52 protein-coding genes, 2 pseudogenes and 4 riboswitches (1 of these 58 running past the window's edge) are annotated in these 57671 nt (G+C 71.7%); of the genes and pseudogenes, 32 read left to right on the top strand and 22 right to left on the bottom strand.

What is annotated here, in order from left to right; genetic code table 11:
- The 3 genes in view from QMC84_RS14780 to QMC84_RS14770 are tightly spaced (at most 2 nt apart) and all read left to right on the top strand, a layout consistent with a single transcriptional unit that may run on beyond the window.
- Nucleotides 1–949: the end of a DUF262 domain-containing protein gene (locus QMC84_RS14780; RefSeq protein WP_300375861.1), read on the top strand. 1283 nt of this gene lie to the left of the window's left edge; the window shows 949 of its 2232 coding nt (coding positions 1284–2232); its start codon lies off the left edge, out of view; its stop codon occupies nt 947–949.
- A complete protein-coding gene (locus QMC84_RS14775; protein ID WP_300375859.1) occupies nt 942–1238 on the top strand; it encodes a hypothetical protein in 297 nt (98 codons plus the stop codon). Before QMC84_RS14780 ends, QMC84_RS14775 begins: the two co-directional genes overlap by 8 nt.
- Nucleotides 1239–1240: 2 nt before the next feature.
- Nucleotides 1241–2728 (top strand): class I SAM-dependent DNA methyltransferase, encoded by a 1488-nt coding sequence (locus QMC84_RS14770; RefSeq protein WP_300375857.1) that lies wholly within the window; start codon nt 1241–1243, stop codon nt 2726–2728.
- Nucleotides 2729–2770: 42 nt separating this feature from the next.
- Here the strand turns inward: QMC84_RS14770 and QMC84_RS14765 are convergent, their stop codons facing one another.
- Nucleotides 2771–2905: a hypothetical protein gene (locus QMC84_RS14765; RefSeq protein WP_300375855.1), complete on the bottom strand. Its 135-nt coding sequence runs from the start codon at nt 2903–2905 to the stop codon at nt 2771–2773.
- Nucleotides 2906–2974: 69 nt separating this feature from the next.
- Here QMC84_RS14765 and QMC84_RS14760 point away from each other — a divergent pair.
- A pseudogene (locus QMC84_RS14760) lies at nt 2975–3256 on the top strand (relaxase domain-containing protein); the annotation flags it as partial.
- A 323-nt stretch (nt 3257–3579) separates the two neighbouring features.
- Here QMC84_RS14760 and QMC84_RS14755 read toward each other — a convergent pair.
- The 5 genes from QMC84_RS14755 to QMC84_RS14735 all read right to left on the bottom strand — a co-directional run bounded on the left by QMC84_RS14755 (nt 3580) and on the right by QMC84_RS14735 (nt 8181).
- Nucleotides 3580–4344: an amino acid ABC transporter ATP-binding protein gene (locus QMC84_RS14755; RefSeq protein ID WP_300375853.1), complete on the bottom strand. Its 765-nt coding sequence runs from the start codon at nt 4342–4344 to the stop codon at nt 3580–3582.
- A complete protein-coding gene (locus tag QMC84_RS14750; RefSeq protein WP_300375851.1) occupies nt 4341–5222 on the bottom strand; it encodes an amino acid ABC transporter permease in 882 nt (293 codons plus the stop codon). The genes QMC84_RS14755 and QMC84_RS14750 overlap by 4 nt, the downstream gene beginning before the upstream one ends.
- 4 nt (nt 5223–5226) lie before the next feature.
- Complete coding sequence (locus tag QMC84_RS14745; protein WP_300375850.1) at nt 5227–6138, bottom strand: ABC transporter substrate-binding protein; 912 nt, start codon at nt 6136–6138, stop codon at nt 5227–5229.
- A gap of 61 nt (nt 6139–6199) precedes the next feature.
- Nucleotides 6200–7315, bottom strand: a complete 1116-nt coding sequence (gene menC, locus QMC84_RS14740; RefSeq protein WP_300375848.1) for an o-succinylbenzoate synthase — start codon at nt 7313–7315, stop codon at nt 6200–6202.
- Nucleotides 7315–8181 carry a GNAT family N-acetyltransferase gene (locus QMC84_RS14735; protein ID WP_300375846.1) on the bottom strand — a complete coding sequence of 289 codons (867 nt, stop codon included), beginning with the start codon at nt 8179–8181 and terminating at the stop codon, nt 7315–7317. Before QMC84_RS14735 ends, menC begins: the two co-directional genes overlap by 1 nt.
- 90 nt (nt 8182–8271) lie before the next feature.
- On the opposite strand from QMC84_RS14735, the gene QMC84_RS14730 reads away from it, so the two are divergent.
- Both QMC84_RS14730 and QMC84_RS14725 read left to right on the top strand, forming a co-directional pair.
- Nucleotides 8272–9840: a helix-turn-helix domain-containing protein gene (locus QMC84_RS14730; RefSeq protein ID WP_300375844.1), complete on the top strand. Its 1569-nt coding sequence runs from the start codon at nt 8272–8274 to the stop codon at nt 9838–9840.
- 101 nt (nt 9841–9941) lie between these two features.
- Nucleotides 9942–10346, top strand: coding sequence for a four-helix bundle copper-binding protein (locus QMC84_RS14725; protein ID WP_300375842.1), 405 nt, complete (start codon nt 9942–9944; stop codon nt 10344–10346).
- Here QMC84_RS14725 and QMC84_RS14720 read toward each other — a convergent pair.
- Nucleotides 10335–11630, bottom strand: a complete 1296-nt coding sequence (locus QMC84_RS14720; protein WP_300375840.1) for a sigma-70 family RNA polymerase sigma factor — start codon at nt 11628–11630, stop codon at nt 10335–10337. The two genes, QMC84_RS14725 and QMC84_RS14720, sit on opposite strands and share 12 nt — an antisense overlap.
- Nucleotides 11631–11665: 35 nt before the next feature.
- Nucleotides 11666–12043, bottom strand: coding sequence for a YciI family protein (locus QMC84_RS14715; protein WP_300375838.1), 378 nt, complete (start codon nt 12041–12043; stop codon nt 11666–11668).
- 211 nt (nt 12044–12254) lie between these two features.
- Nucleotides 12255–12377: riboswitch (cobalamin riboswitch) on the top strand.
- A 36-nt stretch (nt 12378–12413) separates the two neighbouring features.
- Between QMC84_RS14715 and QMC84_RS14710 the strand changes: the two genes are divergently transcribed.
- Genes QMC84_RS14710 through QMC84_RS14695 form a run of 4 tightly spaced genes read left to right on the top strand, consistent with a single transcriptional unit; the run spans nt 12414 to nt 18878 of the window.
- Complete coding sequence (locus QMC84_RS14710; protein ID WP_300375836.1) at nt 12414–16007, top strand: cobaltochelatase subunit CobN; 3594 nt, start codon at nt 12414–12416, stop codon at nt 16005–16007.
- Nucleotides 16004–16723, top strand: a complete 720-nt coding sequence (gene cobF / locus QMC84_RS14705) for a precorrin-6A synthase (deacetylating) (RefSeq protein ID WP_300375834.1) — start codon at nt 16004–16006, stop codon at nt 16721–16723. The genes QMC84_RS14710 and cobF overlap by 4 nt, the downstream gene beginning before the upstream one ends.
- Nucleotides 16720–18150, top strand: coding sequence for a cobyric acid synthase (locus QMC84_RS14700; RefSeq protein ID WP_300375832.1), 1431 nt, complete (start codon nt 16720–16722; stop codon nt 18148–18150). Before cobF ends, QMC84_RS14700 begins: the two co-directional genes overlap by 4 nt.
- Complete coding sequence (locus QMC84_RS14695) at nt 18147–18878, top strand: cobalt-precorrin-6A reductase (RefSeq protein WP_300375830.1); 732 nt, start codon at nt 18147–18149, stop codon at nt 18876–18878. Before QMC84_RS14700 ends, QMC84_RS14695 begins: the two co-directional genes overlap by 4 nt.
- Here the strand turns inward: QMC84_RS14695 and QMC84_RS14690 are convergent.
- The 8 genes from QMC84_RS14690 to QMC84_RS14655 form a co-directional block, all read right to left on the bottom strand.
- A complete protein-coding gene (locus QMC84_RS14690; protein ID WP_300375828.1) occupies nt 18875–19639 on the bottom strand; it encodes a CbtA family protein in 765 nt (254 codons plus the stop codon). The two genes, QMC84_RS14695 and QMC84_RS14690, sit on opposite strands and share 4 nt — an antisense overlap.
- 29 nt (nt 19640–19668) lie before the next feature.
- Nucleotides 19669–19887, bottom strand: a complete 219-nt coding sequence (locus tag QMC84_RS14685) for a CbtB-domain containing protein (protein ID WP_300375827.1) — start codon at nt 19885–19887, stop codon at nt 19669–19671.
- Nucleotides 19888–19944: 57 nt separating this feature from the next.
- Nucleotides 19945–20022, bottom strand: a riboswitch (cobalamin riboswitch).
- 56 nt (nt 20023–20078) lie between these two features.
- Nucleotides 20079–20759, bottom strand: a complete 681-nt coding sequence (locus QMC84_RS14680) for a (2Fe-2S) ferredoxin domain-containing protein (protein ID WP_300375825.1) — start codon at nt 20757–20759, stop codon at nt 20079–20081.
- On the bottom strand, nt 20756–21682 hold the full coding sequence (locus tag QMC84_RS14675; RefSeq protein ID WP_300375823.1) for a CobD/CbiB family cobalamin biosynthesis protein: 927 nt from the start codon (nt 21680–21682) through the stop codon (nt 20756–20758). The genes QMC84_RS14680 and QMC84_RS14675 overlap by 4 nt, the downstream gene beginning before the upstream one ends.
- Before the next feature lie 7 nt (nt 21683–21689).
- Complete coding sequence (gene cobT, locus QMC84_RS14670; RefSeq protein WP_300375821.1) at nt 21690–22730, bottom strand: nicotinate-nucleotide--dimethylbenzimidazole phosphoribosyltransferase; 1041 nt, start codon at nt 22728–22730, stop codon at nt 21690–21692.
- A gap of 11 nt (nt 22731–22741) precedes the next feature.
- A complete protein-coding gene (locus QMC84_RS14665; protein WP_300375819.1) occupies nt 22742–25180 on the bottom strand; it encodes a cobyrinate a,c-diamide synthase in 2439 nt (812 codons plus the stop codon).
- Nucleotides 25174–25788 (bottom strand): cob(I)yrinic acid a,c-diamide adenosyltransferase, encoded by a 615-nt coding sequence (gene cobO / locus QMC84_RS14660; protein WP_300375817.1) that lies wholly within the window; start codon nt 25786–25788, stop codon nt 25174–25176. The genes QMC84_RS14665 and cobO overlap by 7 nt, the downstream gene beginning before the upstream one ends.
- Nucleotides 25788–27731, bottom strand: a complete 1944-nt coding sequence (locus QMC84_RS14655) for a VWA domain-containing protein (RefSeq protein WP_300375815.1) — start codon at nt 27729–27731, stop codon at nt 25788–25790. Before QMC84_RS14655 ends, cobO begins: the two co-directional genes overlap by 1 nt.
- 39 nt (nt 27732–27770) lie before the next feature.
- A riboswitch (cobalamin riboswitch) is annotated at nt 27771–27915 on the bottom strand.
- A gap of 50 nt (nt 27916–27965) precedes the next feature.
- Here QMC84_RS14655 and cbiE point away from each other — a divergent pair.
- Nucleotides 27966–29162 (top strand): precorrin-6y C5,15-methyltransferase (decarboxylating) subunit CbiE, encoded by a 1197-nt coding sequence (gene cbiE / locus QMC84_RS14650; protein WP_300375813.1) that lies wholly within the window; start codon nt 27966–27968, stop codon nt 29160–29162.
- Here the strand turns inward: cbiE and QMC84_RS14645 are convergent.
- The 6 genes from QMC84_RS14645 to QMC84_RS14625 form a co-directional block, all read right to left on the bottom strand.
- Nucleotides 29131–29916 carry an SAM-dependent methyltransferase gene (locus QMC84_RS14645; RefSeq protein WP_300375811.1) on the bottom strand — a complete coding sequence of 262 codons (786 nt, stop codon included), beginning with the start codon at nt 29914–29916 and terminating at the stop codon, nt 29131–29133. The two genes, cbiE and QMC84_RS14645, sit on opposite strands and share 32 nt — an antisense overlap.
- Entirely contained in the window at nt 29913–31436 is a 1524-nt protein-coding gene (cobJ, locus tag QMC84_RS14640) for a precorrin-3B C(17)-methyltransferase (RefSeq protein WP_300375809.1), read from the bottom strand. The genes QMC84_RS14645 and cobJ overlap by 4 nt, the downstream gene beginning before the upstream one ends.
- Complete coding sequence (locus QMC84_RS14635) at nt 31433–32095, bottom strand: precorrin-8X methylmutase (protein ID WP_300375807.1); 663 nt, start codon at nt 32093–32095, stop codon at nt 31433–31435. The genes cobJ and QMC84_RS14635 overlap by 4 nt, the downstream gene beginning before the upstream one ends.
- Nucleotides 32092–32940: a nitrite reductase gene (locus QMC84_RS14630; protein WP_300375805.1), complete on the bottom strand. Its 849-nt coding sequence runs from the start codon at nt 32938–32940 to the stop codon at nt 32092–32094. The genes QMC84_RS14635 and QMC84_RS14630 overlap by 4 nt, the downstream gene beginning before the upstream one ends.
- Before the next feature lie 52 nt (nt 32941–32992).
- A riboswitch (cobalamin riboswitch) is annotated at nt 32993–33190 on the bottom strand.
- Nucleotides 33185–33397 carry a HutD family protein gene (locus tag QMC84_RS22425; RefSeq protein WP_366145755.1) on the bottom strand — a complete coding sequence of 71 codons (213 nt, stop codon included), beginning with the start codon at nt 33395–33397 and terminating at the stop codon, nt 33185–33187. Its footprint overlaps the riboswitch before it by 6 nt.
- A gap of 101 nt (nt 33398–33498) precedes the next feature.
- On the bottom strand, nt 33499–34152 hold the full coding sequence (locus QMC84_RS14625; RefSeq protein WP_300375803.1) for a GntR family transcriptional regulator: 654 nt from the start codon (nt 34150–34152) through the stop codon (nt 33499–33501).
- A gap of 203 nt (nt 34153–34355) precedes the next feature.
- Between QMC84_RS14625 and QMC84_RS14620 the strand changes: the two genes are divergently transcribed.
- The 21 genes and pseudogenes from QMC84_RS14620 to QMC84_RS14520 form a co-directional block, all read left to right on the top strand.
- Complete coding sequence (locus tag QMC84_RS14620; protein ID WP_300375801.1) at nt 34356–35750, top strand: cytosine permease; 1395 nt, start codon at nt 34356–34358, stop codon at nt 35748–35750.
- 31 nt (nt 35751–35781) lie between these two features.
- Entirely contained in the window at nt 35782–36438 is a 657-nt protein-coding gene (locus tag QMC84_RS14615; protein WP_300375799.1) for a flavin reductase family protein, read from the top strand.
- 546 nt (nt 36439–36984) lie between these two features.
- Nucleotides 36985–37869 (top strand): BTAD domain-containing putative transcriptional regulator, encoded by an 885-nt coding sequence (locus QMC84_RS14610; protein WP_300375796.1) that lies wholly within the window; start codon nt 36985–36987, stop codon nt 37867–37869.
- A gap of 95 nt (nt 37870–37964) precedes the next feature.
- Complete coding sequence (locus tag QMC84_RS14605) at nt 37965–38192, top strand: hypothetical protein (protein ID WP_300375793.1); 228 nt, start codon at nt 37965–37967, stop codon at nt 38190–38192.
- The gene (locus QMC84_RS14600; RefSeq protein ID WP_300375790.1) at nt 38189–38728 is read left to right on the top strand and encodes a DUF4255 domain-containing protein; all 540 of its coding nucleotides are present in this window, start codon (nt 38189–38191) and stop codon (nt 38726–38728) included. The genes QMC84_RS14605 and QMC84_RS14600 overlap by 4 nt, the downstream gene beginning before the upstream one ends.
- On the top strand, nt 38725–39315 hold the full coding sequence (locus QMC84_RS14595) for a hypothetical protein (RefSeq protein WP_300375787.1): 591 nt from the start codon (nt 38725–38727) through the stop codon (nt 39313–39315). The genes QMC84_RS14600 and QMC84_RS14595 overlap by 4 nt, the downstream gene beginning before the upstream one ends.
- A gap of 22 nt (nt 39316–39337) precedes the next feature.
- Nucleotides 39338–41917, top strand: coding sequence for a phage tail sheath subtilisin-like domain-containing protein (locus tag QMC84_RS14590; protein WP_300375784.1), 2580 nt, complete (start codon nt 39338–39340; stop codon nt 41915–41917).
- Between the two features lie 26 nt (nt 41918–41943).
- Complete coding sequence (locus QMC84_RS14585; protein WP_300375781.1) at nt 41944–42381, top strand: phage tail protein; 438 nt, start codon at nt 41944–41946, stop codon at nt 42379–42381.
- Nucleotide 42382: 1 nt separating this feature from the next.
- The gene (locus QMC84_RS14580) at nt 42383–42844 is read left to right on the top strand and encodes a phage tail protein (RefSeq protein ID WP_300375778.1); all 462 of its coding nucleotides are present in this window, start codon (nt 42383–42385) and stop codon (nt 42842–42844) included.
- A gap of 1 nt (nt 42845) precedes the next feature.
- A complete protein-coding gene (locus QMC84_RS14575; RefSeq protein WP_300375776.1) occupies nt 42846–43031 on the top strand; it encodes a hypothetical protein in 186 nt (61 codons plus the stop codon).
- Nucleotides 43028–43699: a hypothetical protein gene (locus tag QMC84_RS14570; RefSeq protein ID WP_300375772.1), complete on the top strand. Its 672-nt coding sequence runs from the start codon at nt 43028–43030 to the stop codon at nt 43697–43699. The genes QMC84_RS14575 and QMC84_RS14570 overlap by 4 nt, the downstream gene beginning before the upstream one ends.
- Nucleotides 43699–45429: a phage baseplate assembly protein V gene (locus tag QMC84_RS14565; RefSeq protein ID WP_300375769.1), complete on the top strand. Its 1731-nt coding sequence runs from the start codon at nt 43699–43701 to the stop codon at nt 45427–45429. Before QMC84_RS14570 ends, QMC84_RS14565 begins: the two co-directional genes overlap by 1 nt.
- A gap of 9 nt (nt 45430–45438) precedes the next feature.
- Nucleotides 45439–45711, top strand: coding sequence for a PAAR domain-containing protein (locus QMC84_RS14560; protein ID WP_300375766.1), 273 nt, complete (start codon nt 45439–45441; stop codon nt 45709–45711).
- Complete coding sequence (locus tag QMC84_RS14555; RefSeq protein ID WP_300375763.1) at nt 45708–46154, top strand: GPW/gp25 family protein; 447 nt, start codon at nt 45708–45710, stop codon at nt 46152–46154. The genes QMC84_RS14560 and QMC84_RS14555 overlap by 4 nt, the downstream gene beginning before the upstream one ends.
- A complete protein-coding gene (locus QMC84_RS14550; protein ID WP_300375760.1) occupies nt 46151–48859 on the top strand; it encodes a baseplate J/gp47 family protein in 2709 nt (902 codons plus the stop codon). Before QMC84_RS14555 ends, QMC84_RS14550 begins: the two co-directional genes overlap by 4 nt.
- On the top strand, nt 48856–51018 hold the full coding sequence (locus QMC84_RS14545; RefSeq protein ID WP_300375757.1) for a hypothetical protein: 2163 nt from the start codon (nt 48856–48858) through the stop codon (nt 51016–51018). Before QMC84_RS14550 ends, QMC84_RS14545 begins: the two co-directional genes overlap by 4 nt.
- On the top strand, nt 51005–51829 hold the full coding sequence (locus QMC84_RS14540) for a hypothetical protein (protein WP_300375755.1): 825 nt from the start codon (nt 51005–51007) through the stop codon (nt 51827–51829). Before QMC84_RS14545 ends, QMC84_RS14540 begins: the two co-directional genes overlap by 14 nt.
- A 34-nt stretch (nt 51830–51863) precedes the next feature.
- Nucleotides 51864–53990: a hypothetical protein gene (locus QMC84_RS14535; RefSeq protein WP_300375753.1), complete on the top strand. Its 2127-nt coding sequence runs from the start codon at nt 51864–51866 to the stop codon at nt 53988–53990.
- The gene (locus QMC84_RS14530) at nt 53987–55243 is read left to right on the top strand and encodes a contractile injection system tape measure protein (protein WP_300375751.1); all 1257 of its coding nucleotides are present in this window, start codon (nt 53987–53989) and stop codon (nt 55241–55243) included. Before QMC84_RS14535 ends, QMC84_RS14530 begins: the two co-directional genes overlap by 4 nt.
- Nucleotides 55240–56577, top strand: coding sequence for an ATP-binding protein (locus QMC84_RS14525; RefSeq protein ID WP_300375749.1), 1338 nt, complete (start codon nt 55240–55242; stop codon nt 56575–56577). Before QMC84_RS14530 ends, QMC84_RS14525 begins: the two co-directional genes overlap by 4 nt.
- An 84-nt stretch (nt 56578–56661) precedes the next feature.
- A pseudogene (locus QMC84_RS14520) lies at nt 56662–57671 on the top strand (hypothetical protein); the annotation flags it as partial.

Raw genomic sequence — 57671 nt, 5'->3', positions numbered from 1 at the left:
CGTCGCGGGTCTCGCGAGCCAAACGGCCGAGAGCCGGATCTGGCCCGACGACTCAGCATTCATCAGCGGGCTGATGAACAACAACCTCTACAACGACCTGGTCCGCGCCCGTCTACGCACCCTCTTGGTGGGACTGGAGAACCACCTGCTCACGAGTCGCGCCGAGCCCACCCTGCCCCACCGAGCAGCCAGCAAGGCCCTAACGATCGAGCACGTCATGCCGGTGAAGTGGGAGGAGAACTGGTCACTGCCAGATGGCGTGCCAGGGTCGGCCATCGAGCGACGCAACAACTCGATCCACCGCCTCGGCAACCTGACCCTGGCCACGCAGAGCCTCAACTCAACTCTGAGCAACCAGGCCTGGAACAAGAAGCGACACACGCTCCAGACCCATAGCCTCGCCCGTTTGACGACCGGATCGATCCTGACCTCCCCTGAAGGTGTCGACAACTTCACCCAAGACGAATGGGTCGCGACCTGGGACGAGGACCGGATCGGTCTCCGGGAGCTGGCTCTCATCAGGGGCGCACTCGCTGCCTGGCCCCGGCCGAGTGAGCCGGATGCCGACTTCGTCGACTTGGAAACCTTCCATGTGACGGAGGCGGCCCGGGCCGCGGAGGAACGGACACGAACGGACAACCTTGTACACGGCGATCTGCTACCGCTCATCGTGCGCGGGCTGGTAGTACCCGGCGACCGGTTGCGCCATCAGAAAGTGCGCTCCGGCACGGAATTCCATGCCACGGTAACGGGCTCCGGCGGTCTGGACACGTCGGCTGGCCACTTCCGCGCCCCTTCACCCGCTTTGTCGAAACTTGTCGGCAGTTCACGCAATGGCTGGACTGACTGGACGCATGCTCCGACCGGGAAGACGCTCGCCGAGCTTCGAGAGATGTTGCGCGAGTCGTTACGAGAAGGAGCAGAGGACGACGGAGAAGCCGATGGATGACACGACGTTCGCCATGGAGGGACACACGATCGACCTGGATCAGCTCTATCGAGCGATGCACGCCCAATCTGTGCTCGAGGGTGACATCCGTGTCTTCCATGGCAACAGCAACGATGTCCGCGCCGTGAAGCGGCTGCTCCACGAGCTCTTCGATGTCCCGGTGCGCGACACGATGCACCCCCTGAACAACCGCATCCGCAAAGAGGCTGAGATCCGAATGGCGGCCCTGGGCTGGGCAACCAAGGACCCCGGCCGGTCGGCCCGCTACGAGCTCCACCGAAAGCTGTGATCATGGCGATTCCTGACTCACGCCGCTTGGTCGACAAGCTCTGGTCGTACTGCAACGTCCTCCGAGACGACGGCGTCGGCGTAATCGAGTACACCGAGCAGCTCACCTACCTGCTGTTCCTGAAGATGGCCCACGAACGCGCCACCCGGAAGCTGAACCCGCATCAGATCGTGCCGGCTGAATACTCCTGGCAACGGCTCCTGGACGCCGAGGGCACCGAGCTCGAGGTCGTGTACACCCAGATCCTGGTCGGATTGGCGCAGCAGCCCGGCACACTGGGCACGATCTTCCGCAAGTCGCAGAACCGCATCCAGGACCCGGCCAAGCTCAAGAGGCTCATCGTCGACCTGATTGACCAGGAAAATTGGTCCGCGTCCGGCACCGACCTCAAGGGTGACGCCTACGAGGAGCTGCTCTCCAAGGGCGCATCCGACAAGGGCTCGGGGGCGGGGCAGTACTTCACCCCCCGAGACCTCATCGCCGGAATCGTCGACGTGATCGACCCTGAGCCCGGCGACACGGTGGTCGACCCGGCTTGCGGCACCGGGGGCTTCCTGCTCGTCGCGCATGAGCATGCAGCCCGCAACGCCGAGAACCTCACGCCCACTGAGCGCGCGCACCTTCGCGATGGGTTCGCTTCCGGCTACGAGCTCGTCGACGGTACCGCCCGGCTCGCGGCGATGAACCTGCTGCTGCATGGCATCGGCACGCCGGACGGCGACTCACTCATCCAGGTGCGCGACGCCCTGATCGCCGACCCTGGCCCGCGCTGGTCCGTCGTACTCTCCAACCCACCGTTCGGCCGCAAGTCGTCCCTGACGATGGTCGGCGCCGATGGCCGCGAGGTCCGCGAAGACCGCGAGATCGAACGCCAGGACTTCGTCGTCACCACGTCGAACAAGCAGCTCAACTTCGTCCAGCACATCATGACGATCCTCGACATCAACGGCCGCGCCGCCGTCGTCCTCCCCGACAACGTGCTCTTCGAAGGGGGCGCCGGCGAGACCCTGCGCAAGAAGCTGCTGGCCGACTTCGACCTACACACCATGCTGCGCCTGCCGACCGGGATCTTCTACGCCCAAGGCGTGAAGGCCAACGTGCTGTTCTTCGACAAGAAGCCAGCGTCCGAGCAGCCGTGGACCTCGAAGCTGTGGGTCTACGACCTGCGCACCAACCAACACTTCACGCTCAAGCAGAATCCCCTGCGCCGCCAACACCTCGACGACTTCGTCGAGTCCTACCTGGCTGGCAAGGACCGCACCGAGCGAGTCGAGTCCGAACGATGGAAGTCGTTCACGTACGACGAGCTGGTCGCCCGTGACAAGGCCAACCTCGACATCACATGGCTGCGCGATGAGTCGCTCGAGGACGCAGACAACCTGCCCGCGCCCGAGATCATCGCCCGCGAAATCGTCGAGGACCTCACCGCTGCGCTCGCCGAGTTCGAGGCTGTGGCGGCGGCCCTCGAAGCGGGCGCCTCCACCGAGTAGTCCGAAGAGTCCGGTCGGCGGGGCGAGCATCGACGCTCGCCTTCACCTCTCCACCGCCACCCTCACCTCGCCCCCCTTATCCGCTCTCACATTCCCCCTTCTCCTGTCCTTGTCCCTCTCCTCTCGCCCCTCCTCCCTCTCCCTCCGCTCGCCCTCCCTTCTCCTCTCATTCCCCACACACCTCTTTCATCCACAGCCCGGGCGGTGGCCACTCGCGTTCCGCGCGCGGCCGTTTGGGATGTGACCATGACGCTTCACAAGCTCTCGGCGGGGTCGGGGTATGAGTACCTGACGCGGCAGGTCGCTGCCCTCGACTCGACGGAGAAGGTCGCTATTCCCCTGGCCGACTACTACTCGGCGAAGGGCGAGTCGCCCGGGCGCTGGGTCGGCTCCGGGCTCGTCGGCCTCGACGGCCTGGAAGTCGGCGACGTGGTGACGGCCGAGCAGATGAAGCACCTGTTCGGCACCGGGTCGCACCCGCTCACGGACGAGCCACTCGGGGCGGCTTACAAGGTCTACGACAACACCGGCGTCGACGGGTTCAACGCCGAAGTCGCCCGGCGAGTGCGTGCCACGGGCGAGTTGAAGCCGCCGTACGACGTGCTCGCCCGGGTGCGCTCCAAGGTCGCGCGTGAGCGGTTTGTCGCCGACCACGGACGCGATCCGGCGACCGCCCGGGAACTGTCCGATGCGCTGGCTCGCTACTCCCGGCCACGGCAGACGGCGGTCGCTGGGACGCTTGAAAGTGAGGCAGTAGCGACGGTCGAAGACGAGGCCACCCAGCTCTGCGAAGGGGGTCGGAAGCGCGACCGCGGCCAAGCTGGTCAGGTCGATCGGCTCTGCGGCCCCGGTCATAGCACCTTGGACAGGAAGGCCTGGGTGCGCGCGTGCTGTGGGTTGCTGAGGACGTCCTTCGGGGAGCCGCTCTCGACGACGACGCCCTGGTCCATGAAGACCATCGAGTCGCCGACCTCGCGTGCGAATCCCATCTCGTGTGTGACGACCACCATGGTCATGCCGGACTCGGCCAGTTGCCGCATCACGTCGAGCACCTCCCCCACCAGCTCTGGGTCCAGGGCGGACGTGGGCTCGTCGAAGAGCATCAGCTTGGGCTCCATCGCCAGTGCACGTGCGATGGCGACCCGCTGCTGCTGTCCGCCGGAGAGCATCCCGGGGTAGGCCCCGCACTTGTCGGCCAGGCCGACCCGCTCCAGCAGGTCGAGCGCCCGCTTGCGCGCAGCAGCGGTCTTCTCCCTGCGCACCTGCACCGGTGCCTCCATGACGTTCTGGAGCGCGGTCATGTGGGGGAACAGGTTGAACCGCTGGAAGACCATGCCGATGTCGAGCCGTTGGGAGGCGATCTCACGCTCTCGCATCTCGTACAGCTTGCCCTTGCGCTCCTCGAACCCGACGAGCCGGCCCCGGACCCTCAGGGTCCCGCCGTCGAGGCGCTCGAGGTGATTAATGCAGCGCAGGAAGGTCGACTTGCCCGAGCCCGAGGGTCCGACCAGGCACATCACCTCTCCCTCGGCGACGTCGAGATCGATGCCCCTGAGCACCTGGAGGCTGCCGTAGTACTTGCGCACCCCGCGGGCCTCCACCATGGGTCCAGTCATCTGGTCCTCCCCAGTCTGAGGTTGGCGGCCACCTGCCCGAGCAGGCCGCGGGAACGGGTCGCGCGGGAGGTTCCCCGAGAGAACCGTCGCTCGAGGTAGTACTGACCCACCGAGAAGACCGACGTCAACACCAGGTACCACAAGGAGACGGTGAAGAGCAGCTCGATCACCATGAGGTTGCTGGAGTAGATGCCGACCGCGGAGAGCAGCAGCTCGTCGAACTGGACCGCGTACGCCAATGACGAGGTCTTGAGCATGTTGATGAACTCGTTGCCAGTCGGCGGGATGATCACGCGCATCGCCTGGGGCAGCACGATCCGACGCATGGTCTTCGTCGGGGACAGACCCAGCGCGTGCGCCGCCTCCGTCTGACCATGGTCGACCGAGCCGATGCCGGCCCTCACGATCTCGGCCATGTAGGCACCTTCGTTGATGCCCAGACCCAGCAGCGCAGCCAGGAAGGGAGTCATCAACGAGTTGGTGTCCCACGACGCGATGCCGGGTAAGCCGATCGTCGGGAAGACGAGCGAGAGGTTGTACCACACGAGGAGCTGGACCAGCACCGGCGTGCCGCGGAAGAACCAGATGTAGAACCACGCGACCGCGGACGTCACCGGGTTCTTCGACGTGCGCATCACCGCTGCGACCACACCCAGCCCGACGCCGAGTGCCTGCGCGAGCAGGCTGATCAGCAGAGTGTTCCACATCCCGCTGACGATCGTGTCGGCCGTGAAGTACTGCCAGGTCGTGCCGTAGTCGATGTTGCCCTGCGAGAACCCGTAGACCAGGACCACGAGCAGGGCGATCACGACCGCCGCGCCGACCCACCTGCCGTAGTGACGGACCGGGACCGCCACGATGTCGGCGTTGCCGGTCATCGAATCAACTCCCGCCGTTGACGGTCGCCTCATCGATAGCACCGAGAGGCGTGTCGTACTCCTCGATCAGATCCTGGTAGTCGCCGGAGTCGATGAGGGCCTGCATGGCCTGCTGGAGCGCATCCCGGAGCTCGGCGTTCTCCTTGCTCACGCCGATGCCGAGGGGGCCGGCGTCGATCTGGTCACCGACGACCTCGAAGTCGTTGCCGCCACCGGACGTCCGGGCGTTGTACGTCGCGACCGGATAGTCCTGAAGCCCGGAGACCGCCCGGCCGTTCTTCACCTGGAGCATCGCCTCGGTCTCCCGGTCGAACTCGAGAAGGTCGATCGGATCCTGGCCGTCGGCCTCGCACTGCTTGCTCTGGTCCTTGGCGTAGCCGGCCTGCGTCGTGCCGCGCTGGACGGCGACCGTCATGCCGCACAGGTCGGCGATCGAGGTGAGCCCCTCGGGGTTCCCCTTGGCGACCAGCAACATGGCACCGGCACGGTAGTAGTCGACGAAGTCGATCTCCTGCTGGCGCTCCGCGGTGTCGCTCATCCCGGAGATCGCGACATCGATCCGGTCGGACTTCAGCTGCGTGATCAGGCTGTCGAAGACGGCGTTGTTCCACTCGAACTCCACCCCTAGCTGCTCGGTGAGCAGGTCGGTGAGGTCCTTGTCGAAGCCCACTACGGTCGTGCCGTCGGTGTCGTAGTACTCCATCGGCGCGTAGGCGATGTCCGAGCCCACCCTGATCGCGCCGGAGTCCTGGAACTTCTGGGGCAGGGCGTCGAACAGCGGAGCCTCGGCGCCCGCGGCGTCCGGGCCGGAGTCGGTGTTATCCGAGCCGCCGCCACAAGAGGCGAGCACCATCGAGGCCAGGACCGACGCGGCCACTGCAGCGGTGATCCGGGGGGTGAGACGGGTCTTCTTCACGGGAGTTCTCCTGAGGATGCGTGCCTGGACAGCTGGGCGGATGGGGCGGGGCATGGTGCGATCAGGTGAGCGGAATGGTGTGTGTTGCCGTGGTCATCTCCTCGACCACGTCGGTCAGGACCTCGACTCCCAGCCCGGGTCCGGTCGGCACGGCGAGGTGTCCGTCGTCGAGCACGAAGGGCGGAGTGAGGTCGGTGGTGAAGTAGCGGTCGGACGCGGAGGTGTCGCCCGGCATGACGAAGCCCGGAAGCGCCGCCAGGGCCACGTTCGGTGCCCGGCCGATGCCGGTCTCCAACATCCCGCCGCACCACACGGGCACCCCGTTTGCGACGGCGACGTCGTGGATCCGGCGAGCCTCGAGGTAGCCGCCGACGCGAGCGGGCTTGACGTTGATCACCGAGCAGGCGCCCAGGGCGATGGCAGTGGCTGCGTCGCGTGCCGACGTGATGGACTCGTCGAGGCAGACCGGGGTGCGCAGGACTTCGGCCAGCGCGGCATGGCCCCGCAGATCGTCCTCAGCCAGCGGCTGCTCGATGAGTAGCAGGTCGAAGGGGTCGAGGCGGGCCAGGTGCTGGGCATCGGCCAGGGTGTACGCCGTGTTGGCGTCGACCTGGAGCAGCAGGTCGTCGCCGAACTTCTCTCGCACGACCCGCACCGGCTCGAGGTCCCACCCGGGTTCGATCTTGAGCTTGATCCGCCGGTAGCCCTGGGCCAGGTAGTCCGAGACATGGCTGACCAGCTCGTCGATCGTGTCCATGATCCCCACGGAGACTCCAGCCGGGACGCGGTCCACCACCGCTCCCAGGTAGCGGCCGAACGACATGTCCGCCGCACGCAGCTCGGCATCGAGTACCGCGGTCTCGAGCACGTGCTTGGCCATCGGGTGGCCCTTGACAGGAGCCAGGGCGGTGGGGACGCGGGTGGCGGAGAGGGCGTCCCCCAGGGCCAGGAGCCGAGGAACCAGATGGTCACGAAGCACCATCTCGGCGCCGGCCAGGAACTCCTCGCTGTAGAGCGGCTCGGGCTCGGCGGCGCACTCGGCCCACCCCTCGAAGCCCTCGTCGGTCACGAGGCGCAGTAGGAACGTGTCGCGGTCGTGAGCCGTCCCGAAGCTCGTGCGGAACGGGGTCACCAGCGGCAGCTTGACCCAGCGCAGTTCCAGGTGGGCGATCCTCATCAGTGCTCCTTCTCCAGGTGGTACCAGCCGGTTCGGCCGGCCGAGGTCGCGACGAAGCCGTCGGCGAAGGCGGGCCGCAGCCACGCGCCGACCGCTTCACGCCACGCGCTCGCCAGGCCGGGGTCGGTTCGGCGCAGGCTGACCACGTCGGTGGGGACCCGGCACCACGCCTCCCTCGTCGAGAGCTGCCAGGCCGGGCCGCCGTCGGGGCCGCATTCGACCGCCGTCAGGTCCGCCTCGGCGGGCGCCTCGGCCGGGACGGCGGTGCCCTCACTGGCACTCACCGCCCTCGCCGAGTCGAGCTGCCACTCGGCCACCAGCCGATCCGCGACGTCGTCCCCGTTGAGAGCATCCGACATGCGGCCGTAGAAGGCGGGTTCGTAGATGCACGCTCGCGCCCCGAGCTTCGAGAGGTTGAAGCGGGCATTGCGGCTGACGAGCGGGTCGAAGGTCCAGCGCATCGTGGTCAGGCCCTCGCCGAGCGCCCACGCCCGCTGGTGCTGCTTGAGCGCGAAGCCGGTGCCTCGATCGGCACTGCTCGGAAGGGTCGCGGCGAGATAGGAGTAGCAGGCAGCTCCGACCGATCGGCCGAGGACCGCCACGCCCAGGAGCCGGTCCGTCCCGTAGGCCGCCGACACCAGACCGCCGGCGTGCACGAGCGAGCGCATCATCTCGCGGGGCAGCGGTACGCCCTCCGGGGTGCGTCCCCACACCGCTTCGAGCAGCGCCGAGGCGTCGCGCAGGTCGGCGATCGATTCCAGGCCGGTGACGGTCACTCCGGCCCGCGCGGCCGCCGCGGACGCGGCCCGGCTCGCCTGGGCTGCGGTGTTGAAGCTCGTCCCCGAGGACGTTCCTGTCGCTCGCACACAAGGATCCTCGGCCACGGCGCCACGCCCTGGCTTTGGCGGGACGTCCAAATGGTCCATGCTGTGTTGATGCAATTCGACAATGCCCCCGTGGAGGTGCATGCGAGCGTCGGGGCGATCCTCGACATCATCGGCTCGGCCACCGTGACCCTGGCCTCCGATCCCGCCGGCCGCGACCTGGGCATCTCCCACCCCGTGCTGCACGATCCCCACGACCCGCCGCTCACGGTGACCCGGGGTCTGCTGCTGGCCGTGGGGGTGCGTCCGGGCCCGGGACTGCAGGATCTGTTGTCCACGGCCGTCGAGCGCGGCTACAACGCGGTCGCCGTCAAGGCCGGCGACCGCTCGTGCACCGACGCGGCGAAGGTCGCGGACGCCGCCGGCATCGCGCTGATGGTCATCGAGGACGGACTGGAGTGGCTGCACTTCGAGCGGCTGGTGGCCACCGCGGTGGAGGGCGCCGGCGGCGGGGCCTCCCCGGCGCTGTCCTCACTGGCGGTGGGCGACCTGTTCTCCCTGGCCAACGCCGTCGCGTCAGCCACGGGTGGAGCGACCGCGATCGAGGACAACCAGCGGCGCGTGCTCGCCTACTCCACGCTCCCCCACCAGCCGACCGATCCCGAGCGACGTGACGGGATCCTGGGTCGCCAGGTGCCCGACCTTGTCGACAACGAGCGGCAGTACCGCGAGCTCTACGCGGCCGCCGGTGCGGTCGCGTTCAAGGCCACGGACACGGCGCTCGGCCGGCTCGCCTGCGCGGTGCGCGCGGGCACGCAGCCGGTGGGATCGATCTGGTTGGTCGACGCGGGCGACAACCTCGTCGAGGATGCGGCTTCGCTGCTGGCGGGAGCGAGCGAGATCGCCGCACTCCACCTGATGCGAGCCAGGTCGGCCCAGGACGTGGCGCGACAGCGACGCTCCGACCAGCTCCGGGCGGTCCTCGAGAGGGGCGACTGGGCGGCCGCCCACCATCTCGGCCTCCTGGATGGGACGCAGATGTGGGTGCTGGGGCTGGACGCCCAGGACGGCCAGTCCGCATCCCTGGACCTGCTGCGCCTCGCCGACGTGCTGTCCATCGAGCTCGAGGCACGGCACGGCCGGAGCGGCTGCGTCGTCCTGGACGGGCGCGTCTACGCCGTGATCTCCGGGACACGGGTCGCAGCCGCGCAGACGCCCGACCGCATCCGCAAGGTCGTCCGGGCGGTCTCGGGGGTCATGGGCGCAGTCCTTGTCGGTGGCCTGGCGGGGCCGATCGTCTCCAGCTCGGCGCTGAGCGCGGCCCGCCGCGACGCCGACGCCGTGCTCTCCCTGGTGGCGCTGCGTCCGAGCCTGGGGCCGGTCGCCAGCGCCGAGGAGGTCCGCGACGAGCTGACGTTGCACTCCCTCGCCCGGCGACATTCGCCGGGAGAGCTGAGCAGGGTCGCGGAGCGAGTCCTCGCCATCGATCGAGAGCAGGGCACCTCGCATGCCGACCTGCTCCGCACCTGGCTGGGCTGCCTCGGCGACGTCCGGGAGACCGCGGAGCGGATGTCGGTCCATGCCAACACGGTGCGTTACCGCCTCGGTCGGCTGCGCGAGCTGGTCGGCCTGGACCTCGACCGTCCCGACCAGTTGGTCCTGCTGTGGCTGGGCCTGGAGTTGGCCGAACGACGCTGGTGAGCCGGACGCCCGGACGGCAGCAGGTCGGCTCCGGCGTGGCTACCCGGATGGGTGGGGCCGGTCTGGGTACTCCCGCAAGTGTCCGACGAAGGGAAGACGCGATGACCCACACCGAGATGCTCGAGGCCTACCCGAAGGACCTCGGCAGGATCGACACGAAGTTGCTCGCAGACTGCATCGCAGCCTGCTTCGAATGTGCTCAGACCTGCACGGCCTGCGCCGACGCCTGCCTCAGCGAGGACGGGGTCGCCGAGCTCACCAAGTGCATCAGGACGAACCTGGACTGCGCCGGCATGTGCGCGACCACCGGGAGCACGCTGTCGCGGCACACCGGCTACGACGCCAACCTCACCCGCGCGTTCCTGGAGGCCTGCGCGACCGCCTGCAAGGCCTGCGGCGACGAGTGTTCGCAGCACGCCGACATGCACGAGCACTGCCGGATCTGCGCCGAGGCCTGCCGTCGCTGCGAACAGGCCTGCCGCGACCTGCGCGACTCACTCGGCTGACGCCCCGGGCTCGCACTGCTCGGCGCGGCGCAGCAGGAGTGCCCGCTCGCTCTCGTTGCGGGTGAGCGCCGCCGCCTCGCGGAACGACGCGGCCGCCTCGGGGCTGCGTCCCGCCCGCGAGAGCAGGTCGCCCCGCACGCTCGGAAGCAGGTGCGATCCGGTGAGCGCGCCCACGGGCACGTCATCCAGTACGGCGAGGCCGGAGGCCGGACCGAAGGCCCGCCCGTGCGCGACCGCGCGGTTGACCTCCACGACCGGGCCGGGTGCGGCCGCGGCGAGCACGTCGTACAGGGCCGCGATCGCCGGCCAGTCGGTCTGGTCGCTGCTCGCCGCACGGGCGTGCTGCGCGGCGATCGCGGCCTGCAGGTAGTACCGACCAACCGGCGCGCCGCCCCGCGCGAGCACCTCGGCGCGCTCCAGTGCGGCCAGCCCACGGCGGATGAGCAGGGCGTCCCAGCGGCTGCGGTCCTGGTCGTCGAGGAGCACCGGGCGGCCCGCAACGTCGACCCGCGCCGGCCCGCGGGAGGCCTGCAGCTCCAGCAGCGCCTGCAGCCCGTGCACCTCGGGCTCGTCCGGCACGAGATCGACCAGCATCCGGGCCAGCCTGATCGCCTCGGCGGTCAGCTCGGGGCGCATCCAGTCGTCGCCCGCCGTGGCGGTGTAGCCCTCGTTGAAGATCAGGTAGACGACAGCCATCACGTCCTCGAGCCGGGCGCTGCGTTCGGCGCCCACCGGGAGCTCGAACTCGGCTCGGGCCTCGCTGAGCGTCCTCTTGGCGCGGGAGATCCGTTGGCCCATCGCGGACTCGGCGGCCAGGAAGCCCCGGGCGATCTCCGCGGTCGACAGTCCGCCGACCAGCCGGAGGGTCAGCGCGGCCCGCGACTCCGGGGTCAGCCGCGGGTGGCAGGACAGGAAGATCAGCCGGAGGACGTCGTCCTCGATGAAGTCCACCTGCGCGCTGAGATCGGGCATCCCGTCCTCCTCGCTGAGGCCACGGCCGAGCTCGTCGGTCTTGCGGCGCAAGGTCTCGGCCCGCCGGAACACATCCACGGCGCGGCGCTTCGCGGTGGTCATCAACCACGCGCCGGGGTTGGCCGGGACGCCTCGGGACGGCCACTGCTCGAGCGCGCTCACCAGCGCGTCCTGGGCCAGGTCCTCCGCGAGGCCGACGTCCCGCGTCATCCGCGTCAACGCCCCGACCAGTCGCGCGGACTCCGCACGCCAGGTGGCGGTGATCGCCTCCCCGGTGGTCGCGGCACCGGTATCTGCACTGCTCCCGGCCATGCGACGAGCCTAGGGCTCGCCGCACGGCGGGATCGTCAGGCGCCGGACGCCTCCGGCGGCGCGTCCGAGATCTGGCGCAGCGTGGCGACCATGGTGCACTCCGGCCAGTACTTCGCGTGCAGGTCGGCGAACTCACGCTGCCCCGCGACCGCGTCCTCCAGGCTGTCGTACTGCAGGATCGCCCACCCGCCGACGACCTCCTTGGCCTCGGCGTACGGGCCGTCCACCCGGGTCACCTCACCCTTGCGCACCAGGAAGTTCACGGCGTCCTCGGTGCCGAAGAGACCGCCCCCGTCGAGGAACGTCCCGGCCGCCGCCTGGGCGCCGATGTACTCGTCCATCGCGTCGAACAGCGCCTGCGGCGGCGCGCCCTGGCCCTCTTCCATCCTCACGAATCCCATGAACCGTGCCATTGACCCGCTCCTCACCGTTGGTGTCCACCGCTGCTCGGTGGTCGACTCATCCTCACGTCGATCGGCATCCTCCGCATTCGACATCGCGACCGGAACCAGTTCCGGCAAGGGACTGCCGGTCGAGCGACCGAGGCCGTGCTCCCCTCAGGCGTGCGTAGGCCGACCTCGCTCCCGGATCGCCCTCGGGGTTCATCAGCGCCCATCCTCCCGTAGGCTTCGGATCGCTCGTGGTGCAGGAACCCGGTGAGACTCCGGGGCGGTTCCGCCACTGTGACCTTTCTCTGTCGACGCAGAGAGGGGCAGCCAGACACTGGCCGCGGGCATTCCGACCGATCGAACGGGGCGAGAACCCCGGAGGAGGATCCCGCTCGTGCGGATCGCGCTGCTGTCCACGTCCGACACCGACCTGCTCTCCGCGCGAGCCAGTGGCGCCGACTACGTGTGGGCCAATCCGTCTCGCTCGACCGACTCGGAGCTCCACCGCATCGTCGACGGCGCCGACCTGGTCGTCGTACGACTGCTCGGCTCGCCCCACGATCTCTGGTCCGGCATCGACGCGCTCCGTGGCGCTGGCGCACCGCTGGCGGTCCTCGGTGGCGAGCAGCAGCCGAGCGCCGAGCTGATGGAGCTCTCGACCGTCCCGATGGGAGTGGCCGCCGAAGCCCACCGCTACCTGGCCGAGGGCGGGCCGGCCAACCTCCAGCAGTTGCACGCCTTCCTGTCCGACACGGTGCTGCTGACGGGTGAGGGCTTCGAGCCGCCGGCCACCACCCCAGCATGGGGGTACGCCGAGCGATCGGCACCCACAGACGCGGAGCTCCCACGCGTCGGCGTCCTCTACTACCGCGCCCACGAGACGAGCGGCAACAGCGCCTTCGCCCACGCCCTGGCCGACGCACTCGACGCAACCGGTCGAGCGACCGGCGTGCCGATCTTCGCCGGCTCCCTGCGCTCTGCGCCCGATGACCTCTACGAGGCGCTCGGCACGTTGGACGCCCTCATCGTGACCGTGCTCGCGGCCGGCGGCTCGGTTCCCGCGGCGGCGAGCGCGGGCGGCGACGACGAGGCGTGGGATGTGGCGCGGATGGCCGCGCTCGACATCCCCGTCCTGCAGGGGCTCTGCCTGACCAACAGCCGAGCGGAGTGGGAGGAATCGGACGACGGGGTCAGCCCGCTCGACTACGCGAGCCAGATCGCGATCCCCGAGTTCGACGGGCGCATCACGACGGCGCCCTTCTCCTTCAAGGAGATCGACGAACAGGGCCTGCCCGCGTACGTCGCCGACCCCGAGCGCGCCGACCGCGTCGCCCGGATCGCTGTCAACCACGCCCTCCTGCGGCGCAAGCCGAACAGCGAGAAGCGCCTGGCCCTGGTGCTGTCCGCCTACCCCACCAAACACGCGCGCATCGGCAACGCGGTCGGTCTCGACACGCCTGTCTCCGCCATCCGCCTGCTGCGCCGGCTGCGCACGGCGGGCTACGACCTCGGGCCCTCCACAGGATCGACCACCGTGGGAGCCATCCTCGACAAGGCGGACGACACCGAGGCCGGCGACGCCCTCATCCACGCCCTCATCTCGGCCGGCGGCCAGGACCCGGAGTGGTTGACCTCGGCGCAACTGACCGATGCCCATGTCCGCATCAGCGCGGAGGACTACCGCGTCTGGACCAAGGACTTGCCGGCCGACCTTCGCGACGCGATGACCGCAGCGTGGGGCGAGGCCCCCGGGTCCCTGTTCGTGAACGACGCCGGCGAGATCGTCGTCGCGACGCTGCAGGCGGGCAACCTCGTGATCATGATCCAGCCGCCGCGGGGGTTCGGGGAGAACCCGGTCGCGATCTATCACGACCCGGACCTGCCGGTGACGCACCACTACCTGGCCGCGTACCGGTGGCTCGAGCACGGCTTCAAGGCCGATGCCGTCGTACACCTCGGCAAGCACGGCTCGATGGAATGGCTGCCCGGCAAGAACGCCGCCCTGTCGGCCTCGTGCGGGCCGGACGCGACGCTCGGCAGTCTGCCGCTGATCTATCCGTTCCTCGTCAACGACCCGGGCGAGGGCGCACAGGCCAAGCGGCGTGCCCACGCCACCATCGTCGACCACCTCGTGCCGCCGATGGCGCGCGCCGAGTCGTACGGCGACATCGCCCGGCTCGAGGCGCTCCTCGAGGAGTACGACAAGATCGCCACGATGGACCCGGCCAAGCTGCCGGCGATCCGCGGTGAGATCTGGCAGCTCATGCACGCCGCGCAGCTGCACCGCGACCTCGGGCTCGACGAGCGACCGGAGGACGAGGAGTTCGACGACTTCCTGCTCCACGTCGACGGCTGGCTGTGCGAGATCAAGGACGCCCAGATCCGTGACGGCCTGCACGTCCTGGGTACGGCCCCGCAGGGAGAGGCGAGGGTGAACCTGGTCCTGTCGATCCTGCGGGCCGCGCAGGTGTGGGGCGGCGTCGGCAGCTCGGTACCGGGACTGCGCACGGCGCTGGGCCTCGGCGAAGGCGCGGCGACCGCGGACGTCGATGCTTTCGAGGCGCAGGCCCGCGGGCTGGTCGAGGCGATGGAGAAGGCCGACTGGGACCCGGCGACGGCTGCGACGCTCCACGACGATGCCGACGTACGACGGGTCCTGGAGTTCGCCGCGACCCAGGTCGTGCCGCGCCTGGCCCGGACGACCGACGAGCTGGACGCCGTCCTCCATGCACTCGCAGGTGGCTACGTCCCGGCCGGTCCATCCGGCTCACCCCTGCGTGGCCTGGTCAACGTGCTCCCGACCGGCCGCAACTTCTATACCGTCGACCCGCGGGCCGTGCCGAGCCGGTTGGCGTGGCAGACCGGACAGGCGATGGCCGACTCCCTGCTCAAGAAGTACGTCGAGGAGACCAGCGACTACCCCACGTCGGTCGGACTGTCGGTCTGGGGCACCAGCGCGATGCGCACATCCGGCGATGACGTGGCCGAGGTGCTCGCCCTGCTCGGCGTGCGTCCCGAGTGGGACGCCGAGTCGCGGCGGGTGCGCCACCTGGTGGTCGTGCCGCTGGAGGAGCTGGGGCGCCCGCGGATCGACGTGACCGTGCGCATCTCGGGATTCTTCCGCGACGCGTTCCCCCACGTCGTGGCCATGCTCGACGACGCGGTGCGGATGGTCGCCGACCTCGACGAGCCCGCCGACCAGAACTTCGTGCGTGCGAACGCGCAGGCCGACCTGGCCGAGCACGGCGACGCACGCCGGGCCACCACGCGCATCTTCGGATCGAAGCCGGGCTCGTACGGTGCCGGCATCCTGCAGGTCATCGAGTCGGGCACCTGGCGCGACGACCAGGACCTGGCCGAGGTCTACACCGCGTGGGGCGGCTTCGCCTACGGACGTGACCTCGACGGCGCACCGGCGGCCGACGACATGCGCGCCAACTACCGGCGGATCAAGGTCGCGGCGAAGAACGTCGACTCCGCCGAGCACGACATCGCCGACTCCGATGACTACTTCCAGTACCACGGCGGCATGGTCGCCACCGTGCGCGCGCTCACCGGCGCGGACCCGAAGGCCTACGTGGGCGACTCGACCTCCCCGGACGCGGTGAAGACCCGCACCCTGCAGGAGGAGACCAACCGGGTCTTCCGCGCCCGGGTGGTCAACCCACGCTGGATCGCAGCCATGCAGCGGCACGGCTACAAGGGCGCCTTCGAGCTCGCGGCGACCGTCGACTACCTCTTCGGCTTCGACGCCACCGCGGGTGTCGTGCACGACTGGATGTACGACCGGCTCGCCCAGGAGTACGTGCTCGACGAGACCAACCAGGAGTTCCTGCGTACGTCGAACCCCTGGGCCCTGCGCGGCATCGTCGAGCGGCTGCACGAGGCGGCCGACCGTGGGCTGTGGGCTGATCCGGACGCGGACACGCTGGCCGCGATGCAGCAGGTCTACCTCGACGTCGAGGGTGACCTGGAGGACCGCGAGTGAGGGTACGCATCCTCGGCGTCGGCATGGGACCGCAGCACGTGACGGCCGAGGTGGCTGCGGCGCTCGGGGGCGTCGACTACGTCGTCGCTGCCGACAAGGGTGGCGACGACAACCTGCTCGCGGCGCGGCGGGAGATCGCCCAGGCGTACGGCGTCGAGGTCGTCGCCGTCCCCGATCCGGAGCGCGATCGCGACGACCCGGTGGACTACGGCAGGACCGTGCGCGACTGGCACACCGCCCGGGTCGACGCCTACGAGACGGTCCTGCGTGAGCGCGGCGGCACCGCGGCCTTCCTGGTCTGGGGCGACCCGTCGCTCTACGACTCGACCATCCGGGTGGTCGAGCAGCTCGCCACCCGGATCCCCATGGAGTACGACGTCCTCCCCGGCATCAGCGCGCCACAACTGCTAGCGGCGCGGCACCGCATCGTGCTGCACCCCGTCGGTCGCCCCGTGCACGTGACGACCGCGCGCCGCCTGCGCGAAGACATCGCCGCCGGGCAGACGAACCTCGCCGTCATGCTCGGCTCGGTGCCGGATCTGGCCGACCTGGAGGACTGGTCGATCTGGTGGGGCGCCAACCTCGGCACCGCCTCGGAGGAGCTCGTCGCAGGCCGGGTCGGACACGTGCTGCCCGACCTACTGGCCGCCCGGGATCGAGCGAGGGCCGCCGCGGGCTGGGTGATGGACGCCTACCTGCTGCGAGCGCCCGCGTGAGCGGCCTCCTGGTCGCCGGCACGACCTCCGACGCCGGAAAGAGCGTCGTGACCACCGGCCTGTGCCGTGCTTTCGCGCGACGCGGAGTCCGGGTGGCGCCGTACAAGGCGCAGAACATGTCGAACAACTCGATGGTCTGCACCGGGCCCGACGGGCAGCTGGCCGAGATCGGCCGGGCCCAGTGGGTGCAGGCGCTGGCCGCACGCGCGACGCCCGAGCCGGCGATGAACCCGGTGCTCCTCAAGCCGGGCTCCGACCGGCGCAGCCACGTCGTCCTGATGGGCCGGCCCGCCGGCGACGTGTCCTCCGCCGACTGGGAGGAGGGCCGCAGACACCTCGCGACGGCGGCGCATGCGGCGTACGACGACCTCGCCGCTCGCTACGACGTCATCGTGGCCGAAGGCGCGGGCAGTCCCACCGAGATCAACCTGCGCGCGGGCGACTACGTCAACATGGGACTGGCGCGCCATGCCGGCCTCCCGACGATCGTCGTGGGTGACATCGACCGGGGCGGCGTCTTCCCCGCACTGTTCGGCACGGTCGCACTGCTGGCTCCTCAGGACCAGGCGCTGATCGCCGGCTTCGTGATGAACAAGTTCCGCGGTGACCTCTCGCTCCTCTCCCCGGGCCTGGAGATGCTGCAGCGTGCGACCGGACGGCCGACGTACGGCGTGCTGCCGTGGGACCCGTCCCTGTGGCTCGACTCCGAGGACGCGCTCGACCTGGACGGGCGACGCTCCGCCGGGACTGGCGCGAAGCGCGTGGCCGTCGTACGGCTCCCCCGGATCAGCAACTTCACCGACCTCGACGCCCTCGGCCTCGAGCCGGACCTCGACGTCGTCTTCGCCTCCTCGGCGCGCGACCTCGCGGACGCCGACCTGATCGTGCTGCCCGGCACCCGCGCGACCATCAGCGACCTCGGTTGGCTGCGCGAGCGCGGCCTCGATCGCGCAGTGATCGCGCACGCGGAGGCGGGAGGCGCCGTCCTGGGGATCTGCGGCGGCTGCCAGATGCTGGGCCGCTCGATCTCCGACCCCGACGGAGTCGAGGGCATCAAGGGTGCCGACGTCGAGGGTCTCGGCCTGCTCCCCCACACCACTGTCTTCGGCGCCGAGAAGGTGCTGCGACTGCACCAACCTGCCGGCTACGAGATCCACCACGGCCGGATCACCGGCGCAACCGAGGACGGCCTCGTCTCCGGCACGATGGTGCACGGTCTGCTGGAGGACGACGCCCACCGAGCGGCGTACCTCGAGCGCGTCCTGGGCGTGACGTCGCGCGCGTCCTTCCCCGCTGCCCGCGAGGCCCGGGTCGACCTCCTCGGCGACCTCGTCGAGGCGCACCTCGACGTCGACGCGCTGCTCGATGTCGCCACCTCCGGCACGCCCGCCGGGCTTCCCGTGCTGCCGCCGGGCGGTGCGTGGTGAGGCTCCTGCTGCTCGGTGGCACCTCCGAGGCCCGGGAGCTCGCCGGCCGCCTGGTCGCTGCGGGAGTCGACGTCACGTCCTCGCTCGCCGGACGGGTGGCCGATCCCCGGCTGCCGGTCGGCCGGGTCCGGATCGGCGGCTTCGGCGGTGTCGACGGTCTGCGATCCGCGCTGCGGCAGTACGACGTCGTGGTCGATGCCACCCACCCGTTCGCCCGCCGCATCAGCGCCAACGCGGCCGCGGCCTGCGCCATCGACGGCGTGCCGCTGCTGCGGCTCGAGCGTCCGAGCTGGACGCCGGATCCACGGTGGCACTACGTCGACAGCCATGAGGAGGCCGCAGCTTCGGCGGCCGCACTCGGCTCACGCCCCTTCCTGACCGTCGGGCGCCAGGAGCTCACGCGGTTCGTACCGACCCTCGCCTCCCTCGACGTGCTGGCCCGGGTCGTCGACGCTCCTCCGGACGGCATCCCTGGCGACTGGACGATCATCCGGAGCCGCGGCCCCTACACCCTCGACGGCGAGCTCGCGCTCATGCATGAGCATGGCTCGAACGTGCTCGTCACCAAGGACTCCGGCGGGACCCTCACCTGGCCCAAGATGCGGGCGGCCGCCGAGCTCCGTCTTCCCGTGGTCGTCGTACGACGGCCGGCCGTCGACGACAGCGTGCCGACGGCCAGTGCCGTCGCCCACGCCGTCGCCTGGGTGCAAGAGCAGGCTGGCTCCTAGAGGCCGGCGGCCAGCTGTCGCCGCTCGGCCTCGGCGGTCTGCGCCGCGTACAGGCGCGACACGAGCCCGGTGAGGACGACGCCGATCACTCCCCACATCGTGGCGAGGGTGATCAGCGACGCGCGACGGAAGAACCAGAGCGTGTCGGCCGGGAAGGCGCCGACCTCGTTCACGGTGACGAACAGCTGCCCGGCGACCACCACCACAGCCAGGTAGGCGGCGATGCCGGCGACGACACCGCCGTACGTGCCGAGCCGCTCGCGCACCTTCAGGGCGCCGTAGGTCGAGGCGACGGCGGCGAGCACCGAGACGAGGACGAAGCCGAAGTAGAGTGCCGCCCGGTCACCGATGGTCTCGCCGCTGCCGACGGCCGGCGGGTTCCCGGGGTACTTCAGGAAGGGGACGAGTACGAACGCGACGAACCCGAGCAGTGCGACAAGTGCGGTCGACTGGCTCGGCGCCAGACTGCCCAGGCGGCCGATCGTGCTGGCGGCGACGAGCGCGACGATGCCCCCGAGGGCGAGACCGACGGTGAGGGTACCGGTGAGCAGGCCCCACGTCTTCTGGTTGTCGCGAGACACCTCGATGCCGCCCTCCTCCTCGACCGCCTCGTCGTGGGAGTGCGTGTGGGGCTGGCCGTCCTCGATGGAGACCGCGGTGTCGATGTGCGGCTCGCCGACGGCGTAGGCGACGACGAAGGTGGCGACCCCGGCCACGAGCCCGGCGATCAGGCCGCGGATGAGCAGAGCGCGTGCGTTCATGAACGGTCCGTCCGGAGCTGCGAGCGGCGTCAGTGGCAGGGGTAGCCCAGCAGGTGACGGCCGTCGTGGACCCACTCGTGGAGAGCGGTGCCGGACGGGATGGAGACGGCGCCTTGGTCGGCGGTCACGAAGAAGATCACCAGCACCCCGAGCAGGCCGTAGAACAGGGCCCACGGGGCGAGCTCCCGCAGCGGGATGGTGGGAACGGAAGCTGCGCCGGGAACGGGCAGGGCGGCAGGCTGCGACATGTGTCCTCCTCTGGGGGTGCGTGCGCCCCCGGTCAATGGGTGGTGACAGGCATTCGGGTCTGGCTCCACCTCGACCGGGTCTCCCCGGGGGACGTGTCACAGTAGCGCGACTGCGCCGGACTCTCACCGGCTTCCTCATACCTGCGAGGAGCACTGTAGCGGAGTACGGCGCTGGCCGGGTGGCCACTCGGCTAGCGAGATCTCGGCAGCCGGTGAGTCTCCACCGGGGAGCCACCGACGAAGTGCTCGCGGACGATCCGGGTGGCCGTCGCGGGGTCCACGCGTCCGTACCAGACGTCATCGGGCTGCACGCTGATCACGGGCGCCTGGTTGCAGGGGAACTGGCAACCGGTGTGGATGAGCAGCAGGTCATCGTCACCGAGATGGTGCTGCGTCAGCGCGAGGACCAGCGCGCGCAGGTTGTCGACCTGGCCCTTCGCCGTACACCTCGGCCCGCGGCAGACCAGCACCTGGTGACGGTGCCCGGTGACCTGCTCCCACGCCTCGGAGGTGAGGCCGGGTTCGCCGCCGGTGATGGGCTGTGTAGTCCGGAGCAGCGCGTCGATGTCGTCGATCGTCGTGGCCAACGCTGTTGCGACCTCGATGGTGGGCCTGCGGCCGCTGCGCTCGCGCCACCAGTGGGCGGCGATGCGGCGCAGCCACGAATGGCCGGGGGCGAGGGGCCCGGTGTCGATGCCCACCAGCGTGATCGTGGTCGCTCCCCCGTCAGCCAGGCGGGTGAGCTCGGCGGAGAGCGACGGGTCGGCCAGCTGCAGGAACGCGACCGAGCCATCGCGCCCCTGGGCGGCCTCGAGGAGCCGGTCGCGGCGGTCGACGTCGCTGACGGACATGCCGACGAGTACGACGCTCATCGCGTGCTCCTGAGCAGGGCGACGGCGGCTGCGGAGAGTGCCGCTCCCCCGCCGATCCGTGCGGCGAGGCGAGTGGCCTTCGGGATGTCGGCGGCCCGCGGGGCGCGGCCGACGCCCATGACCGCGCGGTGCTCCACGCGGTTGCCGTAGTAGCGGTTCGTCCCGCCGAGGCGGATGCCGAGCGAGCCGGCGAAGGTCGACTCCACGACGCCGGCGTTGGGGCTCGGGTGTCGATCCGCGTCGCGGCGCCACGCCGTCCTGGCATCGCGGGCGTTGGCGGGATCGGTCGTCAGCACGAGCAGCCCCGCCAGCCGCGATCCGGGCAGATTGAGAACGTCGTCGAGCCGGGCAGCGGCCCACCCGAACCGCTCGTAGCGGTCGTTGTGGTGGCCGATCATCGCGTCGAGGGTGTTGGCGGCGCGATAGCCCAGCAGACCGGCCGGGCCGAGGAGACCGCCCCACACCAGCGGCGCGACGACCGCGTCGGAGCTGTTCTCGGCGACGGACTCGATGGCCGCACGCGCGACCTCCGAGGCGTCGAGGTCATCGGTGTCGCGGCCCACGAGTCGACGAACCTGGACGCGCGCGGCCGCCAGGTCGTCAGCGACCAGTTGGGCATGGACGGCGGAAGCCTCGCGCTCCAGCGTGCGGCCGCCGAGCACGACCCAGGTCGCGGCGGCCGTGACGGCGGTCCGGGAGACGGGTCCGCGCACCGTCCGGTCCGCGGCCAGGCCGAGGGCGGCGGCACCGCCGACGAGCAAGGCGACGTGGGCGACACCGCGGGCCCGCGAGTCGCCGTACACCGCGTTCTCGAGGCGCCGTGCGATGGTGCCGAAGCCGGCGACGGGGTGCAGCCGGGTCGGGTCGCCGGCGACCCGGTCGGCGACGAAGCCGAGCAGGAGGCCGGCGGCGCGTGCCTTCATCTCAGCATCAGGCCTCGAGCTCGTCGAGCAGGGCGACGTCCCTCAGCAGGGCGACTGCGCTGCGGATCAGGGGCACGGCAGCGACAGCGCCCGAGCCTTCGCCCAGGCGGAGGCCCAGATCGAGCAAGGGCTCCAGCCCCATCTTGGCCAGGGCCAGCGACTGGGCCGGTTCGGTCGAGCGGTGTCCGGCAGCGAACCAGGCAGCGGCGCCGGGCTCGATCCGGTCCGCGGTCAGCGCGCAGGCAACGCTCATCAGGCCGTCGAGGAGAACGGGGACGCCGTCCTGCGCTGCGGCGAGCAGGTAGCCGGTCGAGGCCGCGAGGTCCGAGCTGCCCAGCGCGGTCAGGGTCTCGATCGGGTCCTCCGTCCGGGCGCCGGTGCGGTCCAGGGCGGCCTGGATGACCGCGATCTTGTGGGTGAGCGCGCTGTCGTCGATGCCAGTGCCGCGTCCGGTGACTTCGGCGGCCGGGAGTCCCAGCGCTGCCGCGACGAGGGCGGCTGCCGGGGTGGTGTTGCCGATGCCCATGTCGCCGCTGATCATCAGCTGGGCGCCCGCCTCGATCTCCTCACGGGCGACCGCGGCACCGGCTGCGAGCGCGGCTCGGGTCTCGTCGGGAGTCAGCGCATCCTCGAGATGGATCGCCCCGCTGGAGCGACGGACCTTGTGCGCGGTCAGGGCGCTCCGGATGCCGTCGTCGAGGTCGTGGAAGTCCTCGTCGACGCCGAGGTCGAGCACCCGGACGGCGACACCGTGGGCTCGCGCGAGCGCGTTCACGCCCGCCTTGCCGGCAAGGAAGGTGCGCACCATCGCCCCGGTGATCGCGGGCGGGAAGGCAGAGACACCGTGGGCTGCGACGCCGTGGTCGCCGGCGAAGATCACGAGGCGCACGTTGTCGACGGGGTGGGGCGGCACCTGGCCCTGGACGGAGGCGACCCAGACGCTCAGCTCGCCCAGCCGGCCGAGGGCGCCGGGCGGGGTGGCGAGGGCGGCGAGCCGCTTGGCCGCGTGGTCGCGGGAGATGTCGGACGGTGCTGAGACGTAGGGCATAGGTCGACCTGTCAGTGGGTGGGTTGCGGTGTGCGGATGTGCTCGAGGGCTTCGAGGAGCAGGACCGTCGTGCTCGGAGGACGAACAGCGATGCGGACCCAGGTCGCGTCGAGGCCGGGGAACGTGTCGCAGCGGCGTACGGCGATGCCGCGGTCGCGCAACGCTGCGTGCACGCCCCGCCCGACCCGGGCCAGGACGAAGGACCCGCTCGAGGGAACCGTCTCGATGCCGCGGCCGCGCAGGCCCCCCTGGAGGAGGTCCCGCCAGTGGGCCAGCGTCATCGCGCGCTCGCGGGACTCGCTCGACGCCTCGTGCGTGGAGCAGGCGATCATTGCGGCGATCGCCGGCGTGGAGACGGACCAGGGCGTCTGCTGGCGAGCGAGGTGCCTGATGCCGAGGCGGTGGCCGACGACGTAGCCGGCACGGATGCCGGGTATCGACCAGTGCTTGGTCAGGCTCCGGATGACGAAGACGTCGCGGAGGCGCTCACGGATCAGGGACTCCGTCTCACCCGGTACGGCGTCCATGAACGCCTCGTCGACCACGACCAGCCGGCCCTTGCGGCGCAGCTGCCTGATCAACCCGGCCGGGTGCAGGACGCCGGTCGGGTTGGTCGGGTTGCCGACGACCACGAGGTCGGCGTCCTCGGGCACGGCGGCGGGGTCGAGGGCGAAACCGTCCTCGGGGCGGCACAGCACGGTGGTCACCTGGTGCCCGGCCTGCTCGAGTGCGGCGTGCGGCTCGGTGAACTGGGGGTGGATGACGACTGGCCTCCGCCAAGGTCGCAGGTGCGCGATCAGGCTGAATGCCTCGGCCGCACCGGCGGTCGGCAGCACCTCGTCGAGCTTGCGGCCGTGGCGCTGGGCGATCGCGGCAGTGGCAGGAGCTGCATCCGGATAGGTGGCGATGTCAGCGAAGGACCCGCGAAGGGCCCGGTCGAGCCAAGGCGGGTGCGGGGCGTCGTACACGTTGACAGCGAAGTCCAGGAGGTCGGCGGCGGTCTCCGCGTCGCCGTGGTGGCGCAGCGGGTCGTGCACGGTCACGCTTCCCGGGACCGCGAGACTCCGCGAGTCGTCGGGACGGGCCAGTGCTTCGGACTCGTGGGGCGTCGCCCGGTGCACGGCGTCGGCGAAGCGTTGCGCCAGCTGCGGGTGGCCGGCCCAGTGCACGTGGAGGTACGACGCGTGGATCGTGTCGCTGGCGTGTCCGATCCGATCTCCCTCGACGATCCAGGCAGGGTGCTCGCCGCCGACCGGGTCGGTCTGCGTGCGGTGGAACTCGTGACCGGTGACCTCCTCGCCCACCCGGGTGAGCAGCGAGTCCGTGCCGGCCGTCGCGGTGGGGTAACGCAGGCTCAGCCGCTCCGTCATCGTGGCTGCGAACGGCAACGCGGCTGCCATCGGCACACCGTCGAGGCTCTCGGACAGGTAGAGCAGGCCCGCGCACTCCGCGACGGTCGGCACACCAGCACCGACGGCTCGTCGCAGCTGGTCGAGCAGTGGTCGGTTGGCGGCGAGCTCGGTGGCGTAGACCTCGGGGAACCCGCCGCCGAGATAGATGCCCCGCGTGCCCGGCGGGAGCGTCGGGTCGCTGATCGGGTCGAACGGGACGACATCGCAGCCGGCGGCGCGCAGGAGCTCCTCGGTCTCGGCGTACCGGAAGGTGAAGGCGCGACCACCTGCCACAGCGACGACGGGACGGCCCGCGCTCCCCGCGTGTACGTGGTCCGTGGGATCCCAGGGCGTCGCATCGAGACCGGGAGCCGCTCGGGCAACCTCGAGGATCGCGCTGAGGTCGATGCGCTCGGCCACCTGCGCGCCGAGCCGGTGCAGCATCGCGGCCGAGCCATGGCGCTCGGCTGCGGGAACGAGTCCGAGGTGGCGCGACGGGGTGGCGAGGTCCTCGTCGGGCGGCAGGCGCCCGAGGACGGGCAGCCCGGTTCGTTCCAGGGCTCTGGTGATCTCGGCATCGTTGCGTGCCGAGCCGGTCCGGTTGAGAACGACTCCGGCGATGTCCACGTCGTCGTCGTACGCCGCCATGCCGGCCGCGATCGCGGCAGCCGTGCGGGACATCCGCGCGACATCGATGACGAGAACCACCGGGGACCGGGTGAGGGTCGCGACATGAGCCGTCGAGGCGAACCCGTCGGTGCCGAGACGGCCGTCGTAGAGGCCCATGACGCCTTCGATGATGGCGACGTCGGCGTTGCGTGCGCCGTGGAGGAGCAACGGGACGATCTGGTCCTCCCCCACCAGGTGCGGGTCGAGGTTGCGGCCCGGACGGCCGGTGGCGAGCGCGTGGTACCCGGGGTCGATGTAGTCCGGTCCGACCTTGTGCCCGCTCACCTCGTGACCGGTGATGCGAAGTGCCGCCATCAGCCCGGTGGCGATCGTCGTCTTGCCCTGCCCGGTGGTGGGTGCGGCGATGACGAGACGAGGAAGGCCTACCACTCGATGCCCTTCTGGCCCTTCTGGCCGGCGTCCATCGGGTGCTTGACCTTGGTCATTTCCGTGACCAGGTCGGCGACCTCGATGATCTCGGGAGCGACGTTGCGACCGGTGATGACGACGTGCTGGTGGCCCGGCCGGCTCTCGAGGAAGTCGGCGACCTCAGCGGCGTCGATCCAGCCCCACTTCAGCGGGTAGGCGAACTCGTCGAGGATGTAGAGATCGTGCTCCTCGGCGAGGATCCGGCGCTTGATCTCGGCCCAGCCGTCACGCGCGACCTGCGCGTGGTCCTCGTCCTCACCCTTCTTGCGCGACCAGGACCAGCCGTCGCCCATCTTGTTCCACTGCACCGGTCCGCCCTGTCCGGTCTGCTCGTGGACCGTGTTGAGCGCGAGGTACGCCGACTCCTCTCCGACCTTCCACTTGGCCGACTTCACGAACTGGAAGACCGCCACGTTCCAACCCTGGTTCCAGCCGCGCAGTCCGAGGCCGAAGGCGGCGGTGGACTTCCCCTTGTTCTCGCCGGTGTGGACGATCAGCAGCGGCCGGTTGCGGCGCTGGCGTGTGGTGAGGCCGTCGTCGGGGACGGTGGTGGGAACTCCCTGGGGCATCAGGCGACTCGCTCTCGGACGGCGGAGGTCAACGCGCTGGCGCTGATCTCCGAGACGGGGATGTGGTCGGCACGGAGCCGGTGCGCCAGGTCGACGGCGAGTCCCAGCCGGAGTCGACCAGCCTCGCCGTCGATGACGACGGAGGCGATCTCCATGCCGGCGAGATGCTCGGCGGCCTGCCGCGAGCGGGGTACGGCATCGGGCCCGGCGGTCGCGCGGCCATCGGTGACGACGACCAGCAGCGGTCGTAGGCGCGGGTCACGGAGCCGCTCGCGATCCAAGGTCTTCGCGGCCTCCAGGAGGCCCTCGGCGAGCGGAGTGCGCCCACCGGCGGGGAGCTCCTCGAGCCGCACGGCTGCGACGTCGACGGAGTGGGTCGGCGGCAGCGCCAGGTCGGCGGAGTCACCGCGGAACGTGATGAGGCCGACCTTGTCGCGGCGACGGTAGGCGTCGAGGAGCAACGACAGGACCGCGGTCTTGACCTGGGTCATGCGCTCGCGCGCGGCCATCGAGCCGGAGGCGTCGACGCAGAAGAGGATGAGGTTCGCCTCGCGTCCCTCCCGGACGGCGACGCGCAGGTCGTCGCGCTGCAGCGAGATCCGGCCGGCTGTCCGACCGCGGCGTGCCTGGTGCGGTGCAGCGGCGCGGATGGTCTCCAGCAGGTGCAGCCCTCCGCGGCCGTCGGTCGGCGTGGTGGCACCGATCCGGCGTCCCGTGGTGGTGATCGCCCGGCTGCGCCGGCCGCTGGCTCCGGCTCCGAGGCCGTGGACCGTCAACAGCTTCGGTCGGTACGGCGAGCCAGCGGCCACCGTCGTCGCGTCGCCGGCGGCGTGGGCGGGCTGGGGATGCTGGGGGCGTTCGGGGGCGCCGAGGGTTGCGTCCGGGTCGCTCGGGTCAGTCTCGCCGTCGTCGGCATCGGTGTCGTCCTCGGGAGCCGGGCCGCGCGACGGCTCAGGCCCATCGGCCTGGGTCGCGTCCTCCGGCTTGTCGTCGGGCGCACTCCCCTGCGGCGGCTCGGGCGGAAGCTCGTCGCCGCCGAGGATCCGGTCGAGCAGCTCCTCGTCGAGGCCGGGCGCATCGAAGGGATTGCGGCGACGACGGTGGGGCAGCGCGAGGGTCGCGGCCCGCCGGATGTCGGCCTTGGTGACCTCGGTGCGGCCCTCCCAGGCAGCATGGGCGACGGCGGCGCGGGCGGTGACGATGTCGGCGCGCAGGCCGTCGACCTCGAAGGCTGCGCACACCTCAGCGATCTTCAACAGCGCCGAGGTGGAGAGCACGACGTCGGCGAGCGCTGCGCGCGCATCGTGGACGCGGCCGTCCAGCTCCTTCTCGGTGGCGGCGTAGGTCTCGGCGAAGGTGGTCGGGTCGGCGTCGTACGCCATCCGGCGGCGGACCACCTCCGCCCGGAGCTCGGGCGCCCGCGGCGCCGCGACCTCGACGGTGAGGCCGAACCGATCGAGCAGCTGCGGGCGCAGCTCGCCCTCCTCGGGGTTCATGGTGCCGATCAGGACGAATCGGGCGTCGTGCTCGACCGAGATGCCGTCGCGCTCGACCGTCACGCGACCCATCGCCGCGGCGTCGAGGAGCAGGTCGACCAGGTGGTCGTGCAGCAGGTTGACCTCGTCGACGTACAGCAGGCCGCCGTCGGCGCGGGCGAGGAGCCCCTTCTCGACCTCGATCCTGCCCTCGGCGAGCGCGGACTCGAGCTGCATGGAGCCGATGACGCGATCCTCCGTGGCGCCGATCGGCAGCTCGACCAGTGGTGGGAAGAGCGCGCCGAGCCCGCGGACGGCGGTCGACTTGGCGGTGCCCTTCTGCCCGCGCACCAGAACGCCGCCGATCTCCGGGGAGATCGTGGTGAGGACCAGCGCGAGCCCCATGTCGTCCAGCTGGCCGGCGACATCGCAGCCCAGGACGGCGGAAAATGGGTAGTGCAGTGGCATGTGAGGCTCCCGCTCGGTTCGTCCTCCGCGGCCTGCTGCCGCAGAGGCCAGGCGGGAGGCCGGTCTTCGGACTTGTCGAGTCCTCCCTGAAGGAGGCTCGGTTCACCGCAGCGGGCCTGTGCCGGAATCTCACCGGCTTCCCTGATTCTCCCCGTCCACCGTCACCACCGTTTCCGACGGCTGGGCGGTTGGGGCACCTCTCGCCTTGCGGGCCTCACGATAGCGTCTGGCCGCGTGATCATCGTGGTGGGTATCGGCGCCGACGGCTGGGACGGACTCCCGGGACCGGTCCGCGAGCAGGTCGAGAGGGCTGCGGTCGTGCTCGGGGGACGCCGCCAGGTCGACCTAGTGCCCGCCATCCAGGGCCAGCGGCGCGAGACCTGGCCCTCGCCGCTGCGCAAGGGGTTGGCGGCGCTCCTCGCCACGCTCGAGGGGCAGGACGTCGTCGCCCTCGCGTCGGGTGACCCGCTCGTCTCCGGCATCGCGACGACGTTGATCGACGCCGTCGGCGCAGATCAGGTCAAGGTCATCCCTGCCGTGTCCTCGGTCGCGCTCGCACGCGCGGCGATGGGCTGGCCGGCCGAGTCGCACGCCACCGTGAGCGTGGTCGGACGCGACGTCTCGCTCGTACGCCGCGAGCTCGCGCCTGGTCGCCGCATCCTGGTGCTCTCCTCCGACGAGACCACTCCCGACGCCGTCGCCGACCTGCTGTGCCGAGACGGATATGGCGACTCGATCGTGACCGTGCTCGGTGACCTCGGCTCGCCCGACGAGACGAGCAGCACCTCGGCGGCGACCGAGCGACGAGGCCCGTACTCGCGACTCAACATCGTGGCGATCGAAGCGACCGGCCCGGCGGCCTACGCCTCGTGGACCGCGGGCCTGCCCGATGAGGTCTTCGAGCACGACGGGCAGCTGACGAAGCGTGACCTGCGCGCCTCCGCGCTGGCCCGTCTGGCCCCCGTGCCCGGCGAGCATCTGTGGGACGTCGGTGCGGGAGCCGGCTCGATCGGGATCGAATGGATGCGGGCCCATCCCACCTGCACGACCACGGCAGTCGAGGCAGATCCCGAGCGCACTGAGCGGATCGGACGCAACGCCGCCAGACTCGGCGTGCCCGGGCTCGAGGTCGTCGAAGGCCGTGCTCCCGAAGCGCTGGCCGCACTGCGCACACCGGACGCGATCTTCGTCGGCGGCGGCGCGTCGCGACCCGGCGTCATCGAGACCTGCCTCGACGCCCTCCGTGCCCAGGGTCGGATCGTCGTCCACGGCGTCACCCTGGAGACCGAGCAGGTGCTCGCTCGGCTCTACGAGGAGCATGGTGGCGAGCTGACCCGGATCTCCGTCGAGTCGGCCGGGCCGGTGGGGACCTTCACCGGTTGGACGCCCGGACGTGCCGTCACCCAGTGGGCGTACGCGAAGGGCTCGTGACGCTCCGGTCGCGGTGAGCGGCGTAGAGCCAGGACTCGCCGCCGTCATCGGCCAGTGCCCGGCCGACCAGGATGACGGCCGCCTGCCGGAGGCCTGCGGCGTCGACGAGGTCGGCGATCGTCGCGACCGTGCCGCGCAGCACGCGCTCGCCGGGCTGACTGGCCCGGTGGACCACCACGACGGGACAGTCGGCGCCGCACTCCGGCTCGATCTCGGCCATCAGCGCCCGCACCCGGGTGATCGCGAGATGGAGGACCAAGGTCGCGCGGGTGCTGGCGAAGGTAGCGAGTGCCTCGGTCTCTGGCATCGCGCTCGAGCGTGCCCGGGTGCGGGTCAGCACGACGGACTGGCTCACCAACGGCACCGTGAGCTCGGTGCCGACGAGCGCGGCGGCCGCCGCGTACGCCGGCACGCCGGGCGTCACATCCCACGCGACTCCCTCAGCGGCGAGCCGCCGGGTCTGCTCAGCCAGGGCGGAGTACAGCGAGGGGTCTCCGGAGGTCAGGCGCACCACCTGCTTGGCCGTTCGAGCGGCGGCGATCAGCCGAGCGCTGATCTGGTCGAGGTCGAGACCCTGGGTGTCCACCAGCTCGGCACCCGGGCTCACGTGGGAGAGGACGTCGGGGTCGAGGTAGGTGCCCGGATAGAGCACCACGTCCGCCTCGCCCAGCAGCCTGGTCGCGCGCACCGTCAACAGATCGGCGGCGCCGGGGCCGGCCCCGACGAAGTGGACGATCGTGGCAGGCATCGTCATGCGCCAGCCTTCACGAACCGCGGCGTCCAGACCCGGCCGCGCGTGACGCGGGTCGACGTGGCGCCGACGATCAGCAGGCACTTCATGTCGATCGTGGCCGGGTCGAGGTCGCCGAGCGTGGTCACGGTGAGCGACTCCTCGGCCCGGCCGATGTCGCGACCGACGACGACCACCGTGTCCGGCTTCCGGTGCTCCAGGAGCACGTCGCGAGCCGTGGCGATCTGTCCGGTCCGTGAGCGCGAAGCCGGGTTGTAGATCGCGAGCACGAGGTCGGCCTCCGCGATGGCTCGCAGGCGTCGCTCGACGACCTCCCACGGCTTGAGCCGATCGCTGAGGGAGACGACGGCGAAGTCGGCACCGATCGGCGCGCCAGCGCGTGCCGCGACCGCCTGGACCGCGCTCAGTCCGGGCAGGACCCGGATCGTGACGTCGGCGTACGCCGGATCCTCGGCGGCCTCGAAGACAGCCGATGCCATCCCGAACACGCCGGCGTCGCCGCCGGACACCACGGCCACCTTCTCCCCTGCCCGGGCCAGGTCGAGCGCTGCACGGGCGCGATCGACCTCGACCGTGTTGCCGCTGGCGTGGCGCGTCAGGCCGGCGCGTTGCGGTACCCGCTCGACGTAGCGTCCGTAGCCGACGACATGGTCGACGCCGGCAAGCGCATCGGCGGTCTCCGGAGTCAGCCATCCGTCCGGTCCCGGGCCCAGACCCACGACCAGCAGCTCGGCCGCGGGCCTCTCCTCCACCACAGGTCCGGCATCGTGGAGGCCCACGCGCATGCGCTCCGCACTCGGCGTCTGCGCCGTGTCACCCGGCACGAAGACCAGCGAGAAGTAGGGCACCGAGTCCGGGTCCACCTCGGCCACGGGCAGCCAACGCTCCTCCGCCTGCGAGGCACGCTCGACGTACCACGCACCATCGAGCCGTCCGGCCTGCTCCAGCGCGGACCGCACGGCGGGGAAGGTACGACCGAGCTTCATGATGATCGCGCCGTCGGTGTCGGCCAGCCTGCGGGCCAGCTCGGGCTCAGGCAGCGTGCCCGTCAGCACCGTGAGGACGTCGGCCTGCCTGACCAACGGCGTCGAGACCGCAGCCGTCGCCGCAGCGAACGCAGGCACACCCGGCACCACCGCGCTGTCATAGACGTCCTTGAACCGGTCGTGCAGGTACATCGACGAGCCGTAGAACAGCGGGTCCCCCTCGGCGAGGAGTACGACGTCCCGCCCAGCGTCCAGGTGCGCGGAGAGCCGTGCGGCGCACTCCTCGTAGAAGTCGGCCATCGCGCCGACGTACCCGCCGGGATGGTCGGTGGTGCCGGTCGTCACCGGGTAGCGCAGCTCCTCCTCGATGACCCCGACGGGGATCACGGAGTCGGCGATCCGCCGCGCGTGGGACCGCTTCCTCACCCCCGCGTGGAAGGCGACGACCTGCGCCTCGCTGATGAGGCGAACGGCCTTGAGGGTCATCAGCTCCGGATCGCCCGGGCCGATTCCCACGACCGTGAAGGTGCCGTTCATTCGATCTCCTGGGCGAGTGCGTTGAGCGCGGAGGAGGTCATCGCCGAGCCGCCACGGCGACCGCGGACGGTGACGAAGGGGATGTCGATCCCATGCTCCCCGTGGAAGTCGACAAGGGCCTGCTTGGACTCTGCGGCACCGATGAAACCGACCGGGCAGCCGACGATCGCAGCGGGCCGGGGACCGCCATCGAGGATGAGCTCGAGCAGATGGAACAAGGCGGTCGGCGCGTTGCCGATCGCGACCACGGCACCGTCCAGGTAGGGCTCCCACAGCGAGACCGCAGCGGCGGTGCGCGTGGTTGCCCACTGCTTCGCGAGACCCAGGACCCGGGGATCGTTGAGGAAGCACAACACATCGTTGTCCTTCGGTAGACGGCTCCGGGTGACGCCGGTCGCCACCATCGTCGCGTCACACAGCACGGGCGCGCCCGCCTCCAAGGCGGTGCGCGCTGCGGACACCATCCGCGGATGCACGACGAGGTCGGCAGCAAGATCGACCTGTCCGCTTCCGTGGATCATCCGCACCGCCAGCTTCTCGGCGTCGACAGGGATCGCCGACAGGTCGGCCTCTCGGCGGATGGTGGCGAAGGAGTCGACGTAGATGGCCGGGCCATTGTCGACGTACTCGTAGCGGCACGGTGGGCGGGACAGGGTCATCGGGACTCCCCCGGGACGAGGACGCCGCGCCAGGGCGTGACGATCAGGATCTCTGAGACAGAGGTGAGCGAATCGACCAAGGCACGGTCGAGCAGCCCCTCGGGGACCTCCAGGTGGTGGCCGCCGGGCACCTCGCCGTACGCCAGCGGGCCAACGGATTGCGGAAGTCGTGGATCGGGTGCCGACGCCGCCGCGAGCTGGGACGGGAGCTCACGGACATGCCATGCCGCCGTCGGTCCGCTCCCCCGCCTGCTCAGGAACCGGAGCCCGAGCTCAGCCAACTCCTCGGCAGCATGATCGAGCGCGACGAGTGGGCCGTGCCCGTCCCCGATCCGCAGTTGGCATGTTGCGGCGTCGGCAGCGACCAGACCGAGGTCGCAGCGTCGATCGAGGAGGTCTCCCCTGCCGTCGTCGAGCACGAAGAGGAACCTGCCGGGCAACTCCCCCAGGGTCGGCTCCGACAACAGCGCCGCGTCGAGCGCAGCAGCGACCGAACGCAGATCCGCCCGTCCCCCAGCCAATCCTGTCTGCGGCGAGACCATCACGTTGCGGACCAGGTCGTGCGCCTGGCTGGGTAGCAGCCCCGTGGCCTCGACGGCCGCAAGGACCTCGTCGGGAAGTCGGCCGTCATGCGAGGGCAGCGCACGAATCTGCAGGTTGGTCCGCGACGTCAGATGGACCCGGCCGTCGCCGTACTCCTCGGCAACCGACATCAGGGAACGCAGACTGGTCGCGGAGATGCGCCCGCCGATCAGGCGCAGCCGCACGAGGAGGCCGTCCTCGGCCGGCCACGGCCGCAGCGCACCGGGACACCGATCGCTGCGCTTGCGGTAGGTGATCGCCACCGGCTGGTCCTTCGGGCCTGGGACCCGGGCGCGGGATCCGTTCGACCTGGCGGCGATCGCCGCTAGGGCCAGCAGGTCTTCGGACTCGGGATCGACCGGACGGGGCGCCTTCCCGGATCCCCATGCTCGATCCAGTGGCTGTATCGCTACGTGCCTCGCCCGTCACCCATACCGCTGCGCGTCAGTCCCGGCCTCTCACCGGGTTCCCTGGCTCCGACATCGGAGGTTGACTGGCAGGGGCACTCTACGGCCAACGACGCGCGCAGGCCGCAGCCGGACCCCTGACGGTCGGCCGATCACGACCGGACTGCACGACGTCGGCCAGGCTGACCCGCCATGCGAAGTCGGAGCCGGCGTCGGCCCCAGGCGGGAAGCTCGCCAGCTCCGTCGTGGTTCCCCCGCCGTTGCGCCGGCGACGGCGCTCGTGTTCGTGGCTCCGCTTCAGGTGCAAGCTCATGGGTGCCATTCCAATGCCAAGACGGATCCGCCGCAGGAGTCACCCGACGGTCTTGTGTCTGTTATCCCAGACACCAGGCCGGCCGAACGCGCGCTGCGCGATCACCGGCGCCTGACCTGCTGGCCGAGGGTGGCGTAGGAGAAGTCGACCAGGTAGTCGTTCAGGTCCAAGGCGCCCGCCTCCGCGGCGTCGGCGTCCCTGTCGAGGATGGCCTTCAGGATGGCGACGTGCAGGTTGGCACCGGCTTTGATCTCGGTGTCGACGTCGGTGACGTGCGTGAACCAGAACCGGCGGGAGAGGCCCTGCAACGGGGCCATCGCGTCGGCCAGGTACTCGTTGTGAGCTCCCAGCACGATGAGGTCGTGGGTGCCACGCACCGTCTCCGCGTAGCCCTTGAGATCGAAGCCGCCCCCCTCGAGCCGCTCCACCATGGCACCCATCCCGTCGCGATCGGCTTGACCGGCCCGCTCGCACGCCAGGCGAACCGCCAGGGACTCGAGGACGCGTCGCAGCTCGAGCATGCGCAGCTGCGCCTCCACCGAGGTGGAGGGGATGAGCACGCCCTTGTTCGGATGGATCTCCACCATCCGGTTGCGCGAGAGCCGCTGCAACGCCTCGCGCACGGGCGTGCGACCAAGCCCCGTCTGCTCCATCAGGAACGACTCGGAGACCAGGGAGCCCGGTTCGATCTCGCCGAACACCACCATGCGCTCGATGTCGCGGTAGGCCTGCGCAGCCTTGCCCGTCTCGATCATCGCTCTACGGCCTCCTTGGTCCAGCGATCCTACGGCCCACGCCCGGGCCGGACGATCGGCGCCGCATTGCCGGACGAGAATTTTCCGTCCGACCTCTTGATATGCCACCGATATACTGGTTGCATACGGACTCTACCACTGAGACGCTGCTCACACGACCGCACCAGCTCGGTCGAGTGAACGCCCAGAGATTAGGGACCGTCATGGCTACGAGCTCCAGCATCGAACAGCGATCCATCGACCACGTTCCGCTCGACGAGCGCCATGGCTCCCCACGCAGCCTCCTCTTCGTGTGGTTCGCCGCCAATACCTCCATCACCGCCGTGGTGACCGGCGCCCTCTTCGTCATCCTGGGCAATACCGCCCTGTGGTCGATCCCCGCCGTCATCCTCGGCAACGTCGTGGGCGGCTTCTTCACCTCGCTGCACTCCGCGCAGGGCCCGCGGCTCGGAGTGCCGCAGATGATCCAGAGCCGCGCGCAGTTCGGCTACTTCGGCGCGATCCTCCCGCTCGTCCTCGCGCTGATGATCTTCCTCGGGTTCTACGCCACCGGCCTGGTGCTCGGCGGCCAGGCGATGTCGCGCCTGTTCCACACGTCGCCCGAGGTGGGCTCGGTGGTCTTCGCCGTGATGTCCACCGTGCTCGCCATCTTCGGCTACCGCCACATCCATCGCTTCGCCCACCTCGCGGCCGTGCTCAGCGGGGTGGTCTTCACCGGCCTGTTCATCAAGCTGATCACCGAGCCCGCCACCACGGACGCCCTGTCCGACAGCACGTTCGCGGCCGCTCCGTTCATCCTCGGCATCTCCCTGGCCGCCTCGTGGCAGCTGACCTTCGGCCCCTACATCGCCGACTACTCCCGCTACCTGCCCGAGGACACGCCCAAGTCCGCCACCATCGGCTGGACTTTCCTCGGCAGCGTCGTCGGTGCCTCGGCCGCGATGATCCTCGGCGCGCTGGCCGCCGCGTTGGGCGGCGTCGACTTCCTCGGCAACCAGGTCGGCTTCCTGGCCGACCTCGGCGGGGCGCTCTCCGCCGTGGTGCTGCTCGCGGTGATCTGCGGCAAGCTCACCGGCAACACGCTCAGCTCCTACGGCGGCTACATGTCGGTGGCCACCATCGTGACCAGCCTGACCCGCCAGTCCCGCATCGCGCCTCGCCACCGGGCCGTCTACATCACCCTGATCTCCGCGGCCGCCCTGGCCATCGCGCTGGCCGCGACCGACAACTTCCTCGCGTCATTCACCGACTTCCTGCTCTTCCTGCTCTACTTCATGACCCCGTGGTCGGCCATCAACCTCGTCGACTACTACTGGGTCCGCAAGGAGAAGTACGACGTCGACGCGCTCTTCGACCCCGACGGCGTCTACGGGCGATTCAACAAGGGCGCCTTCGTGGCCTACGCGCTCGGTGTGCTGATCCAGATCCCCTTCATGAACAGCACCTTCTACGTCGGCCCGATCGCCAACTGGATGGGTGGCGCCGAGATCACCTGGATCCTCGGCCTCGTCGTCGCCGGCGGCCTCTACTACGCATTCTCCGGACGCATCCGCAACGAGGCCGCGGCACGCCATCTTCTCGCCACCGTCCATCAGTGATCCCAGACCTCCACCCGCAAGGACCTCCGCCATGAAGTACGACCCCGCCACCGAGAAGAGCCCGCTGCCCTTCTCCCCGTTCAAGAGCTGCACCGTCCCGCGGCCGATCGGCTGGCTGTCCAGCGTCTCTCCGGACGGCGTGGCGAACCTCGCCCCGTACAGCCAGTGGCAGAACCTCACCTTCGACCCCCCGATGGTGATGTTCTCCGCCAACCAGTACCCCGACGGCCGCCGCAAGGACACCGTCCTCAACGCCGAGCAGACGGGCTGGTTCGTCTGGAACATGGCCACCTGGGATCTGCGCGAAGCCGTCAACATCAGCGCGATGGCGCTCCCGCCTCACGAGAGCGAGTTCGACCGCTGCGGGGTCACCAAGGGGTACGCCGAGCTGGCGCCGATCCCGCTGGTGGCCGAGAGCCCCGTGCACTTCGAGTGCCGCTACCTCTCCACCCACCGCATGACCGGTGACTCCAACGTCGGCACCATCGACATCGTCTTCGCCAAGGTCCAACGGATCCACATCGACGACAACGTCCTCACCCCGGACGGGAGGCTCGACATCCCCCGCATCAAGCCCATCGCCCGCATGGGCTACTTCGACTACACCGTCGTCACCGACACCTTCGAGATGCAGGTCCCCAACGCCGACCCGGCCGAGGCGTTCGGCCTCGCCGGCCAACCCACCTGACCCTCTCCCCTGGGAGAACGCCCCCGAGCGTCCCCCTGGACCCGGACACCACGACCGTCCCCCGACCTGGTGTCCGGGTCCATCCCGTTTCGCAGGTCGGGCAAGGGCCATGGTCAGCGTGCCTGCGCGTCGACGCGCGCGGTGCGCAGCAGGGCCAGCACCACTCCCACGACGGTCGCCTGCCGAAGCCGCCCGTTGTGACTATTGCGGGACGCCCCCAGATCGTCGTTTGCTCGTCACGACGAATGTCCGCACCGCCTTCGTTCACCGCCGAAGCCGACGTCCGACCGTGACGACGGCGCCGGACGTGCATCGATCGCCACCGAGGGAGGCACCCGTCATGGTCGGTCCGGGTCGACGACGACTCCGCCCTGCCGACCGTCGACTGCGCCATCAGCGGGTGCGCGACGCCCTCACAGCCAACCTCCAGAAGGGCCGGAGAGCGGTGGCGCGGCCGCATCCTCCCCTGCCCAGGAGAGTCGGGCTCACCCCATCGATCGCGTGGAGTTGCCGCAGTGCACAAGTCCCTCGGGAGGAGTTGGAGCAATGGTTTCGGTCTGCGGGCACCTCTTCGGGACTGGGGACTTCAGCAGAGACGGTCGCCGACTGCCGCTGACGCCCGCCTCCACCGCACTGTTCGCGTGCCTCCTCCTGCAGCGCGGCACCCCGATCGATCGAGGTCGCCTGGCCGACGCGGTGGGCGAGCGTCCCGCCAGCGAGGGCCAGACCCGCCGGCGGCTGAACACGGCCATCTGGCGGCTCCGCCGCCAGCTCGAGCCGGATGGGGTGGCCCGTGAGTCGGTGCTGACGACCGCGGACCACGGGCTGAGGGTGGCGGAGGACTGCGACCTGTGGGTCGACGTACTCGAGTTCGAGTCGATGAATGCCAGGCTTGCGGGTTTCGACAGGTGGACCGAGCGCGATGCCGAGCTCGCCCAGCAGGCGCTCGACCTGTACCGCGGCGACTTCCTCCTAGGCCAGTTCACCGAGTGGGCGCTCGCGGAGCGCGCCCGCCTCGCCGACCAGCACTTCCAGCTGCTGATCCGGCTCGCTCAGTGGCACCAGCACCGCGGCGAGCCCGAGGAGGCCCTGCCCTACGCGCAAACCGCCGTCGACGTCGAGCCGCTGCGGGAGGACCTCCACCGCCTGGTCATGCAGCTGTACGCCGCCGCCGGGTTGCCGCAGCTCGCCGAGCGCCAGCTGCAGAAGTGCCGGCTCGTCCTGGCCGAGGAGCTGGGGATCGAGCCGCTCCCCGAGACGGTCGCCGTCGCCCGGGTCGCCTCCGGGCCGAGCCGGCCGTCGACGGCGTCGTACGACCGGGCGATCCGCGAGCTGGAGAGCTCCAACGCCGAGCTGCGCCGCCTCTCGATGCGACTGCAGCACTCGCTGCGCGACCTGCGGCGCGAGCGCGACCAGCTCCTGCGCGACTGACCGTGACCGGCGCCGTGATCGGCGCCGTGACGGCCCGGTGACCGGCCCGAGATCACGGTGACCGGGCGGTGACCGGGCCCGCGTGATCATCGCGCATGGCCTTCGCGCCGAACCAGCCCGTCATCAAGCACCGCTTCCACCTCGAGCTCTGGCTCGAGCCCCGGGAGGTCGCGACCAGGATCCGTCGTCTGCGCGGCCGGATCCTCGACGTCCGGACCCGGCGCACCCACTCGGTCGGCGGTCTCGCCGACGTCGACGCCTTCATCAAGGAGTCGGTGGCCGCGCTCGAGGACGTCGAGGTCGACTGGGAGACAGGCACATGATCGACCTCGTCACCGACGCCCTGGTCACCTTCCTCCAGACGCGGGTCCCCGACGTCGGCACCTGGACGGTGCACTCGCTCTCCAACGCCGACACCGCACCGGCCAAGGACAAGCCGGTGATCGCGCTGATCGCCGTCGACGAGCACGAGCACACCCGCAACCGGCCGTTGGTCGACACCCTCAACGGTCTGCAGCGCCCGCCGCTGCAGCTGCGGCTGGAGTACCTCCTGACCTACGTCGGCAAGCACGACGAGGCCCAGAAGCGGCTGTCCCGCGTGGTCTCCGCGTTCCACACCAGACCCATCCTGGGCTCGGGCGAGCTCTCGCCGGCGCTGGCCGAGCAGGTCGAGCGGGTGACGGTCCGGCTCCGCAACACCACTGCCGACGAACGCAACCAGATCTGGAGCGCGCTGGGACGCAACGGCCGGCTCTCGCTCTTCTACACCGTCGACGTCGCGCCGGCGCCGCTCCTGCCCGACGCCGACGGCGAGCGCCGGACCCGGTCCCACGAGATCGACTACGTGGGGGCGCCATGACGCTCATCCCACCCGACCCCCGCATCGTCTGGCACACGGTGCGGGTGCGCCACGCCGTCACCGAGCGGCCGGTGCCCGGCCTGGCCGCCCGGCTGCTTCCGCCGACACCGTGGTGGTGGGCGGTCGCCACCGAGGGAGACGAGGTGGTCGTCCACGCCCCGACCCGCTACACCGTCGACGACCCCGGCCTCACTCAGGCCGAGCGCGACCGGCGCCGGCCGGTCGTCCGGATCAGCGTCGCCGACCCACTCGTGGCGGCGACGATCACCAACCCCACGACGGACCTCACGGTCACCACCGACGCCACGCTCGACCTGACGCCGGTGCAGCAGACGGTCACCGTCGTGCTGACCACCAGGGCGCCCGCGCCCGCACCCGGCCACACGGTCCGCCTGGTGCCGCCCGGGCAGCCGGCGATCGACACCGACCCGGTCCCCAGCTCCCCCGGCACCTATCGCACCGACCTGCGCGACTGGACCGCCGTCGAGACACCGTTCGACCTCGAGGTCGACGGCCAGCCGGCCGGCAGGTTCGCCCTCGAGCCGTTCCAGACCGACACCCGACTGCACGCGGTCCTCTCCGCGTGATCAAACCCCTGGAGGACAACCCGTGAGCACCTACTTCGCCCCCGGCGTGTACGTCGAGGAGGTCCCCAGCGGACCGCAACCGGTCGCCCCCGCTTCGACCAGCGTGCTGGCGGTCGTCGGCAGCACCAGGCGCGGGCCGGTACGCGTCGCCACCCGGCTCAGCGGCTGGACCGACTTCCAGCGGATCTTCGAGGGGAACGCCGCCGACGGCTACACCGCCGAGGCGGTCTACGGCTTCTTCGAGAACGGCGGTCCGGCGGCGTTCGTCGTCCGTGCCGACCCGTCCATCGCCGGGACGTGGAAGGTCAAGGACGGCGCGGCCGCCGACTCCTTCCAGGTCACGGCGAGCTCGCCCGGGTCGTGGGCGGTCGGCCTCGTCGTGGCGGCGACGCCGGACCGCGACAGCGGGTCCGCCCAGCTCTTCAGCGCCAGCACGCTCGAGACCAAGGCGTTCTCCGGCGACACCGAGATCAAGGTCGACAGCACCGCCGGCATCTCCCGGGGCGACGAGGTCCGGATGCTGCAGCCGAACGGCGCGGCCACGTCCACCGAGGCGACGGTCGTCGCGGTCACCGCCACGACCGTCACGCTGCACCGCACCACCGGCGGCGCCTTCTCACTGCCGGCCGGCTCGGTCATCACCGGCGTCGTGCCCGCGGCGGCCACCCAGTTCACCGTCACCGGCACCGGCATCAAGAAGGGCGACGTCGTGCAGGCCGAGCTCGGTGACCGCACCCGGGTCACGTGGCGGGCGACCGACGCCGCGCCGCACGGCTCCGGGCTCACGGTCACCGCCGCCACCTCGAGCGGTACGGCGGCCGCGGGCTCGCAGTTCACCCAGCGGGTGGAGCGGTTCCACGGAAGCATCGCGGCGGCCGGCTCGACCGACATCGCCCTCGGCGCCATCACCTGGCTCGAGAGCGCCGGGTTGGAGCCGGGCGAGACCGATCTCACCACCTCGCTGCACGCGTGGGCCAGCGACGGCAGCGAGGGCGTGTGGATCGCCGGCACGACCAAGGCGTTCCGGTTCCCCAAGCCGCCACCGGCAGGACCGATCGAGGTCGAGGCGCTGCTGTCGGTCAAGACGTTCGCCGAGACCCGCGACTGGACCAACCCGACCGTCGACCAGCTCACGACGGCGTACAGCTTCGTGCCGGCCGACACCAAGCTGCGGCTGGTGCCGGCTGCCGGCACCCCCGTCGTCCTGACCCGCGCGGCGTCCGGCGCCACGCCGGGCTTCACGATCGACGCCCCGGCCAACGCGGCGTCGCTGACGGCGTCGTTCACCTCGGTGCAGTTCGTGCCCGACACCGCGGACAAGGGGGTGCTGGTGCGCTGCGGCCGGGCACCGGAGAAGGGCGACCGGGTCAGCTTCAGCGCGACCGACCTGCTCGCAGTCACCGACGTCCAGGCGCTGGGCGGTGACGTCTACGTGCTGTCGTTCGCCGAGACGGCCTCGGTCGCCTCGGCCGCCGGCGGCACCCGCGCGGTGCGGCGCTTCGTCGCCACCCGGTTCTATCCGCTGCGCTTCTCGCTCACCGTCTCGGGGGCGGGCGTCGGCGAGCAGTTCCGCGGTCTCGCCCTCGACCCCGAGCACCCGCAGTACTACGCCCGCGACGGCGTGGTGAACGCGGTCTCCACGCTCATCACCGTGGCGGTGAGGGCGGGTGGCGCCGGGGCACCGAGCCCCACGACCATGCCGGCGTTCGCCGTTCCCGACATCGTCGGCCGGGACGTGGACCCCACACCGCAGGACTACATCCGCGCGGTCTCGGCGCTGGACCTCGAGCCGGAGCCGGCGATGGTCGCCTGCCCCGACCTGATCGGCTTCGGCGACGAGCTCGCGCAGTACGCCATGGTCGACGCGCTCGTGCGGCACTGCGAGAAGTTCCGCCGGTTCGCCGTGCTGGACGCCCCGAAGGGCGACGACACCAAGGTGCTCAAGTGGCGCAACACAGCGGTCTCGTCGTCCTACGCCGCCGTCTTCGCACCCTGGGTGCAGATCCTCGACCTCAACCCCAGGTCCACCGAACGCTACCGCTTCGTGCCGCCCAGCGGATTCGTGGCCGGCGTGATGGCGCGGACCGACCGGGAGCGCGGCGTCCACAAGGCCCCCGGCAACGAGCGGGTCAGCGGCATCGTCGGACTCGAGCAGCAGTACACCCAGGCCCGGCAGGAGGCCTTGAACCCGGCGTCGGTCAACCTGATCCGCAGCTTCCCCGGCCGGGGCAGCCGGGTGTGGGGTGCACGCAACGCGACAGACGACGTGACGTGGCGCTACATCAACGTCCGCCGGCTGTTCAATTTCGTCGAGGTCTCGGTCGACCGCGGCACCCAGTGGGTCGTCTTCGAGCCCAACATCGCAACGACCTGGCTGCGGGTCAAGGCGAGCGTCGAGGGCTTCCTCGACCAGCTCTGGCGCTCCGGCGGGCTCGCCGGCGACACCGCGGCCCAGGCCTACCGGGTGCGGATCGGGCTCGGCCAGACCATGACCGAGGCCGACATCGACAACGGCCTGGTCATAACCGAGGTGGCGATCGCGCCCGCGAAGCCCGCCGAGTTCGTCGTCTTCCGCTTCAGCCACAAGCGGCTCTCCGAGTGATCCCGAGCGAGTGAAAGGCCACCATCGTGTATCCCCTCACCACCCTCCACTTCCACGTGAGCTGGGGCGACTCCCAGAACACCTCGTCCTTCTCCGAGGTCAGCGGCCTGACCATGGAGGCCGACGCGGTCGACTACCGCGGCGGCGACGACAAGAGCCTCTCGGTCATGAAGATCCCCGGCCTGCGCAAGTACGGCAACGTCACCTTCAAGCGCGGGATCGTCCCGGCGGAGGCCGGCACCGGCCTGTTCGACTGGTACAACTCGATCAGCGCCGGCTCGGTCGATCGCCGGACCGTCACGGTCAGCCTCCTCAACGAGGAGCGCAAGCCGGTGATGACCTGGAAGATCCAGAACGCGTGGCCGGTCAAGATCGAGGGCCCGGGCCTCAAGGGCAGCGGCAACGAGATCGCCATCGAGTCGATGGAGATCGTGCATGAGGGCGTCCAGGTCGAGGTCGCCTGACGTGAGCGCCGTTGCCGTCCGCTCCTACCCGCATCTCGGCGCGCACTTCCGTCTCGAGATCGACGGGCTGGACGACCACACCTTCTCGCAGTGCTCCGGCCTCGGCGGCGAGGTGGGCGTCGAGGAGTACGCCGAGGGCGGGGAGAACCGGTTCACCCACCGGTTCCCGTCGCGGGTCGGGTTCGGCAACCTGGTGCTCAAGCAGGGCGCCGGCCCGGGGCTGGGCCTGTGGTCCTGGTGGAACGAGCTCCTCGCGACCGGCTCGGTCAAGCCCCGCGACGGCCAGGTTCACCTGCTGACCTGGCGCGACGGCGAGCTGGTGCCGGTGCGGGCGTGGGCGTTCACCCGCGGCTGGCCGGCGAAGATGTCGGGCCCCGACCTCGACGCCCAGTCGGCGGCGATCGCGGTCGAGACCATGGAGATCGCGCACCACGGGCTGCGCCTGGTCGGGCTGGAGGGCTGAGATGCCCGTCGTGATCACCGAGATCGTCACCGAGGTCGTGCTCTCCCGCGAGCCCGGCACGGCCGGCGCGGGCGGCGCCGCCGCGAGCCCAGCCGGTACGGGGCTCTCCGGGGACGACCTCGACCTCGTGGTGCGCCGCGCCAGCGAGCGGGTGCTGGAGATCCTGAGGCAGGAGTGGGACCGGTGATCCTCGACGAGCGTCAGCTGGCGAAGCTGGCCATCCAGCCGTTCTCCGACCAGGAGTTCCGGCGCCCGGCCGGGCCACCGTGGCTGGCGCTGTTCAACCCGACGCAGCTGTCCTTCACCCGCAAGAACCTCTACCGCAACACCCGCTCGACGGGGGCCAGCACGCCCGACACGTCGTACGCCGGTGGGGAGCCGGACCAGATCGCGCTCGACCTGTTCTTCGACGGCACCGGCGTGCTCGAGTCGGCGGCCGGGGTCTCGGAGCGCATCGAGGGGCTGCTGCGGCTGGCGCGGTTGCAGTCCGACACGCACCAGCCCTACTACCTGCACTGCCACTGGGGCGCCTTCGACTTCCGCGGCGTGCTCACCCAGGCCGACGTCACCTACACGCTCTTCGACCGCAGCGGGCTGCCGTTGCGCGCCACCGTCAAGGCGACGCTGCAGGAGGTCGTCGCCCCGGAGGTGCGCACGGCCACCGAGCGCACCAACTCCCCGGACCTCTACCAGACCTGGCTCGTCACCGAGGGTGACCGGCTCGACCTGATCGCGCACGAGGTGTACGGCGATGCCGCGTGGTGGCGGCCGCTCGCGGCCGCCAACCGGCTGCGCAACCCGCGCGTCCTCGACGTCGGCTCGGTGCTGATGCTGCCGCCGAAGGAGAAGTCCTGATGCCCGGGTCCACACAGAGCACGGATCGGCCCGCCATCGAGCTCAGGGTCGGCGGCTCCCCCGTCGAGCCCCGCCTCGCGCAGGACGTCATCGAGGTCGACGTGGCCGAGGAGGTCAACCGTCACGCCCGATGCACGCTGCTGGTGCAGAACTGGGACCCCGACCAGCGGGCGGTGCGGTGGTCGGACTCCGGCCCCCTGGTGCCGGGCGCCGAGGTCGAGGTGAGCCTGGGCTATCACAGCAGCCTCTCGACCGTCTTCGCCGGCGTGGTGACGGCGGTGACCGGCCACTTCACCGCAGATCAGGCGCCGACGCTGCGGGTCGAGGCACGCAGCAGGTCGATCCTGCTGGCCGGCCCCGCCCGCTCGCGGATCCTCGAGGAGACCACCGACGGCGACCTGGCCGGGGCGATCGCCAGCGACTACGGCCTGCAGGCCGACGCCGAGGCCGGTGCCACCCGCCCGATCGCGGTGATCGACCGGGAGCGGCCCTGGGAGATCCTGGTCGCGCGGGCGGAGCAGCTCGGCTTCGTGACCTACGTCCGCGACCGGACGCTGGTCTTCCGGGCACCGGCTGCGGCGCAGCAGCCTCCCGCACTGAGGTGGACCAAGGACTTCGTCGAGCTCCACGTCACCCAGGACGTCGCGACGCTCGCGGGCAGCGCGAACGCCGACGGCTGGGACCCGGACCAGCAGCAGCAGGTCACCTCGGCGGCCGCCTCGCCCACCGGCGGGCTGGGCACCGGCGACCGCAGGGACCACACGTCGGTCGTCGACGACCTCGGCTGGGCCCTGCGCGAGGACCACCCGGCGTCGCCCGCGATCGCGACGACGGCGGAGACCGACCTGCTCGCCACGGGCCGCACGCGTTGCGACGAACTGCGCCACGTGAGCGGCTCGGCCCGGATCGTCGGCGACGCCACCCTGCGCTGCGACTCCTGGATCCAGGTGGACGGCGCCGGCAGCCGCTTCGGTGGGCCGCTCTACCTCGGCTCGGTCCGTCACCGCCTCTGTCGGGGCAGCTTCACCACCGAGCTCGGGCTCGGCCACCCCGCCGCACTGACCCCGCCGGCGCCGCGCGCCGCGACGGGGTCGGGTCGCACGCTGGTCATCGGCGTCGTCACCGACCTCGCCGACCCCGACGACCACGCCCGCGTCAAGGTCGCCTTCCCCTGGGCCGGGGCGAGCGACGCGGTGTGGGCGCGGCTGGCGACGCCGTACGCCGGTGACCAGCAGGGCCTCTACGTGGTGCCGGACGTCGACCAGGAGGTGCTGGTCGGCTTCGTGGACGGAAGCACCGACGACCCGGTCGTGCTGGGCAGCCTGTGGAGCGGGGCGTTCGCACCGCCGTACACACCTGACAGCGACAACGCGGTGCGCACGCTGAAGACCGCGTCGGGCCACGAGCTCAGGCTCACCGAGGGCTCCGACGGCGGCATCCTCCTCACCACCTCCGGAGGACACGAGGTGGCCCTGTCGGACCAGGACTCGAAGATCACCCTGAAGGCATCGGGCGCGGGCAACAGGATCGAGATCTCCGACGACGGGATCGTCCTCGACGCGAGCCAGGGCGACATCAGCCTCAAGGCGGCCGGCGGCACGGTCGACCTCAAGGCGCTGAAGCTGACCGGCAAGGCCGACAGCACCGCGTCCCTGGAGGCGTCGACCACGTTCGACATCAAGGCCTCGGCGACCCTCGGGTTGCGCGGCGCCATGGTCAACATCAACTAGGAGCGCGACGTGCCAGGAGCAGCACGGGTCACCGACCCGACCACGCACGGCGGGACCGTGGTGGGGCCGGGCGTTCCCACCGTCATGATCGGCGGCCTGCCGGCAGCGGTGCTCGGTGACCTGCACGCGTGCGTCATCCAGCCCGGGCACCCGCCGAGCACACCGTTCGCCGCCGGCTCGGCCACGGTGCTGGTCGGGGGGCGCCCCGCGCTGCGCGCCGGCGACCCGTGCGGCTGCGGCGCCGGCGTCGCGGTCGGCCTGCCCACGGTGGTCGTGGGATGAGCCTCGAGCCCGCCACCGAAACCTGGGAGGGCTACCCCCAGGTCGGGACCGGCTGGTCGTTCCCGGTCCGCTGGGCCGACCCGCGGGACCACGACCCGACCGAGGGGCTGCGAACCTCCAGCGGCGAGAAGCGGATCGAGCAGGCGCTGGTGCTGATCCTGCGCACGGCCATCGGCGAGCGCGTGATGCGACCGAACTTCGGGGCCGGGGTGGACCGCTACGTCTTCGACCCACGCACCGACGAGGTCTGCCGCCGTCTCGAGGACGACGTCCGCCGGGCCCTGCTGCTCGCCGAGCCCCGGGTGCTCGTCGACGCCGTCACCGCCCAGGTCGCCGGATCCGCCGAGGACCGTGTCGACGTCCAGATCGACTACCGCATCGACCGGCACCGCCGTCCGCAGAATCTCGTGCTGCCCTTCCACGTCTCGGGTGAGCAGCGATGAGCCGCCTCGTCGACCCGCGGGACTCCGCAGCCGCCCTCCGCGAGATCGCCGTCCTCTCCCGACACCGGCCGGTGCGGATCCCCGGCTCCGACACCACCTGGCACGACCTGCTCTTCGACGACGACGAGCAGCCGCAGGACCTCGCGCGACCCGACCAGGCGCTCCTGGCCGCGACCGCCGACCTCGCCGCCGGCCTCGCGGACCACCTCGACCAGCTGCCCGCCGTGCTGCGCCGACAGTGGCTCAAGGACATCCTGCGGATCCCGGTCGCCGGGGCCGTGCCCGACCGGGTGCCGGTCGGCTTCGTCCGCGACAAGGGCGCCGCCAGCGTCGAGGTGCCGGCCGGCACGGAGGTGCGCGCGAAGGACGACGCCGGTCGCGAGCGCCGCTACCTCACCACCGAGCCGATCCAGGCCCACGGCATCACGGTGCCCGTGGTGCAGGCATCCCGCTCGCGGCGTCTCGAGGTCGGTGACCTCGCCGACCACGCGGTCCAGTGGGACGACCGGGCCGGCGCGTTCGTGACGTTCGCCGACGACCCCGGTACTCCCGGCGTGCTCACCGCCGGCCACCGGTTGCGGTTCGCCGACCCCATCCTCGCGACCGACGGCACGGGGTCGGCGACCGCCACGGTGCGCTTCGACGGCGGTGACGCAGCGGTCCTGAGCGGCGCCACCTGGCGGCAGTCGACGACCACCGGCCCGGCCACGATCTCGGCCGAGGCGTCGGTCCGCGACGGCGGCGCGAGCTCGGTGCGGGTGCACCTCACCGGCGCGTGCGCACCCGGCCCGGGTGAGGCCCTCCCGTGGCTCGAGGTGACGCTGCCGCCGGACGACTCGCCGCTCGACCCGGCCGCGCTCGGCTTCCGGTTCCGGACGGTGACGCTCTCGGTGCAGGTCACCGGGCTCGCCGCGCAGGCGGCGTACGCGGGCGACGCGAAGCTCGACCTGACCAAGGCCTTCGAGCCGTTCGGCCCGACGCCGCACGAGGGCGACGCCCTGGTGGTGCGCTCCGACGAGGCACTCGGCAAGCCCCTGACCCGGCTCGGCCTCGACGTCGGTCGCGCCGGGCCGAGCAAGGCCGGCGACCGGGCGACGGACTCCACGGCGCCGCTCGGGTCGCTGAAGGGGCGTAGCACCAAGAAGACGCCCACCAAGACCGGCACGGTCGCCGCAGAGCTGGTTGTCGAGCTGTGGAACGGCACCGGCTGGGACGACACCGACATCTCCCGGAGCGAGCTGAGCAACCTGGCCGGCGACCTGACCGGGCTGCCGAACCGGCCCAGCTCCGAGCCCCTGGCGTACGCCGGCGAGCCGGGCCACTACCTGCGGCTGCGGCTGCAGGACGGCGACTTCGGCTGGACCGCGTTCCAGAACGCCCTGGGCCGGCTGGCGGCGACCGCGGGCGTGCCGGGCGCCACCGGCAAGCCGACCGCTGCCGAGCTGGTTCCGCCCGAGGCGCCGCGCCTCGAGCGGCTCTGGCTGAGCTACACGACGGCCCGGGTGTCGCCCGCCGACGTGACGGCGTACGACGGCTTCCGGGTCCGACGGCTGCTCGCCACCGCGACCGTGGCACAGTCGGCGTTCGTCACGGCGGTGGCTCTCGGCGGCGCCGACGACGCCGCCCACCTCGACCTCGGCCTCGACCTGCCCGACACCGCGATCGGCGGCTCGGTGTCGCTCTACCTCGAGGTGGTGCCTGCCGACGTCGGCGCCTCGCCCGGCCGGAGCACCTGGCAGATCTCGACGGCCGCAGGCTGGCAGGACGCCGCGGTCGCGGACGGCACCCGCGGCCTCCGGCAGAGTGGGCTGCTGCGGGTGCTGGCCCCGGAGGCGTGGACCGCGGGCAGCACCGACGGCGGCGACCTCGACGGCAGCCACCGCTGGCTCCGCCTCGACTCGACCGAGCCAGGGCGGCTGGGCACCCTGGTGCAGGTCGTGCCCGACGCCGCCCTCGGCGAGCAGGCTCCGCGGCCCGGTCTGGTCTCCCCCGACGTCGCGCTGCAGGCGGGCCAGGTCAAGGGGCTGGTCGGAGCCGTTCCGGGCATCGCCAAGGTCGTCGGCCTGGCGGGCCTGCCCGGCCGCGCGGCGGAGGACGACGCGTCGTACCTGTGTCGCGCCTCGGGCTACCCGCGGCACCGCGATCGCGCGGTCTCCGCCTGGGACTACGAGCAGCTCGCCCGGGACACGGTGCCCGGTCTCGCCGCGGTCCGCTGCCTGCCCCACACCTGTCCCACCCTGGGCCACCGGCCCGGCAGCGTCGCACTGGTCGTGGTGCCGGCGGGACGCCAGCCGATGCCGGTGCCCACGGTCGCGATGGCCGAGGCCATCGAGGGGGCGCTGCTCCCCCGGATGCCGGCGACGGCCATGGTCGCGGTCGTGCCGCCGGCGTACGTCGCCGTCACGATCACCGCCCACCTCGTGCTCGCCCGCGGGGTCGCCTCGCTCGCCGGGCGGGCCGCGGTCCTCGACCAGCTGGAGCGCTGGCTGCACCCCGCCCTGCGGGCCGCACCCCGGTTCGGCGGCGGGCTCTACGCCTCGGCGGTGGTGACCTTCCTGGAGTCGCTGCCGGAGGTCGACCACGTCGAGACCTTCGACCTCACCCTGCCCGACGGCAGCCACGCCGATCCGGTGACCGTCGACCCGGTGCGCGGCCTGGTCGCCTCGGCAGGCCACCACGACGTGACCGTGGAGGAGCAGCTGTGACGAGCCCACCCCGCAGGCCCGAGCCGCTCCGGCTGGAGCCGCTGTCCGCCCCGGACGCCGACCACGCGACGCTCGTCCGGCAGGCCATGGCGCGGGTCAGCGCCCACACCCAGGACACCTGGACCGACCTCAACGCCAGCGATCCCGGCATCACCGTGCTCGAGGCGATCGCCTTCGGCTTCGCCGACGCTCACTACCGCGTCGCCGGCCGCGGCCTGGACCACTGGCCGACGGCACCGCTCACCACAGCGGAGGAGCGGCCGACGCCCGGCGAGCTGCTCACCCTCGCCCGGTTCCTCGCACGGCCCGAGCCCGGTGGCAGCGGGGTCAGCGTCGCGACGGAGCTCACCCGGATCGCCGAGGCCCACCCCGTCGCGGCCGCCCGAGACAAGGTGGTGCGACTGGCGCGCGACGCCTCGGTCGCGCTGACCCCGCGGATGGTCGACGCGTGCCTGCGGGTGCTCCGACGGCCGCGGCTGCAGGCCGCCGCCCTGGGCGCCTCCGACCTGGTGGCGGCCGCGATCGACGAGGCGACCGCCGGGCTGCCCGCGGGTGCCACCGACGACGACCGGGCCGCCACCGCCAGGCAGCTGCTCCACCGGCTGCCACCCCTCGCCTCCCTCTTCGCCGACGAGCTGGCGCTGCTGGTCGAGCGCGAACGCGACCGGCGCGCGCTGCCCGCCTCCGCGGCGCTCGCCGCACGGCTGGTTGAGCGTGTCGAGGACACCGAGCACGATCCCGAGAGCCACGAGGCGTTCGGCGCGACCACCGTGTGGCCGCCTACGCCCGACCAGGCGTTGCGCTGCGAGCCGGTGACCGGCGACGACTACGCTGCCCGCGCCCGCAACGCCGCCGAGGTCGCCCGGGCGTGGGCGGTCGCCGGCGCGCAGCCCGGCGTCGCGTGGCACGGCGACCGCACCGTCGTCACCGACCGGGCTGGTGTCGTCACGGTCGTCGTCGAGCGGGTCGCGCCGCGCGTCTCCGCGCGCACCGACGAGGCCTTCCTCAAGTCGGTCCTCGACGACATCCTCGAGGAGGACTACGACCGGTACACCGGTCTCGGCCGTCGGCGCCTGTTCGGCGACGAGCTCGGCATCGCGCTCGTGCGGCACTACCCGGTCGCGCTGTCCGGCCGGCTGCACACCCCGCTCGGCGTCGACCGCGCGGTGGTCATGGCCCGCGCTCGGGCCCGCGTGGCGGCGTACTTCGCGGCCGGACGGCCCGAGAGCCGCACCGCCGCGCGGTACATCGGCCCGGGTCGCGGCCCGTGGCCGACGCCACCGGCGTCGGTGGGCGGCTGGACGCCGGGTGCGGCGATCCCGGTGACGGAGCTGGTGCAGGTGCTGGCGGCCGACCCCTCCGTCCTCGGCGTCAGCGACGTGCGCGCCGTCGTCCACGACGGACCCGTCGTCAAGGCGCCGGTGCGGGTGCGCGCCGGGACGGCGCGGGCGAGCCTGCAGAACCTGGGCCAGCTCGACGGGGTAGCCCTCGCGGGCGGCGACCGGGTGCTGCTGACCGCGCAGGACCCGCCCAGCGACAACGGAATCTGGGTCGCGACGCCCGGCCCGTGGCAGCGGGCCGACGATGCCGCCTGCGACGACTGCGTCGTCAACGCGGTCGTCCGGGTCACGGAGGGCTCGGAGGCCGGCAAGGTCTGGGCGATGGTCAGCGACCCGCCCGTCCGGCTGCACACCGAGCCCCTGATCTGGGAGCGGACCGACCGATCGGTGCTGCCCGACGTCCGCGCCGTGACCACGACGCCGGTCACGCTCTCGGGTCAGCCGCAGGTCGGCGGAGTCTGGCTGTTCGCCGGTGACACCGTGCTCGTCACCGGCCAGGCCGACCCGGTCGCGAACGGCGTCTACACGGTCGCGGCCGGCGCGTGGACCCGGCTGGCGAACAGCTCGGCGCCGGGCACGGCCGTCCGCGTCGCCGCGGGCGTCGACTCCGGCAGCACCTGGTGGTCGGCGACACCCGCGCCCGTCACGGCCGGCACGACGCCCCAGCGGTGGGTGCGCAGCCTCAGCGGCCAGCCCGCCGACGGCCGGCCGTCGGGCGAGATCGTCGTGCCCGCGGGCGGCGTACCGGTGCTCGCCTCGCGCGACTGTCTCGAGGTCCATTTCGAGCTCGGGACGGAGGACGCCGATGCCCAGTCCTGACTACCTCCCGCTTGCGCTGGGACTGCCCGCGGTCTACCAGGACGACCAGGACGCCTTCGCCCAGCTGGACTCCTACCTCGACCTCGCCGACACCCTGCTGCGGTCCGGCCTGACCGCGCTCGACGACGTCGAGACCTGGCTGACCCCGGAGTCGCTGGACCACTGGCCCTCGGCGCTGCCCGGGGACGCCGGCGAGGACGCGCTGCTCCAGGACCAGTGGGCGGTGCAGGACGAGCTGGCGTCGTGGACCGGGTTCGCGTTCCCGCCGTCGTGGCCGCAGGGGGCGGCCGGGCTGCGGCGCCGCCGCGCCTACCTGCGCCGCGCCGTACGCCTGTGGCGAGAGCGAGGTACGCCGCGTGGCTTCGTCAACTGGTTCTGCCTGGCCTTCGCCGACGCCACCGGCGCGAAGGCGCCGGACCTGGTCGAGCACTTCCGGGTGACCGACCCGGTCGCCGCCGACGTCGCGGATCTCGACCCGTGGCTGCGCGCCACCCTGTTCGTCCGCGGTGACCACCGGTTCGCCGACTACGGCCGGCGACGAGAGGCGATCGCCTTCGTCGACCGCTACGCGCCCGCCCACGTCTCGGTCCGGGTCTGCTGGGTCGGCCGGGGCTTCACGCTCCCTCCCCTGGCTCCGGCCGCCACCAAGGCCCAGGTGCAGAACTGGCAGCAGGACATGCGCGACCTGCTCTGCTCGATCGTGAGCGAGGTCGACCACCGCCTCGGCATCCGGATCTGGAGCTGCGCCGACGAGGGACGGGCGCAGGACCGGCTCGACATCGGCGCCATCCCCGAGGACCACACCCCATGAGCCATCACCTCGTCGTACCGCAGGAGGAGCCGACATGACCGTCACCCCGCTGGGTCAGTACCCCGTCTACACCGCCGGTCAGACCCTCACCGCCGCTGACCTGAACGACGAGCGCGACCACCTCGTCGGCCGCGACCGGCTCCTGGGGCGCACCGTCGGGTTCGGCGTCGCGGCCGGGCTGGAGGGCACGGTCAACGGCGCCGGCGACCGGCTCACGATCGCGCCCGGGCTCGCGATCGACCAGCGCGGCGAGGCGATCATGCTCACCGCGGCCCAGTCCGCCGCCATTGGCGTGATTCCCCTGGAGCCGACGCCCACGCCCGGTGCGCCGACGTTCGACTTCATCGAGAGCGACCGGTCCGGGTACTCCGTCGTCCTGGTCGCCCACGTCGACCCGGGGCCGGCGCAGCACAATTGCACCGCCCAGGGGTGCGAGGGTCACGCGCGGGTCGACATGCTGCGGGCCGACCTGGTCGTCGTCCGCGGCCGGCTGCGGGTCGACACCACCGACTTCTCCGAGGAGGAGCTGCTCACCGACTGCGCACCGCTGACCTTCGCCTCGACCGGCGCCGTCATGGGCGGCTTCGTCTCGCTGCGCACCAAGATCGTGCAGCGCGTCGGCTCGTCCCTGTCGGCGGCGGCGCTGGCCAAGCTGCAGGACATCAATCTCGCCGGCACCGACCTCCTCGGCGTCCAGCAGTACAAGGCGGCGTTCCTCAACGAGGTGTACGTCGCCGCCCTCGACCTGCTCCGGTTCCGCACCCTCATGTCGGCGACCGTGCTGCGGACCGCCGCCGAGCCCGGCGTCGTCCTCGGCTGGCTGGACCACTCCGGCGGCAGTTGGGTCTGGCAGTGCCGCTACCGCCACCACTGGGAGCCACCGACGGGACTCACCCAGGCGCTCTTCGGCGGCTCCTGCCAGCACCCGGACCAGCTGCTCGTCGACCGGCTGGAGAACCTCGTCATGTCCTTCAACCCCCCGCTCACGCCGGCACCCGCAGACCCTCCCGTGACGTTCGACCCGGACAAGGTGCACCTGTGCCGCTACCGGGAGTGCATGATCCACCAGTACCCGGGCAAGCGCCTGCGCGAGAACTGGGCCGAGCGGTACGCCCGGCCGGGCTACCAGGACCGCATCGACCCGCTCTGGGACCCGGATCCGAACGAGTTCCTGCTCAACTCGTATGAGGACCTGTACCCCGACATCGCCGGCTCGGGCCACATCGAGATGAGCGGGTTCTTCGGCACCCCGGCGGACCAGGTCAAGACGGCCGTGGACGGAGTCATCAAGAAGGTTGGCATCGAGCCGCACACGGAGGTGCTGACCCTCGACCAGGCCAAGGGCATCCCGGGGCTGGTGTTCGCCAGCGGGGCCGGGCCGGACGACCAGACGTACCTCGTCAAGGACGACCAGAACAAGCTGATCGGAGTCGGCGTCGTCCCGGCGGCACTGGCCATCCAGCAGGTCGGGACCAACCTGCCGGTCGCGCAGCAGCAGGCGAAGGCCGCGTTCGCGGCCACGACGACCTTCGAGTCCCGGCTCGGCGAGTTCGCCGTCACGCTGGACACGCTCGACAAGGGGGTCATCGAGAACCGGCAGGTCTACGCCGAGCTGAAGAACGAGCAGACCCTGCTGGTCCAGCAGGTGGAGGAGATGCCGTCGGTCTTCCAGGGTCAGGTCGAGGCCCAGGTGGTGACCCTGCTGGCGAACAACCAGGCCTCGGTGGTCAACCACGTCGACGGGCTGATGCGCGAGACGTTCGCGGAGGTCAACCAGAAGCTCGACACCGCCAAGGAGGACATCTCCCGCCTCTTCGGCCAGGTCGGGCAGGTCGGCAAGAGCGGCTACCCCGGCGTCCGGGTTCGGCCGGAGGTCGGGTCCGGGACGGTCGACGTGCTCCGCAACGTCCGCGCGGCGCTGACCAAGGCGGCCGGCGACGAGGCCGTGATCGCACCGCAGCTCGCCGCCATCGACGACGGGCTGCACCGGATGGAGGTCACGATCGCCGCCGGAGGGAACGCGCTGGAGGAGAACCCTGCGGCGCTCACCTCGGTGCTCACCTCCATCACCTCCGCGCTCGGGACCGCCGGCGCCACCGCCTCGCAGCTGAAGGCGATCCGGTCGCGCACCGACGCCCTCGGGAAGCTGCTCGGCCCGTGACCACCGTCCACGAGGTGCGCCGGTTGCGCATCCGGCCAGGCCCCGGGTCGGAGGGGGCGGCCCTGGCACGGCGGCTCACCGACGTGGCCCACCGGCTGCTCGGCGCCGAGCTCGACGAGGCGCTGGCCGGCCTGCTGCCCGACGACGACCGGGCAGAGATCGCCGAGCTGCGGGTGCGAATCGAGCTGGACCCGGGTGAGCTCGACGAGCACGTCGTCGCGGTGCTGTGGGCCGGCCTGATCCGAGCCGAGGTCGCGCACCGGCTCGGCGCGACGACGACCGGCGCGCGGCCGGTCGACGGCTCTCGTGCCGCGCCCGCGCCGCACGAGACCCACCCGGCGGCAGCGACGCCGGCCGCCCGCGCCGCGGAGCTCGCCGAGGCGCTCGCGAGCACCGCCGCAGTGGGCGACGCGGGCGCGGCCGAGCTGCGCGCACTGGCCGCACGGGCCACCGACGACGCGGTCACCGTCGAGGCACTGGCGCTGCTGGCGCCGCACGAGCGGGCGGCCGCCCTCGCGCTGCTCCACGCCGCGGGCGTGACACCGTCACCCGCGCTCCTGGGTGCGCTGGGCCATCCCGACCGGCCCGACCCCGGCGGCGACGACGTGGCCTCGCGCCCTCCCGAGGGTGACCACCCGCGACCGGGGTCGGCGCGGGCACCGACAGCCACCGGCCGGGAGCCGAGCGGCACCACGCCACCCGGCGCCACCCGGGCGATCGACGACCGGAGCCCCCACAGGGCCGGGGCGCCCGGGCTGTCGGCGTACGGCGGCGTCGTACTCCTCCACCACCGGCTCCGCCTGCTCCTCGAGGCCGCGTGCGCGCAGGCTCCGGGCGCCGACCCGGTCGCCGTCCGGCTGGACGTGCTGTCCGTGCTGGTCCGACCGGAGCCGGATCCCGCCGACCCGCGGCCGGTGCGCGACGACCCGCTGCTGCGGCTGCTCGCGGGCGACCCGGGCTGGCACGACGAGCGACCGACCCCACCCGCCGCTGTCGCGGCCGACCCGGCGCCCGGCGAGGCCGCGCTCGCGGCGTTCGCCACCGACCTGCCCGGATTCGCAGGCTCGAGCCCCGGATTCGTGCGCGCCCACTGGCTCGAGCGGCGGGCGCTGCTCGTGCCCGACCACGGCGTCGTCCTGGTGCGGCTCGGGCGCCGCCCGCTCGACCTCGTGCTCGACCGGCTGCCCTACCCGGTCGGCGCCCTGCGGCTGCCCTGGACACCCACCATCCTGGTCGGCTGGGAGCCGGGGTGACCCTCGCTCCCGCCCACGTCGCCGAGCTCGACCGGGCCCTCGCGGCCGTGGAGCTGCTGATCGCCACGCGGCTTGAGGAGCGCCGCTCCGGCACCGGCCCCGACGGCCTGTTCGGGCGCCGCCCGCCGCGGTCAACGGGCGAGGGCCTGCCGCCGCTGGAGGAGTTCACCGGCTCCGGCCCGCTGGGTGAGGTCGTGCGGGCCGGCCACCTCTCGGCCGCCGAGGCGGTCATCGTCACCGCGGCGCTGGCCCGCGAGGTCGACGCGCGCTTCGACGCGATGTTCGCCCGACTGGCGGACCGACCAGGTGTCACCGGCCTGACCGGCGAGATCGCCCGCACCCTGGTCGCGCGTCACCCCGAAGCGGTGCTCGCGGCACCAGACCTGTTCGCCACCGACGCTCCATTGGTGGCTGCCGGGCTGGTCGAGCTCACCGCGGCGAGCCCGGTGCTGTCCGGCTCCCTGCACGCCACCACCGACTTCGCCCAGTGGGCGCTGGGCCGCCCGGTGGCGGTCGGCAGCCCCGACGAGTCGTTCCCGGCCCGCCCGCTGCACACCGTGCACCGGCTCGCGGATGTCGTCGTACCTGCCGCCCGGGCCGCGCAACTGACCGGGCTGGTCGACCGCATCTGCCACCGGCAGCAGGTCGTGGAGCGGTGGGGCTTCGGCGCCCACCACGACTCGGTCTCCGGCCTGGTCGCGCTGTTCCACGGCCCGTCGGGGACCGGCAAGTCGATGGCCGCCGCGGCCATCGGCCGCGAGGCCGGGTTGCCGGTGTGGCAGGTCGAGCTGTCCCACCTGGTCAGCAAGTACGTCGGCGAGACCTCCAAGCAGCTCGCCCGGGTGTTCGACCGTGCCGCCCGCGAGGGATGGCTGCTGCTGTTCGACGAGGCCGACGCGATCTTCGGCAAGCGCACCGAGGTCTCCGATGCGCACGACCGCTACGCCAACCAGGACGTGAGCTACCTGCTCACTCGGCTCAGCGAGCACCCCGGCACGGTCGTGCTCACCACGAACCTGCTGGCCAACATCGACGAGGCGTTCCAACGCCGGCTCCACGTCGTCGTGGAGTTCGAGGAGCCCGGGATCGCCGAGCGCACGGCGCTGTGGCAGCAGGTCGCACCGCCCGAGCTCCCGGTCGCCGGCGTCGACTGGACGGGACTGGCCCGCACCTTCCCGCTCACCGGGGCCCAGATCCGCGACGCGACCCTCGACGCGGCGTACAGCGCGGCGGCCAACGGCCAGGTGGTCACCACCGAGCACCTGCTCGCCGGCGTACGCACCCAGTTCACCAAGGCGGGCCGGACGATGCCGGCCGACCACGGCGGGAGCTGAGCCGTGCCGGCGGCCGCTGGTCCGACGCTCGCGACCGCCCCGGCTGCGGCGGCGCCGACGGCGAGCACGCCCTCGCGCCCCCGGGTGCCGACCCCGCTCGCCAGGCTGGTCCCACCCGCCGGCGGCGAGGGCAGGGTCGCGCTCGACGGCCAGGTCGTGGGCGGGCTGACCGCGAGGTACGCCGAGTGGCGGGCCGGCGTCGGCCGGCTGGTCGCCACCGGCGAGGGCCCCTGGTCGGACACGACCGCGGTCTTCCCACTCGATGCGGACGGCCGGGTGGTGGCGCCGGTCGACCTCACCACGGGGGTGCGCGTGGTGGGGCTGCCGATCGCCACCGTGCGTGCCCAGGTCACCGACTGGGACGGCTCGGCACCGGTGCCCCTGCCCGGCGTGGTGCGGGAGGACCAGACGCTGCGGGTCACGGGTGGTGCCGTCGAGGTCGCGGCCGGCCTCACCTCCTCGGCCGCCGACGGCGCCACGGTCATCACCCTGCCCGTGTCGCTGGCCGGACTCCCGGAGCCCGACACGGTCGCCACCGGCGTGCGCGACCTGCTCGGCGCGCTGCTCGGGGCCGACCTGTCGCGACTCGTCCTCGAGTTGGGCGACACGGGCTCGGCCGCCGCCGTGGTCACCGGTGACGTCGGCCTGGTGCCTCCCGGCACCCTGCCGCCCACCTCGCCGGCGACGGCCGGCGTGCTCGACGCCGTCGCCCGAGCCTGGCTGGGCCACCGCGACGGACCGGTCGACGTCACGGCGTCCCGAGCCGACCCGACCCCGCACGTGCCCGCCGAGACCGGGTCGCCGGGGAGCCCGACACTGCCCACCGCGCCGGTGCCGGACGCCGGCCAGACCGCCGACCCGGGCGCGGCGCCCGAGGCCGCTCCCGAGGCGGCGTCCGAGGGCGCTCCGAGCGAGGCCGCGGCCGGCGGGGCCGCACCGCCCGAGGACGTGCCTGTGCCGTCCGGCGAGGGCGAGGCGGTGGCGCCGATCGAGCTGCTGATGCCGCCGGCACCGGCCGAGCCCGGGCCGGCCCAGGTGCAGCGGATGGGCGCGGTCGGTGCCGGCGGCATCAGCAGCTCGATCGGCGCCACCGC

Origin of the sequence: Nocardioides sp. (genome assembly GCF_030019515.1) — a bacterium.
Classification (GTDB): Bacteria; Actinomycetota; Actinomycetes; order Propionibacteriales; family Nocardioidaceae; genus Nocardioides.
This window is presented reverse-complemented; position numbering and strand designations above follow the sequence as displayed.

Coding starts and splice junctions, on each gene's coding strand:
- QMC84_RS14775 (WP_300375859.1), top strand. CDS start 942: ATGGATGACACGACGTTCGCCATGGAGGGACACACGATCGACCTGGAT.
- QMC84_RS14770 (WP_300375857.1), top strand. CDS start 1,241: ATGGCGATTCCTGACTCACGCCGCTTGGTCGACAAGCTCTGGTCGTAC.
- QMC84_RS14755 (WP_300375853.1), bottom strand. CDS start 4,344: ATGACTGGACCCATGGTGGAGGCCCGCGGGGTGCGCAAGTACTACGGC.
- QMC84_RS14750 (WP_300375851.1), bottom strand. CDS start 5,222: ATGACCGGCAACGCCGACATCGTGGCGGTCCCGGTCCGTCACTACGGC.
- menC (WP_300375848.1), bottom strand. CDS start 7,315: ATGAGGATCGCCCACCTGGAACTGCGCTGGGTCAAGCTGCCGCTGGTG.
- QMC84_RS14725 (WP_300375842.1), top strand. CDS start 9,942: ATGACCCACACCGAGATGCTCGAGGCCTACCCGAAGGACCTCGGCAGG.
- QMC84_RS14720 (WP_300375840.1), bottom strand. CDS start 11,630: ATGGCCGGGAGCAGTGCAGATACCGGTGCCGCGACCACCGGGGAGGCG.
- QMC84_RS14715 (WP_300375838.1), bottom strand. CDS start 12,043: ATGGCACGGTTCATGGGATTCGTGAGGATGGAAGAGGGCCAGGGCGCG.
- QMC84_RS14690 (WP_300375828.1), bottom strand. CDS start 19,639: ATGAACGCACGCGCTCTGCTCATCCGCGGCCTGATCGCCGGGCTCGTG.
- QMC84_RS14685 (WP_300375827.1), bottom strand. CDS start 19,887: ATGTCGCAGCCTGCCGCCCTGCCCGTTCCCGGCGCAGCTTCCGTTCCC.
- QMC84_RS14680 (WP_300375825.1), bottom strand. CDS start 20,759: ATGAGCGTCGTACTCGTCGGCATGTCCGTCAGCGACGTCGACCGCCGC.
- QMC84_RS14675 (WP_300375823.1), bottom strand. CDS start 21,682: ATGAAGGCACGCGCCGCCGGCCTCCTGCTCGGCTTCGTCGCCGACCGG.
- cobT (WP_300375821.1), bottom strand. CDS start 22,730: ATGCCCTACGTCTCAGCACCGTCCGACATCTCCCGCGACCACGCGGCC.
- cobO (WP_300375817.1), bottom strand. CDS start 25,788: ATGCCCCAGGGAGTTCCCACCACCGTCCCCGACGACGGCCTCACCACA.
- QMC84_RS14655 (WP_300375815.1), bottom strand. CDS start 27,731: ATGCCACTGCACTACCCATTTTCCGCCGTCCTGGGCTGCGATGTCGCC.
- QMC84_RS14645 (WP_300375811.1), bottom strand. CDS start 29,916: ATGACGATGCCTGCCACGATCGTCCACTTCGTCGGGGCCGGCCCCGGC.
- cobJ (WP_300375809.1), bottom strand. CDS start 31,436: ATGAACGGCACCTTCACGGTCGTGGGAATCGGCCCGGGCGATCCGGAG.
- QMC84_RS14635 (WP_300375807.1), bottom strand. CDS start 32,095: ATGACCCTGTCCCGCCCACCGTGCCGCTACGAGTACGTCGACAATGGC.
- QMC84_RS22425 (WP_366145755.1), bottom strand. CDS start 33,397: ATGAGCTTGCACCTGAAGCGGAGCCACGAACACGAGCGCCGTCGCCGG.
- QMC84_RS14625 (WP_300375803.1), bottom strand. CDS start 34,152: ATGATCGAGACGGGCAAGGCTGCGCAGGCCTACCGCGACATCGAGCGC.
- QMC84_RS14620 (WP_300375801.1), top strand. CDS start 34,356: ATGGCTACGAGCTCCAGCATCGAACAGCGATCCATCGACCACGTTCCG.
- QMC84_RS14615 (WP_300375799.1), top strand. CDS start 35,782: ATGAAGTACGACCCCGCCACCGAGAAGAGCCCGCTGCCCTTCTCCCCG.
- QMC84_RS14610 (WP_300375796.1), top strand. CDS start 36,985: ATGGTTTCGGTCTGCGGGCACCTCTTCGGGACTGGGGACTTCAGCAGA.
- QMC84_RS14605 (WP_300375793.1), top strand. CDS start 37,965: ATGGCCTTCGCGCCGAACCAGCCCGTCATCAAGCACCGCTTCCACCTC.
- QMC84_RS14600 (WP_300375790.1), top strand. CDS start 38,189: ATGATCGACCTCGTCACCGACGCCCTGGTCACCTTCCTCCAGACGCGG.
- QMC84_RS14595 (WP_300375787.1), top strand. CDS start 38,725: ATGACGCTCATCCCACCCGACCCCCGCATCGTCTGGCACACGGTGCGG.
- QMC84_RS14575 (WP_300375776.1), top strand. CDS start 42,846: ATGCCCGTCGTGATCACCGAGATCGTCACCGAGGTCGTGCTCTCCCGC.
- QMC84_RS14565 (WP_300375769.1), top strand. CDS start 43,699: ATGCCCGGGTCCACACAGAGCACGGATCGGCCCGCCATCGAGCTCAGG.
- QMC84_RS14555 (WP_300375763.1), top strand. CDS start 45,708: ATGAGCCTCGAGCCCGCCACCGAAACCTGGGAGGGCTACCCCCAGGTC.
- QMC84_RS14550 (WP_300375760.1), top strand. CDS start 46,151: ATGAGCCGCCTCGTCGACCCGCGGGACTCCGCAGCCGCCCTCCGCGAG.
- QMC84_RS14540 (WP_300375755.1), top strand. CDS start 51,005: ATGCCCAGTCCTGACTACCTCCCGCTTGCGCTGGGACTGCCCGCGGTC.
- QMC84_RS14535 (WP_300375753.1), top strand. CDS start 51,864: ATGACCGTCACCCCGCTGGGTCAGTACCCCGTCTACACCGCCGGTCAG.